The 57,671-nt window shown below is 46.8% G+C and carries 50 protein-coding genes (1 of these 50 running past the window's edge); 24 read left to right on the forward strand and 26 right to left on the reverse strand.

Going from position 1 to position 57,671, the window contains the following annotated elements; translation table 11 throughout:
- The first annotated feature begins 90 nt into the window (after positions 1–90).
- Both pulA and CAG58_RS02140 read left to right on the forward strand, forming a co-directional pair.
- A complete protein-coding gene (pulA, locus tag CAG58_RS02135; RefSeq protein WP_161426081.1) occupies positions 91–3,651 on the forward strand; it encodes a pullulanase-type alpha-1,6-glucosidase in 3,561 nt (1,186 codons plus the stop codon).
- Positions 3,652–3,837: 186 nt separating this feature from the next.
- Positions 3,838–4,467, forward strand: a complete 630-nt coding sequence (locus CAG58_RS02140; RefSeq protein WP_161426079.1) for a response regulator transcription factor — start codon at positions 3,838–3,840, stop codon at positions 4,465–4,467.
- Positions 4,468–4,529: 62 nt separating this feature from the next.
- On the opposite strand, the gene CAG58_RS02145 is transcribed toward CAG58_RS02140, so the two are convergent.
- Positions 4,530–6,269: a potassium/proton antiporter gene (locus CAG58_RS02145; RefSeq protein ID WP_161426078.1), complete on the reverse strand. Its 1,740-nt coding sequence runs from the start codon at positions 6,267–6,269 to the stop codon at positions 4,530–4,532.
- A 348-nt stretch (positions 6,270–6,617) separates the two neighbouring features.
- Between CAG58_RS02145 and CAG58_RS02150 the strand changes: the two genes are divergently transcribed.
- From CAG58_RS02150 to CAG58_RS02160, 3 genes are all read left to right on the forward strand, one after another.
- The gene (locus tag CAG58_RS02150) at positions 6,618–6,878 is read left to right on the forward strand and encodes a DUF4212 domain-containing protein (RefSeq protein WP_161426077.1); all 261 of its coding nucleotides are present in this window, start codon (positions 6,618–6,620) and stop codon (positions 6,876–6,878) included.
- Positions 6,879–6,883: 5 nt separating this feature from the next.
- Positions 6,884–8,665 (forward strand): sodium:solute symporter family protein, encoded by a 1,782-nt coding sequence (locus tag CAG58_RS02155; RefSeq protein WP_004394410.1) that lies wholly within the window; start codon positions 6,884–6,886, stop codon positions 8,663–8,665.
- Between the two features lie 111 nt (positions 8,666–8,776).
- On the forward strand, positions 8,777–9,298 hold the full coding sequence (locus CAG58_RS02160) for a hypothetical protein (RefSeq protein WP_161426076.1): 522 nt from the start codon (positions 8,777–8,779) through the stop codon (positions 9,296–9,298).
- Positions 9,299–9,425: 127 nt separating this feature from the next.
- On the opposite strand, the gene CAG58_RS02165 is transcribed toward CAG58_RS02160, so the two are convergent.
- The gene (locus CAG58_RS02165) at positions 9,426–10,097 is read right to left on the reverse strand and encodes a 7-cyano-7-deazaguanine/7-aminomethyl-7-deazaguanine transporter (RefSeq protein ID WP_161429815.1); all 672 of its coding nucleotides are present in this window, start codon (positions 10,095–10,097) and stop codon (positions 9,426–9,428) included.
- A 395-nt stretch (positions 10,098–10,492) separates the two neighbouring features.
- On the opposite strand from CAG58_RS02165, the gene gmk reads away from it, so the two are divergent.
- The 6 genes from gmk to CAG58_RS02195 all read left to right on the forward strand — a co-directional run bounded on the left by gmk (position 10,493) and on the right by CAG58_RS02195 (position 18,324).
- Positions 10,493–11,116, forward strand: a complete 624-nt coding sequence (gene gmk, locus CAG58_RS02170; protein WP_040903908.1) for a guanylate kinase — start codon at positions 10,493–10,495, stop codon at positions 11,114–11,116.
- A 156-nt stretch (positions 11,117–11,272) separates the two neighbouring features.
- Complete coding sequence (gene rpoZ / locus CAG58_RS02175) at positions 11,273–11,545, forward strand: DNA-directed RNA polymerase subunit omega (RefSeq protein ID WP_004394406.1); 273 nt, start codon at positions 11,273–11,275, stop codon at positions 11,543–11,545.
- A gap of 38 nt (positions 11,546–11,583) precedes the next feature.
- Positions 11,584–13,704: a bifunctional GTP diphosphokinase/guanosine-3',5'-bis pyrophosphate 3'-pyrophosphohydrolase gene (spoT, locus tag CAG58_RS02180; protein ID WP_115152787.1), complete on the forward strand. Its 2,121-nt coding sequence runs from the start codon at positions 11,584–11,586 to the stop codon at positions 13,702–13,704.
- A gap of 99 nt (positions 13,705–13,803) precedes the next feature.
- Positions 13,804–14,490: a tRNA (guanosine(18)-2'-O)-methyltransferase TrmH gene (gene trmH, locus CAG58_RS02185; protein WP_004394404.1), complete on the forward strand. Its 687-nt coding sequence runs from the start codon at positions 13,804–13,806 to the stop codon at positions 14,488–14,490.
- A 69-nt stretch (positions 14,491–14,559) separates the two neighbouring features.
- Entirely contained in the window at positions 14,560–16,641 is a 2,082-nt protein-coding gene (gene recG, locus CAG58_RS02190) for an ATP-dependent DNA helicase RecG (RefSeq protein ID WP_161425416.1), read from the forward strand.
- A 288-nt stretch (positions 16,642–16,929) separates the two neighbouring features.
- On the forward strand, positions 16,930–18,324 hold the full coding sequence (locus CAG58_RS02195; RefSeq protein WP_161425417.1) for a uracil-xanthine permease family protein: 1,395 nt from the start codon (positions 16,930–16,932) through the stop codon (positions 18,322–18,324).
- Between the two features lie 70 nt (positions 18,325–18,394).
- On the opposite strand, the gene envZ is transcribed toward CAG58_RS02195, so the two are convergent.
- From envZ to CAG58_RS02215, 4 genes are all read right to left on the reverse strand, one after another.
- Positions 18,395–19,696: a two-component system sensor histidine kinase EnvZ gene (gene envZ, locus CAG58_RS02200; protein WP_154169925.1), complete on the reverse strand. Its 1,302-nt coding sequence runs from the start codon at positions 19,694–19,696 to the stop codon at positions 18,395–18,397.
- An 84-nt stretch (positions 19,697–19,780) separates the two neighbouring features.
- The gene (gene ompR / locus CAG58_RS02205; RefSeq protein WP_072670575.1) at positions 19,781–20,503 is read right to left on the reverse strand and encodes an osmolarity response regulator transcription factor OmpR; all 723 of its coding nucleotides are present in this window, start codon (positions 20,501–20,503) and stop codon (positions 19,781–19,783) included.
- Positions 20,504–20,790: 287 nt separating this feature from the next.
- Positions 20,791–21,396 carry a bifunctional 4-hydroxy-2-oxoglutarate aldolase/2-dehydro-3-deoxy-phosphogluconate aldolase gene (locus CAG58_RS02210; protein ID WP_202598178.1) on the reverse strand — a complete coding sequence of 202 codons (606 nt, stop codon included), beginning with the start codon at positions 21,394–21,396 and terminating at the stop codon, positions 20,791–20,793.
- A 12-nt stretch (positions 21,397–21,408) separates the two neighbouring features.
- A complete protein-coding gene (locus CAG58_RS02215; protein ID WP_004394396.1) occupies positions 21,409–22,782 on the reverse strand; it encodes a GntP family permease in 1,374 nt (457 codons plus the stop codon).
- Positions 22,783–22,940: 158 nt separating this feature from the next.
- Here CAG58_RS02215 and CAG58_RS02220 point away from each other — a divergent pair, with 158 nt between their 5' ends.
- Entirely contained in the window at positions 22,941–23,456 is a 516-nt protein-coding gene (locus CAG58_RS02220) for a gluconokinase (protein ID WP_004394395.1), read from the forward strand.
- Positions 23,457–23,458: 2 nt separating this feature from the next.
- Entirely contained in the window at positions 23,459–25,261 is a 1,803-nt protein-coding gene (gene edd / locus CAG58_RS02225; protein ID WP_161425419.1) for a phosphogluconate dehydratase, read from the forward strand.
- Between the two features lie 20 nt (positions 25,262–25,281).
- On the opposite strand, the gene CAG58_RS02230 is transcribed toward edd, so the two are convergent.
- Positions 25,282–26,280 (reverse strand): LacI family DNA-binding transcriptional regulator, encoded by a 999-nt coding sequence (locus CAG58_RS02230; protein ID WP_161425420.1) that lies wholly within the window; start codon positions 26,278–26,280, stop codon positions 25,282–25,284.
- Positions 26,281–26,317: 37 nt separating this feature from the next.
- Positions 26,318–26,794: a transcription elongation factor GreB gene (gene greB, locus CAG58_RS02235; RefSeq protein WP_154169919.1), complete on the reverse strand. Its 477-nt coding sequence runs from the start codon at positions 26,792–26,794 to the stop codon at positions 26,318–26,320.
- 234 nt (positions 26,795–27,028) lie between these two features.
- Between greB and CAG58_RS02240 the strand changes: the two genes are divergently transcribed.
- Positions 27,029–29,350 carry a Tex family protein gene (locus CAG58_RS02240; protein ID WP_161425421.1) on the forward strand — a complete coding sequence of 774 codons (2,322 nt, stop codon included), beginning with the start codon at positions 27,029–27,031 and terminating at the stop codon, positions 29,348–29,350.
- A gap of 294 nt (positions 29,351–29,644) precedes the next feature.
- Here the strand turns inward: CAG58_RS02240 and CAG58_RS02245 are convergent, their stop codons facing one another.
- Complete coding sequence (locus CAG58_RS02245) at positions 29,645–30,115, reverse strand: ATP-dependent Lon protease (protein WP_154169913.1); 471 nt, start codon at positions 30,113–30,115, stop codon at positions 29,645–29,647.
- Positions 30,116–30,236: 121 nt separating this feature from the next.
- On the reverse strand, positions 30,237–31,013 hold the full coding sequence (gene bioH, locus CAG58_RS02250; protein ID WP_154169911.1) for a pimeloyl-ACP methyl ester esterase BioH: 777 nt from the start codon (positions 31,011–31,013) through the stop codon (positions 30,237–30,239).
- Positions 31,014–31,105: 92 nt separating this feature from the next.
- Here bioH and CAG58_RS02255 point away from each other — a divergent pair, with 92 nt between their 5' ends.
- The 4 genes from CAG58_RS02255 to cysQ all read left to right on the forward strand — a co-directional run bounded on the left by CAG58_RS02255 (position 31,106) and on the right by cysQ (position 34,087).
- Positions 31,106–31,825 carry a ComF family protein gene (locus tag CAG58_RS02255; RefSeq protein WP_161425422.1) on the forward strand — a complete coding sequence of 240 codons (720 nt, stop codon included), beginning with the start codon at positions 31,106–31,108 and terminating at the stop codon, positions 31,823–31,825.
- Positions 31,826–31,909: 84 nt separating this feature from the next.
- Positions 31,910–32,500, forward strand: a complete 591-nt coding sequence (nfuA, locus tag CAG58_RS02260; RefSeq protein ID WP_050782704.1) for a Fe-S biogenesis protein NfuA — start codon at positions 31,910–31,912, stop codon at positions 32,498–32,500.
- A 190-nt stretch (positions 32,501–32,690) separates the two neighbouring features.
- Complete coding sequence (nudE, locus tag CAG58_RS02265) at positions 32,691–33,251, forward strand: ADP compounds hydrolase NudE (RefSeq protein ID WP_154169909.1); 561 nt, start codon at positions 32,691–32,693, stop codon at positions 33,249–33,251.
- An 8-nt stretch (positions 33,252–33,259) separates the two neighbouring features.
- Positions 33,260–34,087 (forward strand): 3'(2'),5'-bisphosphate nucleotidase CysQ, encoded by an 828-nt coding sequence (gene cysQ, locus CAG58_RS02270; RefSeq protein WP_004394385.1) that lies wholly within the window; start codon positions 33,260–33,262, stop codon positions 34,085–34,087.
- Positions 34,088–34,150: 63 nt separating this feature from the next.
- Here the strand turns inward: cysQ and CAG58_RS02275 are convergent, their stop codons facing one another.
- From CAG58_RS02275 to gspC, 12 genes are read right to left on the reverse strand one after another with little or no spacing between them, the layout of a single operon-like run.
- The gene (locus CAG58_RS02275; protein WP_161425423.1) at positions 34,151–34,909 is read right to left on the reverse strand and encodes a type II secretion system protein N; all 759 of its coding nucleotides are present in this window, start codon (positions 34,907–34,909) and stop codon (positions 34,151–34,153) included.
- 1 nt (position 34,910) lies between these two features.
- Positions 34,911–35,405, reverse strand: coding sequence for a type II secretion system protein M (locus CAG58_RS02280; RefSeq protein ID WP_040903895.1), 495 nt, complete (start codon positions 35,403–35,405; stop codon positions 34,911–34,913).
- The gene (gene gspL, locus CAG58_RS02285; RefSeq protein ID WP_161425424.1) at positions 35,405–36,631 is read right to left on the reverse strand and encodes a type II secretion system protein GspL; all 1,227 of its coding nucleotides are present in this window, start codon (positions 36,629–36,631) and stop codon (positions 35,405–35,407) included. Before gspL ends, CAG58_RS02280 begins: the two co-directional genes overlap by 1 nt.
- Positions 36,600–37,613, reverse strand: coding sequence for a type II secretion system minor pseudopilin GspK (gene gspK / locus CAG58_RS02290; RefSeq protein WP_154169903.1), 1,014 nt, complete (start codon positions 37,611–37,613; stop codon positions 36,600–36,602). The genes gspL and gspK overlap by 32 nt, the downstream gene beginning before the upstream one ends.
- The gene (gene gspJ, locus CAG58_RS02295) at positions 37,600–38,232 is read right to left on the reverse strand and encodes a type II secretion system minor pseudopilin GspJ (RefSeq protein WP_154169901.1); all 633 of its coding nucleotides are present in this window, start codon (positions 38,230–38,232) and stop codon (positions 37,600–37,602) included. Before gspJ ends, gspK begins: the two co-directional genes overlap by 14 nt.
- The gene (gene gspI / locus CAG58_RS02300; protein ID WP_154169899.1) at positions 38,219–38,575 is read right to left on the reverse strand and encodes a type II secretion system minor pseudopilin GspI; all 357 of its coding nucleotides are present in this window, start codon (positions 38,573–38,575) and stop codon (positions 38,219–38,221) included. The genes gspJ and gspI overlap by 14 nt, the downstream gene beginning before the upstream one ends.
- Entirely contained in the window at positions 38,568–39,143 is a 576-nt protein-coding gene (gene gspH, locus CAG58_RS02305) for a type II secretion system minor pseudopilin GspH (RefSeq protein WP_161425426.1), read from the reverse strand. The genes gspI and gspH overlap by 8 nt, the downstream gene beginning before the upstream one ends.
- 52 nt (positions 39,144–39,195) lie before the next feature.
- Positions 39,196–39,639 carry a type II secretion system major pseudopilin GspG gene (gspG, locus tag CAG58_RS02310; RefSeq protein ID WP_040903885.1) on the reverse strand — a complete coding sequence of 148 codons (444 nt, stop codon included), beginning with the start codon at positions 39,637–39,639 and terminating at the stop codon, positions 39,196–39,198.
- 35 nt (positions 39,640–39,674) lie between these two features.
- Entirely contained in the window at positions 39,675–40,895 is a 1,221-nt protein-coding gene (gene gspF / locus CAG58_RS02315) for a type II secretion system inner membrane protein GspF (protein ID WP_004394379.1), read from the reverse strand.
- Positions 40,896–42,407, reverse strand: coding sequence for a type II secretion system ATPase GspE (gene gspE / locus CAG58_RS02320; protein ID WP_161425427.1), 1,512 nt, complete (start codon positions 42,405–42,407; stop codon positions 40,896–40,898).
- Positions 42,407–44,434, reverse strand: a complete 2,028-nt coding sequence (gene gspD / locus CAG58_RS02325) for a type II secretion system secretin GspD (protein ID WP_161425428.1) — start codon at positions 44,432–44,434, stop codon at positions 42,407–42,409. The genes gspE and gspD overlap by 1 nt, the downstream gene beginning before the upstream one ends.
- 35 nt (positions 44,435–44,469) lie before the next feature.
- Complete coding sequence (gspC, locus tag CAG58_RS02330) at positions 44,470–45,354, reverse strand: type II secretion system protein GspC (RefSeq protein WP_161425429.1); 885 nt, start codon at positions 45,352–45,354, stop codon at positions 44,470–44,472.
- A gap of 264 nt (positions 45,355–45,618) precedes the next feature.
- On the opposite strand from gspC, the gene hslR reads away from it, so the two are divergent.
- The 4 genes from hslR (at position 45,619) to CAG58_RS02350 (ending at position 50,899) form a co-directional block, all read left to right on the forward strand.
- A complete protein-coding gene (gene hslR, locus CAG58_RS02335) occupies positions 45,619–46,005 on the forward strand; it encodes a ribosome-associated heat shock protein Hsp15 (protein ID WP_154169891.1) in 387 nt (128 codons plus the stop codon).
- Positions 46,006–46,024: 19 nt separating this feature from the next.
- On the forward strand, positions 46,025–46,915 hold the full coding sequence (hslO, locus tag CAG58_RS02340) for an Hsp33 family molecular chaperone HslO (RefSeq protein ID WP_161425430.1): 891 nt from the start codon (positions 46,025–46,027) through the stop codon (positions 46,913–46,915).
- A gap of 339 nt (positions 46,916–47,254) precedes the next feature.
- A complete protein-coding gene (pckA, locus tag CAG58_RS02345; RefSeq protein WP_161425431.1) occupies positions 47,255–48,883 on the forward strand; it encodes a phosphoenolpyruvate carboxykinase (ATP) in 1,629 nt (542 codons plus the stop codon).
- Between the two features lie 108 nt (positions 48,884–48,991).
- Positions 48,992–50,899: an AsmA family protein gene (locus CAG58_RS02350; protein ID WP_161425432.1), complete on the forward strand. Its 1,908-nt coding sequence runs from the start codon at positions 48,992–48,994 to the stop codon at positions 50,897–50,899.
- Positions 50,900–50,946: 47 nt separating this feature from the next.
- Here the strand turns inward: CAG58_RS02350 and CAG58_RS02355 are convergent, their stop codons facing one another.
- From CAG58_RS02355 to typA, 4 genes are all read right to left on the reverse strand, one after another.
- Positions 50,947–51,873: a bifunctional GNAT family N-acetyltransferase/hotdog fold thioesterase gene (locus CAG58_RS02355; RefSeq protein WP_004394369.1), complete on the reverse strand. Its 927-nt coding sequence runs from the start codon at positions 51,871–51,873 to the stop codon at positions 50,947–50,949.
- Between the two features lie 33 nt (positions 51,874–51,906).
- Positions 51,907–52,341, reverse strand: coding sequence for a D-aminoacyl-tRNA deacylase (gene dtd, locus CAG58_RS02360; RefSeq protein ID WP_161425433.1), 435 nt, complete (start codon positions 52,339–52,341; stop codon positions 51,907–51,909).
- Positions 52,313–53,224, reverse strand: a complete 912-nt coding sequence (locus CAG58_RS02365) for a virulence factor BrkB family protein (protein ID WP_415860527.1) — start codon at positions 53,222–53,224, stop codon at positions 52,313–52,315. Before CAG58_RS02365 ends, dtd begins: the two co-directional genes overlap by 29 nt.
- Positions 53,225–53,460: 236 nt before the next feature.
- Positions 53,461–55,284: a translational GTPase TypA gene (gene typA / locus CAG58_RS02370; RefSeq protein ID WP_004394366.1), complete on the reverse strand. Its 1,824-nt coding sequence runs from the start codon at positions 55,282–55,284 to the stop codon at positions 53,461–53,463.
- Positions 55,285–55,787: 503 nt separating this feature from the next.
- Between typA and glnA the strand changes: the two genes are divergently transcribed.
- On the forward strand, positions 55,788–57,197 hold the full coding sequence (glnA, locus tag CAG58_RS02375) for a glutamate--ammonia ligase (RefSeq protein WP_154169882.1): 1,410 nt from the start codon (positions 55,788–55,790) through the stop codon (positions 57,195–57,197).
- 218 nt (positions 57,198–57,415) lie between these two features.
- Positions 57,416–57,671, forward strand: the 5' portion of a protein-coding gene (locus tag CAG58_RS02380; protein WP_158144593.1) for a DUF4124 domain-containing protein. It continues 290 nt past the right edge of the window; only the first 256 of its 546 coding nucleotides appear in the window; its start codon is at positions 57,416–57,418; the stop codon falls past the right edge of the window.

Consider the following 57,671-nt stretch of genomic DNA (forward strand, 5'->3'; position numbering starts at 1 on the left):
AGCATATCCAGTGAACTCATAACCTCACTAATTCTATGAAATTTTTAATTAATTTTTTATAGATTAGATAGAAAACTAGGGACTTAGAACGTGAACAAACCTAACTTTTCGACATTAAGTAAAGCTATACTGCCCATTTTGGCAGGCGGCTTACTGGTCGGTTGTAACTCGTCATCGGATGACAATATCGCCGCAGAAGCACAAACGGTCACCGTTTTTTATAAAGCTGACCCCACATTACGCAGTCAAACTAGCGATAACGATCTTTATCAGGGGCTCACTCTCCACGTATGGAACGATAACCATTGTCGAGCCTATGCAGGAAGCAATACCGAGTGGAACAATAGTCTCGTTCCTAATGGGATTGATGCCACCTTCGGAGCTTACTGGCACCTACCCTACAGGCAAGATGCTTCGCAATGCATCAATATGATCCCTCACTTTGGTAACGATAAACCACTGGGTGAACTTGATACGAAAATTGACTTAACCCAACTAGGGGAAAATGCCAGCGTCTATACTCAACAAGGAGTAGCTGCCGTTTACCCTGAGTTAATTGCTAGAAGTCACTTAAAACAAGATACATTACGTATTTACCTTAATAGCCAAGATGGTGACGAAAGCGATTTTACACTACATGTTTGGAACGCCGGCGAATGCAGCAGTTACGATGCCGGAGACACAAGCTGGCCGGGACTCCGCCCTTCTGGATTCAGTCCAACCTATGGCGCTTATTGGGACTTACCCATAAACAACAATGGTGATTGTATAAACCTTATCGCCAATACTAACGGCAATGGCGATTATCAAACCGATAACTTAAAGTTTGAGTTTGCTCAACAAGGGGTGATTGGAGCGATTGGGATGCTATTTAAAGGCACCAATAAAGTCTTTTATCAACCATTAGTACGCTTGCCACAAGGCCAAGTGGATGTCATCGGTGCCAGTGCTATATTTGCTGACGCTAAGACTTTGTTAGTCGGCAATAAAGAGGCAACCTCAGTAACACTCTATCACTCAGCGCAAGGTGAGCTTAGTTTTGATTCCGCCAATAAATCGGTAACTGGTTTTGATAGCAAGTTCACCTCTAAGCTTAGAGCCGCCGATGATTGGACATCAGATAAACCACATCTCAAAGATGACTTTGTTGGTTTTAGTTTTGACTATAGCGAAGAGCAATTGAAACAATTAGTCAAAGGTCAGCTCTGGTTAGTCGCCAGTGATAATCAAGGAGTAATTCAAGTCACAGAAGTGCAACCCGCCAGTGCCTTAGATGCTCTCTATGCCGATGAAGCTGTCAAGTTGCCATACGGCGCGCTAACAAATGGTAATACAACCACTTTCCGTCTCTGGGCGCCAACGGCTCAATCCGTCAAGCTGATCCCTTATGGTGCTGATAAAAAAGCCCAAGCTCCTATAGCAATGAAATTTGATGCTAAATCAGGCAGTTGGTCAGTAGAAGAGACTGAGCTAAAACATGGCGATTTTTATCGCTATCAAGTAACGGTTTATCATCCAGCCACGGATAAAATGGAAAGCTATGAAGTCACGGACCCGTATTCACTTAGCTTGGCGATGAACTCACAATATAGCCAAGTGGTGGATCTCTATCATCCTGACCTTAAACCTGCCGGTTGGGATGACTTAAAAGCGCCTCATCCGCAAGCTAACCCTGCTCAGTTTGTACTTTATGAAGCCCATGTGCGCGATTTCTCGGCTTTAGATGACAGCACACCGAAAGCCCACCGTGGTAAATATACGGCTTTTGCTCAGCCAGACACCGTACCGGTTAAGCATTTAAAGGCGTTAGTAGACTCAGGCGTTACTCACCTGCACCTATTACCTGTGTTTGATATTGCTACCATTAATGAAGACCCAACTAAAGTGGCCGATATTGATCAGCCATTTAGCAAACTGTGTCAATTACAGCCCGCGGTGAAAAACGATCCCGATTTTGGTACTTACTGTGCGACTGAGATAACCATTTCGGCAGTATTCCATCAGCTAAAAGCCAATGACAATAAACAAAACCCTGTGGTGCAACGCCTCAATGGCTTTGTGCGCGATGTCGATAGCTTTAACTGGGGGTATGATCCTTTCCACTTTACCGTTCCCGAAGGCTCTTACTCAACCAACCCTGATGGCACAACGCGCATTAAAGAGTTCCGTCAGATGGTGATGGCGGTGAAACGAGACATTGGTATGAACATGGTTATGGATGTTGCCTATAACCACACCAATGAAGCTGGCGTCTCAGATAAATCGGTACTCGATAAAATTGTCCCTTGGTATTACCAACGTTTGAACGAGTTTTCTGGTCAAGTAGAAACCTCGACCTGCTGCTCGAATACCGCGCCAGAAAATCGGATGTTTGCGAAATTAATTGATGATTCGATTTATACCTGGACCAAAGCATACAAAATTGATGCTTTCCGTTGGGATTTAATGGGCCATCATCCACTTACGCAAATTGTCCATACGTTAGAAGTGGCACGAGAGGTCAACCCTGAGGTTTACTTCTATGGTGAAGGTTGGAACTTTGGTGAAGTGGCCAATGATCGCCAATTCAAACAAGCGACACAGCTTAACTTAGCCGGTACGGGGATCGGTTCATTCTCGGATCGGCTACGGGATGCCGTGCGTGGCGGCGGTCCCTTTGATAGTCAAGATTTCCTACGTAGTAACCAAGGCTTTGGTAATGGCATCTATGTTCTGCCCAATGATCTAGCGGCAAGCGATAACCGTGCCACCGCACTACATTTGGCGGATACTGTACGGGTCGGTATGGCCGGTAACTTAAAAGATTTTAAATTTACCGATAGCAAAGACCAGTTAATTAAGGGATCTGAACTCGATTACAACGGCCAGCCCACAGGCTATGCGCAAGATGCTTGGGAAATCCAGAACTACGTTTCCAAACATGATAATCAAACTTTATGGGATAATAACCAGTTCAAAATCGCCTATGGTGTTACAAGCGATGAGCGCGTGCGCATGCAAGCGGTGAGCTTATCCACGGCGATATTAGGTCAAGGGGTGCCGTTTATTCATATGGGCAGCGAGATCTTACGCTCTAAATCGATGCAGCGTGACTCTTACGACTCTGGTGATTGGTATAACCGCGTCGATTTTACTATGGAAAGTCACAACTGGAATATCGGTTTACCTCGTGAAGATAAAGATGGCGAAAACTGGAAGATAATTGAAGACGTGATAACCGGAGCAGGCACTAACGCTCAGCCAGATAAAGCTGATATGGAAACCATGCAAGGTTATTTCCATGAGCTGGTTCAATTACGTGCTTCATCCGGCCTGTTCACTCTGGGTAAAGGGGAAACCATTATCGATAGAGTTCAATTCCACAACACGGGTAGTGAGCAGATTGCAGGTGTGATTGTCATGAGCATGGATAATAGTGGTGAGCGTTTTGATGATGCGATTGATGACAAGCGCCAAGGTTTGGTAGTGGTAATTAACGCCTCACCAGAACCTTTAGCAAACTTTGCCAACTTTGACGCTACTGGCTATCAGCAGCACAGCATTCAGCAAGATGCTGGCGCGAAATCGATTGGTGCGGGAGCCAATGTCAATAACGGTAAGTTATCGGTTCCGGCTTGGTCTGTGGCGGTGTTTGAGAAACCGGCCAGCTAATAGGCTAAAAAAGTAGCTCGTAAACGAAGCCTATTATTCAGCGTCAAGTGCTTACCCATTTGACGCTTTTTTCATTGAGCACAATAAAAAGGCGATACAGTTCAGACTTTTAGTTCATCGCCATTGTGACTATCAACAAACAAGACAATAATTTCTGTAACTAAATGTTCAAAAGTAATTAACGTCATGGATTCGACCTACACCATTATTATCGCTGATGATCACCCATTGTTTCGTAATGCGCTGTTTCAATCCGTGCATATGGCGATCAGCGGGGCTCATTTGCTTGAAGCAGATTCATTAGACGCTTTATTGAGCTTATTAAGCCAGCAAGCGGATGTTGACCTACTGCTGCTCGACCTGAAAATGCCCGGAGCCAATGGCATGTCGGGCTTGATTCAATTGCGCGCGCTTTACCCTGAGTTGCCCATCGTGGTTATTTCTGCCAGTGAAGAATCAGCGATAGTCTCTCAAGTCAAACATCATGGTGCGTTTGGTTTTATTCCTAAATCCAGCGATATGCGCAGCTTGATCAGCGCCCTTAATCAGGTACTCAATGGCGAACCTTATTTCCCCGCAGGATTGGTCGACATCCCCAATCAAGGTAATGACTTAGCCGAGAAAATCGCCACGCTCACGCCCCAACAATATAAAGTGTTGGGGATGCTCTCTGACGGCTTACTGAATAAACAAATCGCCTATGAATTAAATGTCTCAGAAGCGACCATTAAAGCACATATGACGGCAATTTTTCGCAAACTCAACGTCACCAACCGAACTCAAGCGGTGATTTTGCTCAAACAAATCGAATGGTAGTTGACTGGCAGTGTGCGTCATCACCCGCGCTCACTGCCAGTCCATTGAGTTAACTATAGGACTTATTCTGCCGACTCTTCCTCTTCGGCAGGTAAGCGTAAACCGACTTTGGTCACTTGCCAATCGATCACATCCGCTACCACCCACTGCAAGCCGTACCATTCAAAATAGTCCCCTAATACAGGGCTGTTACCTAACTGCTCAGCAACCAACTCTTTCAGCGTCATATTTGCCGATTGATCACCTAAATCTAAACCGTACAACAATGCGACATCGACCAACTTGGTATTAATGTCCAAGAAAAAATCACCAAAAAAGCGAGCCAACGAGGCTTTTTCTGGCGCTTCACTGAACAATTGGCTTAAAGCTGGAAGATCGTTCTCTTGACCTAAGACACAGAGAATATCCGCCTCTTGTAGCTGAGTGCTACCGGACGGATAAAGCAATTGTTGATCGCGAAACACTGCCACAATTCGAGTTCCTTCCGGCATAAACAAGTTGCGTAGCGGTTCACCGATACACCATTTATCTTCTTTGAGTCGATAGACAAACAGCTCCCACTGACTGGCAGGAAAAGCTTCGACACCAGTACGATAAATCGGCTCGGGTTTTGGGGGCAGTTCCACTTTAGCCAAACTCATCGCTTGAGTTAGTGAGCCTCCCTGCACGATTAGGGAGACCATAACCACGAAAAATGCGAGATTAAAATACAACTGCGCGTCTGGTAATCCGGCCATCATCGGAAACACGGCCAAAATAATCGGCACCGCGCCACGCAACCCCACCCAAGAGACAAACCACTTTTCACGAGCGGTAAAGCTTTTAAAGGGCAGTAAGCTTATCCACACCGACAACGGACGCGCAAAGACGATCATCCCAAACGCTAAAGCTAATCCTGGTAAAGCAATATCCAGTAAATTAGAAGGAGTGACTAATAACCCTAGCACCAAGAACATGCCAATTTGAGCCAACCACGTCATGCCATCCAGCACGTTTAAAATAGATTGACGACCACGAGTTGGACGGTTACCGAGCAGTAAACCGACTAAGTAAATCGACAAAATACCACTACCACCTAAAGCATTGGACAAAGCGAAAATGATTAAACCACCACTGACGGTTAAGATTGAGTAGAGCCCTTCAGGTAGCTGAGTGTGGTTAATCAACTTCCACAATAGCCAACCTCCGATCAAGCCCATCAACGCACCAACACCAAATTGCTGAACAAAACTCAGCGCTAAAAATCCAGCGCTTAAATCTAGGCCTTGATTACCCAATACAGCAATCAGAGTCACAGTAAGAAATATCGCCATTGGATCGTTGGTGCCCGATTCAATCTCCAGTGTCGCCCCTACCCGTTCATTTAGGCTGCGACCTTTAAGTAACGAGAAAACGGCCGCCGCATCCGTAGAACCAACAATGGCACCGACTAAGATCCCTTGTAATAAACTCAGGTCAAAGAGCCACATGGCCATCAAACCTGTCAGCGTGGTGGTAATCGCCACCCCAAAAGTAGCGAGGGAGATCGATGGCCATAAAGCGACACGGAAACTCGCCACCCGAGTGCGCATCCCACCATCCAGCAAAATGATTGCTAACGCCAAATTACCAATCAAATAAGCCAAGGGGTAATTATCAAAAACAATGCCCCCTAAACCATCTTCCCCCGCCAGCATACCGACGGCGAGAAACACCAATAAAATTGGAATGCCTAATTTGGATGATACGGGACTGAGCAAAACGCTTAATGCGATCAGTAATGCTCCAATCAGAAAAAAACTATTAATGGTAACTGCGTCCACGTATCCTCCTATCATCGATTAATGATATCGCCCTAACCCATTGTCTTTGATCTATATTGTGCACTACTTTATGACACAGTAACGAAAAGTTTATGTAAACAAATGACGATTTAGACAAAATAGATCCAGCAAAGACGCCTCACTGAGCGAATAGCGCTTATTATACCTTTGGCTAATCTCTTCGCTCTACTCACTAAAAAAACCGCTAAAAACAAAAATAAACCATTATAAATCAAGCAAATAAAACAGACCCCATCACGACTAAAGTTGCACAGATCGCCAGCATAAAGCCTGCTAACCTTCAAGAGTAACAATAATTTAACATTACAGGGAAGAAGGGACACAACTATGGCTGATCATGACAACAACGCCGCTGCTTACTGGAGCGCTAACCTGCGCTACATAACAATTAGCCTGATCGTTTGGGCCTTAGTATCTTATGGATTTGCAATCTTGCTGCGCCCGATGCTCGCTGACATTCATATTGGCGGGACGGATCTGGGCTTCTGGTTTGCACAACAAGGTTCAATTATTACCTTTATCGCGATCATTTTTATCTATGCATGGAAAATGAACAAGTTAGATAAAAAATTTGGTGTAGAGGAGTAATTTTCATGAGTCAATTTGCAATCAACTTACTGTTTGTTGGTGCCTCTTTTGCACTCTACATCGGTATCGCCATTTGGGCCCGCGCTGGGTCAACGAAAGAGTTTTACGTCGCCGGTGGTGGCGTTAATCCGATTACTAACGGTATGGCAACCGCCGCCGACTGGATGTCTGCTGCTTCATTTATCTCGATGGCGGGTTTGCTGGCTGCCGGTGGTTATGCCAACTCTTCTTTCTTAATGGGCTGGACGGGAGGGTATGTCCTTTTAGCCATGCTGTTAGCACCCTACCTACGTAAATTCGGTAAATTTACCGTGCCTGATTTTATCGGTGATCGCTTTTACAGCAAAGGCGCTCGTATCACGGCAGTTGTTTGTTTAATTATCATGTCCGTGACCTATGTTATCGGTCAAATGACCGGCGCAGGTGTCGCTTTCTCCCGCTTCCTAGAAGTCAGCTCTTCTACGGGGATCTGGATCGCTGCTGCTGTGGTATTTATTTACGCCGTATTCGGCGGTATGAAAGGCATTACTTACACCCAAGTTGCTCAATATGTAGTGTTAATTATTGCCTATACCATTCCTGCGGTTTTTATTTCATTACAGCTAACCAATAATCCGATTCCTATGTTCGGTATGTTTAGTACTCACACTGAATCAGGCCTACCGCTGCTGGTGAAATTAAACGAAATTGTCAGTGAACTTGGCTTCCAAGATTACACCGCTGACGTCAGTAATAAACTGAATATGGTACTGTTTACCTTATCATTAATGATAGGTACGGCAGGCTTACCACACGTTATTATCCGTTTCTTCACGGTACCGAAAGTGGCGGATGCACGTTGGTCGGCTGGCTGGACCTTAGTGTTTATCGCCTTACTGTATTTAACTGCTCCAGCGGTTGCCTCTATGGCACGTTTAAACCTATTAACCACCCTTTATCCTGATGGTCCTAGTGCGCCTGCGCTTAATTACGCAGAACGTCCTGACTGGATTCAAACTTGGGAGCAAACTGGCTTAATCCGCTGGGATGATAAAAACAATGATGGCCGAATCCAAATGTACAACGACACTCCTGCTTTTGCTGAAAAAGCGGCAGAGCGCGGCTGGGCTGGCAATGAGTTAACGGTAAATAATGATATCTTAGTATTAGCCAACCCTGAGATTGCCAATTTACCAAGTTGGGTTATCGGCTTAATCGCCGCCGGTGGTATTGCCGCTGCATTATCAACCGCCGCAGGCTTGTTACTAGCCATCTCATCAGCCATTAGTCATGACTTAATCAAAAATATTATTAATCCACGCATCAGTGAAAAAGGAGAAATGTTAGCCGCTCGGATCTCCATGGCCGGTGCTATCTTGCTGGCTACCTATCTAGGGCTCAATCCGCCCGGGTTTGCTGCGCAGGTGGTAGCCCTTGCCTTTGGTATCGCAGCAGCAACCTTATTCCCAGCATTGATGATGGGGATATTCTCTAAGCGTATTAACAGCGCTGGTGCCATTGCCGGTATGCTAACAGGTTTAATTGTGACTCTACTCTATATCTTTACTTATTTAGGTTGGTTCTTTATCCCGGGCACGAATATGCTGCCCAATACACCGGATAACTGGCTATTTGGCTCATTCGGTTATGGTATTTCACCGCTATCATTCGGTGCTGTGGGTGCCATGATTAACTTTGCTGTTGCCTTTGCGGTATCCGCGGTTACCGCGCCACCACCAAAAGAAATCCAGGACTTGGTAGAAAGTGTTCGTTATCCAAAAGGCGCTGGTGTTGCGATTGACCATTAATCAATCGCAACCAAGGTGACAAGATTAACATCAACTCACCACTGTACACTCGGGCTTTCAACTGAAAGCCCGAATTTTTAGCAAGACACTATGTTTGAGTAGGATGACCGTATGTTTTGGGAATTAATTGCCACCTTTTCCGCAGGTTTAAGCGCCGCAGGCATCGCCTTGTTATTGAGAGCGATCACCCTGAAAAAACTACCTAATTGGATTATTCCGGTATTTGCCGGAGCTGGCATGTTGGGTTTTCAGATTTACTCAGAATACACCTGGTTTAGCCATCAACGCAGTCTATTACCTGCTGGCGTTGAAGTGATACGCACAGCGCAAGAAAGTTCAGGCTGGCGACCTTGGAGTTATCTTTACCCACAAACACTGCGCTTTGTTGCCGCTGATATTAATAATGCCAGCGTTAATCAACGCTACTCTGCATTAGTTCTGGTTGACTTATATTTTTTTGAACGACGAATGCATGCCAGACGCGTACCTCAAGTGGTGGATTGTGAGGCCGGTGCCCGCGCAGATTTTAGCGAAGATTTACAGATCCCTGCGACAGAAGAAAACTTAACAGCCGGTTGGTACAAGCTAGCAGCCGATGATCGATTATTACTTTTATTGTGTCAGCGAAACTAACCCAACGTTAAAAATAAGCTTAGTGATTATCAGCGTTTTGCTGTCTCGAGTAAGGCATGACTGGCTAACATTAAACGGTCCGTCGCTTTAAGTGCAATTCAGCCCAGCATTATGCTGGGCTGATCATTCATATCTTGATCGGCTTACCTGACGTTTCGGGTTTAACCAAGGTCAATTTATTAATTAAATAATTCAGTAGCACCCCATACATCGGAACAAATAGACCTAAGCTGATCAAGAGCTTCAAACCATAATCGACCAAAGCAATCTCAGTCCAATGCTCAGCCATGAACGGTTCTGGGCTTTGGTAAAAAGCAATTGCAAAAAAGGCTACTGTATCCAGTGCATTACCGAATAGGGTTGACGCGGTTGGCGCTACCCACCATTGTTTCATCTGTCTTAGGCGATTAAAGACATGCACATCTAAGATCTGCCCCAGAAAATAAGCCATAAAACTCGCTACCGCAATACGCGCAACAAACAAGTTAAATTCACTGAGTGGGGTGAAACCTTGGAACTGGCCTTCAAAGAAAATTACCGATAACAAATAGGAAACCGCAAGCGCAGGAAGCATCACCCAAAAGATGATTCTACGCGCTAAACCAGCACCAAAAATACGTACCGTTAAATCGGTGGCAAGGAAGATAAAAGGAAACGTAAACGCGCCCCACGTGGTGTGAAAACCAAACAGTGTGAACGGTAGTTGAACAAGGTAATTACTTGACGCAATAATCACCAAATGAAATAACACTAAATACACCAGCGCTTTGCGCAACTGAGCAGGAGTAAACGGACTCATATTGGACCTTTTTAGTTTGGTTTGGGGGCGAGGGAACCCAAAGGGAAGCCGCAGCTTCAGTTAATAATGTTACTTAATCGAACAACAATTGCTGAATTAAGGGCGGCGATTATACGCAAACAGGATAAGCTCGCAAGGGTTACTTATTAAGCAATCGTTATCTTCAATAAGAAATTTTTCTGTACACAGATTAGCCTATCGAGATAGCCACAGCTTTTACTTGAGCCGATCCGCTGGATCATGCTACTCTTCGCGTCCATTTTTCTGACCGAAATTGCCACTTTCTAAACGGCATTACACTGGGTCAGTGCTAGTCTTAAGATAAAACTAGCGTTAATTTACAATGATAAAATAGCGTTTCTCTCATCTTCCAACTCAAACGTGGAACCGAATAAATGGGCAAAGGTACTCTGTATATTGTCTCTGCACCTAGTGGCGCAGGAAAATCTAGCCTAATTGCAGGACTATTGGAACGAAACCCAACCTATGCGATGAAGGTTTCCGTCTCACATACCACTCGTGGAATGCGGCCTGGAGAGCAAGATGGCGTGCATTATCACTTTGTGCAAAAAGAACAATTTGAAGCACTGATTGAGCAAGGTGAATTCCTCGAATACGCCGAAGTGTTCGGGAATTACTACGGAACCTCGCGAGTCTGGATCGAAGATACGCTAGAGAAAGGCATTGATGTTTTCCTAGATATTGATTGGCAAGGCGCGCAACAAATTCGCCAGCAAATGCCTCATGCAAAAAGCGTATTTATTCTACCGCCATCCAAAGAAGAGCTGGAGCGCCGGTTGAATACACGTGGACAAGACAGCGTAGCCGTGATTGCTAAACGTATGAGCGAAGCTCGCTCTGAGATCTCTCACTATTGTGAATACGACTATGTGATCGTCAATGACGACTTCGATGTCGCTTTGATGGACTTTAAAGCCATCTTACGCGCAGAAAGATTAAAGCAAGATAAACAAGCCGCTAAATATCAATCGATGATCGCGGCTTTATTGGCGGAATAACCCCGCCTTGTCCACCAACGAAAGTCGCCATCACTAACACGGCTGACTTGCGTTGGATGACGATGTAATTTGGGCATCGCCTGTCGCTAGTATCTGTTAGCGTTAGGCTGTATACTTTACAATCAACCCTATTTTAGTTAACTATTTGGAGTTCTCATGGCACGCGTAACTGTTCAAGACGCTGTTGAAAAAGTTGGCAACCGTTTCGACTTAGTTCTGATTGCGGCTCGCCGCGCTCGTCAAATTCAAACGGGCGGTAAAGACGCTCTAGTGCCGGAAGAGAACGATAAGACCACGGTTATCGCTCTACGCGAAATCGAAGAAGGTCTGATCACGAAAGATGTACTTGATAATCGTGAGCGTCAAGAGCAACAAGAGCAAGAAGCAGCAGAATTAGCCGCGGTAAGCAGCATCGTTCATAACCGCTAATTCTGTATCAGCAAGGATTCAACTGACGGGCCTGAAATTTGTATCTATTCGATAGCCTCAAAAGTGTTGTCCAAGAATATCTCACAGAGCCTCAAATAGAGGCTCTGCGCCAATCTTACCTAGTGGCAAGAGATGCTCATGAAGGGCAAACCCGCTCAAGCGGGGAACCGTATATTATCCACCCTGTTGCAGTGGCTCGAATCCTAGCAGAAATGCGTTTGGATTTAGAAACACTGCAAGCGGCCTTGCTGCACGATGTTATCGAAGATACCTCTGCCACTAAAGCACAACTAGAAGCCCAATTTGGGAGCGCTGTCGCCGAACTGGTCGATGGTGTGTCTAAACTGGATAAACTCAAGTTTCGCGATCGTAAAGAAGCCCAAGCGGAAAATTTTCGCAAAATGGTGCTAGCGATGGTGCAAGACATTCGAGTCATCTTGATCAAACTCTCTGACCGTACGCACAACATGCGTACGCTCGGTGCGTTGCGTCCCGATAAAAAACGGCGAATTGCCCGTGAAACATTAGAGATCTATGCCCCTCTCGCTCACCGCTTAGGTATCCATAATATTAAAACCGAGCTCGAAGAGCTCGGTTTTGAAGCCTTATATCCGAATCGCTTTCGGGTCCTCAAAGAAGTGGTCAAAGCGGCTCGTGGTAATCGCAAAGAGATGATTCAACGCATCCATAGTGAAATTGAAGATCGCTTACGAGAAGTCAATCTCTCAGCACGAGTAGTTGGCCGAGAGAAAAATCTTTATTCCATCTATAACAAGATGAAGACTAAAGAACAGCGCTTTCACACCATTATGGATATCTACGCCTTTCGAGTGATTGTCGATTCGGCCGATACCTGTTATCGCGTATTGGGCCAAGTCCATAGCCTGTATAAACCACGTCCAGGGCGAGTGAAAGATTACATCGCGGTCCCTAAAGCCAACGGCTATCAATCGTTACATACCTCCATGGTCGGCCCACATGGCGTCCCTGTCGAAGTGCAAATTCGCACCGAAGATATGGATCAAATGGCCGACAAAGGGGTTGCCGCTCATTGGTCTTATAAAGCTAATGGCGAACGAGGAGGCACCACGGCGCAAGTCAAAGCCCAACGTTGGATGCAAAGTTTACTTGAGCTACAACAAAGCGCGGGTAACTCGTTTGAATTTATTGAAAACGTAAAATCGGATCTCTTCCCCGATGAAATCTACGTCTTTACTCCAAAAGGGCGCATCGTGGAACTGCCGATGGGCGCTACCGCGGTCGATTTTGCTTACGCGGTCCATACTGATGTGGGTAATACTTGCGTGGGTTCACGAGTCGATCGCAACCCTTACCCGCTGAGCAAACCACTTAAAAATGGTCAAACCGTTGAGATTATCAGTGCGCCCGGCGCAAGACCAAACGCCGCTTGGCTCAACTATGTGGTGACCTCTCGGGCGCGAACTAAAATTCGCCAAGTGCTGAAAACCATGCGCCGCGAAGAGTCCATCACCTTAGGTCGCCGACTGCTCAACCACGCCCTCGGTGAACGCTCACTGGCCGACATCAGCCCAGAAAATTTTGCCCATGTATTAAGTGAACTTAAAATCGCTAACGAGCAAGATTTACTCGCCGCGATTGGTTTGGGTGAACTAATGAGTATCGTCATCGCACGTCGCTTACTGGGCAATGCCGATGAGCTCAACGAAACAGAAAACCCTGACGGTTCGGCGAAGAAAAAATTGCCTATCCGCGGCGCAGAAGGCATTTTATTAACCTTCGCTAATTGCTGCCATCCAATCCCTGATGATTCGATTATTGCTCATGTTTCTCCGGGACGCGGCTTGGTTGTACACCGTGAAACCTGTCCAAATGTACGCGGCTACCAACGAGAGCCCGATAAATACATGGCGGTGGAATGGACCAAAGATTACGACCAAGACTTTATCGCTGAACTGACGGTGGATATGCACAATCGTCAAGGTGCGCTGGCCGATTTAACCAATGTTATTTCCAATACCGGTTCAAACATTCACGGCCTCTCTACCGAAGAGCGCGATGGCCGTTTGTATACCGTGACGGTACTGTTAAGCACCAAAGACCGAGTCCACTTAGCGGGGATCATGCGAAAAATCCGCGTGATGCCAAACGCCTTAAAAGTGCGGCGTAGAAAGTACTAACCCTTTAACGCACAGAAAGCCCTGAATCAGGGCTTTTTTATTAGCAATAGACTGACTAAGAAAAGGTGTGCAGCACAACGCGAGCACATAAATAGATTTATGAATTTAGAACGTTATCAACGCATTCAAGATGTGCTTAAAGCCCGTCAAACCGATTTAACCGTCTGTTTGGAAGAAGTCCACAAACCGAATAATGTCTCTGCAGTGATCCGCACCGCCGATGCGGTTGGGTTACACCAAATTCATGCTGTATGGCCAAACGAACAAATGCGTACCTTAAGCCACACATCGGCAGGGGCGCGCAATTGGGTTGAAGTCCAGACTCACAACAGCACGCTAGAGGCCGTCAGTCACTTAAAAGAGACCGGCATGCAAATATTGGTGACCAATTTATCCGAGCACGCTATCGATTTTCGAGCGATTGATTACACCCAACCCACCGCCATCATTTTCGGCAGTGAAAAGTCAGGCATCTCGCCACAGGCCTTGCAATTAGCCGATCATGATATTGTTATTCCCATGGTGGGCATGGTTCAATCCTTGAATGTTTCGGTGGCTAGTGCGCTGATCTTATATGAAGCGCAGCGCCAGCGTCAGCAAGCTGGGATGTATGACCGCGAACAAAGCGCCCTATCCCAAGCAACAATTCAGCGTATTTTGTTTGAACGCGGTCATCCGGTTTTGGCTAAAGTCGCCAAACGTAAAGGACTGGCATACCCATTATTGGACGATCAAGGGCAGATCATCGCTGATAAAAAATGGTGGGACGCGATGCAGCGCGCATAATTTAACTGTACAAATACACAGCTCAATGATTGAATAACACGTACCATTTCTGATTAACTGGTTGATATTATGTCGCAGCTTCTGTCCGCAATACCATTAACATCGCTCTCGGGTGTCGGCGCTAAAGTCGCGGAAAAGCTTGTTAAAGTTGGCTTAAGCAATGTACAGGATCTGCTGTTTCATCTTCCACTGCGTTATGAAGACCGCTCACGCATCTATCCGATGGTCAAGCTACATCCAGGATTATGGGCAGCAGTTCAAGGTAAAATAACCGCCACTGATACCCATTTTGGGCGGCGGAAAATGCTCACCGTAAAGATCAGTGATGGTAATGGATCTCTCACGCTACGTTTTTTCAATTTTACTGCAGCGATGAAAAATAGCTTTGCGATTGGTAAGGTGATTTATGCGTTTGGCGAGATCAAACCCGGAAATCACGGACTGGAGATCATCCATCCCGATTATCAGCTTTATACTCAGCCACAAGACACACAACCAGAAGAGGCAACCCTGACCCCTGTTTATCCAACCACGGAAGGCCTAAGGCAAAGCACACTGCGCAGCTTAACCGAACAAGCTCTTGCGCTACTCGATAAAGCCGCGGTACAAGAACTGATGCCTGATGGATTGTACGATAAACAGATCAGCCTCGCTCAAGCGCTGCATATTTTGCATCGCCCGCCTACTGATATCGACCTGAGCCAATTTGATGAAGGACGTCATCCCGCTCAAGTTCGCCTGATCATCGAGGAGTTATTAGCGCAAAACCTCTCCATGCTCGCGGTGCGTAGCAAAGGTCAACAAGACGCGGCGCTGCCTCTCATCACTCAAGGCCAACTCAAAAAACAATTTCTTGCCCTGCTGCCGTTTCAACCAACTCAAGCACAAACACGAGTCGTAGAAGAGATTGAAACCGATCTTAGCAAAGCCCATCCAATGATGCGCCTAGTGCAAGGAGATGTCGGTTCCGGTAAAACGTTAGTCGCCGCTTTAGCCGCACTCAGAGCCATTGAACACGGTTATCAAGTGGCGCTGATGGCCCCAACCGAATTACTGGCCGAACAACATGCGGCAAACTTCGCCAACTGGTTTGATCCGTTAGGAATTCAAGTCGCTTGGCTTGCCGGTAAACTAAAAGGCAAAGCTCGGCAAACTGAATTAACGCAGATTGCCAGTGGCACCGCGAAAATGGTCGTTGGCACCCATGCGCTTTTTCAAGAGCAGGTTGAGTTTGATCATCTTGCGTTAGTCATTATTGATGAACAGCATCGCTTTGGCGTACATCAACGTTTAGAGCTACGTGAAAAAGGCGCAAAACAAGGTGCTTATCCACACCAGTTAATTATGACTGCGACCCCGATCCCACGTACTCTTGCCATGACCGCCTATGCGGATTTAGAAACTTCAATTATTGATGAACTGCCTCCCGGACGAACGCCCATCCAAACCGTGGCGATCCCGGATACCAAGCGCAGTGATATCATCGAACGGGTTCGTCATGCTTGCCTGCATGAGCATAAACAAGCTTATTGGGTCTGTACTTTAATTGATGAATCTGAAGTGCTGGAGGCGCAAGCTGCGGCCGATACCGCTGAAGAACTGCAGCGCCAGTTGACTGAACTTAAGATTGGCTTGGTCCATGGGCGCATGAAACCCGCGGAAAAACAGCAGGTGATGCAAGCCTTTAAAGACAATCAATTGCATCTTCTCGTAGCAACCACCGTCATTGAAGTCGGCGTCGATGTACCGAACGCTAGCTTGATGATCATTGAAAATCCAGAGCGATTAGGTTTAGCACAATTGCATCAATTGCGTGGCCGAGTCGGTCGAGGCTCTGTCGCCAGTCACTGTGTGCTGCTATACCGTTCACCCTTATCGAAAACCGCGCAAAAACGTTTGGCTGTATTAAGGGAAAGCAACGATGGTTTTGTGATTGCTCAGCGCGATCTTGAAATTCGTGGTCCGGGTGAATTATTGGGCACGAAACAAACCGGATTAGCTGATTTCAAAATTGCCGATCTGGTTCGTGATCAACGCTTAATTCCAGAAGTACAAAGAATAGCGCGGCACATTCATGATCACTACCCCACTCATGCTGATGCGATTATTGAACGCTGGCTCGGTGAGCGCGAAGTCTACGCCAAAGCATAATATTCACCACATTCGCGTTTTCGTGTTACTTGAACGTACAATGATGTCTGTTACCTCTTATTGATACATTAAAAAGCAAACGTTTGCTTTTTCTGATTAAGGCTCTATAATCCTCGCCCAAAATCACCAAGATGACGATTTCTCTACTAGCACTGGACTATAGCAAGCAGAGAATCCGGCTTGGTCAACTCAGAGTTGAGCCTGATTAACAGCAATCACAGGCGATAAAAACTCAACGGTGACGGCCCATTCAGCGCACGTCATCGACTGTCATTTTAGGATACCATCATGAGTCACCAACACGATACGCGTCCCTCTGAATTGATCTATCAATTGAATGAGCGCCCGCCTTTACCCCAAACTTTATTCGCCGCGATCCAGCATTTACTGGCGATGTTCGTTGCCGTCATCACACCGTCATTGATCATTTGCCAAGCGTTAGGGGTTCCGGCCGATCAAACCAATACCATTATTAGTATGTCGCTGTTTGCCTCTGGTCTTTCATCTTTTATTCAGATCCGAACCTTCGGGCCGATTGGCTCGGGACTGCTCTCGATTCAAGGCACCAGCTTTAACTTTCTGGGGCCAATCATTGGCGCGGGCCTCGCGCTGAAAGCCGGTGGAGCGGATATCGCCACTATGATGGCGGCGATTTTTGGTACCATTTTAGTCGCTTCTTTTGCTGAAATTTTACTATCACGTGTGCTGCAGTTTGCCCAGCGGATCATTACCCCTTTAGTTTCTGGTATCGTGGTAACGTTAATCGGTTTGACCTTAGTCCAAGTTGGCTTAGTCTCTATCGGAGGCGGCTACAGCGCACTGAGTGATGGTAGCTTTGGTAGCCTTGATAAACTCGCTTTAGCAGGCACCGTATTAGCGCTTATCGTGATCCTTAACCGAGCTCGCAATCCGTATATTCGCGTTGCTTCTATCGTCATCGCTATGCTGGTCGGTTATATTATGGCTTACTTACTCGGTATGGTTGATACCACACAGCGTCCTCAAAGTAGCCTCATCGCCCTGCCTATCCCAATGCAATATGGACTAAGCTTTGATTGGTCTTTATTCATTCCATTAGTATTGATTTTTTTGATCACGGCGTTAGAAGCGATTGGCGATATCACTGCGACCTCGGAAGTCTCAGGAGAACCGGTCAAAGGCCCAGTCTACATGAAACGTATCAAAGGGGGCGTACTGGCTGATGGGATTAACTCCGCTCTCGCCGCGCTACTGAATAGTTTCCCTAACTCGACCTTTAGCCAAAATAATGGGGTGATATTATTAACTGGCGTTGCCAGCCGTTATGTCGGTTATTTCATCGCGGCGATGCTGATGTTACTTGGACTCTTTCCCGGAGTAGCAAGCTTTGTGCAGTTAATTCCAGAGCCTGTACTGGGTGGCGCAACGATTGTCATGTTTGGTACGATTGCCGCCGCTGGGGTACGAATCATTTCGCGAGTTGAACTCGATCGCCGAGCCATTTTAATCATGGCACTGTCTTTTTCGATGGGATTAGGCATTGCGCAAAAACCTGAAATTCTGCAATTTATGCCAGAGATCATCAAAAGTATTTTCTCTTCTGGCGTAGCCGCTGGCGGCATTACCGCGATTCTACTCAATCTCTTATTGCCAGAGCACTCGACTCGCCCAGAGTCAGAAACCACCGTCACTGAGCAACCATAAGCGAGTTCAAATAATTAAGCCGGTTGGCGATACGCTAACCGGCTTGATCCCTGACTGAAGACTGCCAGGCTTACTTGGTTGGAAAACTGAGCTGAATTTTAAGGCCACCTTCGCTACGATTATTTAAAACAACCGCGCCATGATGCTGACCAACGATACGTTTTACAATCGCCAACCCAAGGCCAGTACCTTCACTACCTCGCGCAGTATCGCCTCGAATAAAGGGCTCAAAGACCTTTTGCACTTGGCTCGGATCAATCCCTGGGCCGTTATCTTCGACACAGACCCAAGCCATACGTTTATCCGCCGTTACCCCAGTACTGATTTTCACCCAGCCATTGCCATAACGTAACGCGTTCACCACTAAGTTACTCACCGCCCGTTTAATGGCAATCGGATTACCAAATACCGGTTCAATCGAAGCTTGAAAATCCGTTTCAATGTGCAGCTCATAACCGCCTTCAGAACTGGCAATATCTCCGCCAATCTCATTGAGATCGACGGCTTGGAAGGTTTGTTTATCGACCGGTTTTAAGTAGTCCATAAACTGGCTGATGATCTCGTTACACTCCTCGGTGTCACTAATGATCCCTTCAGCGAGATAACTGTCTTGAGGAGACATCATTTCGGTTGCTAAGCGGATTCTCGTCAATGGCGTTCGCAAATCATGGCTGATTCCCGCCATCAGTAAAGCGCGATCTTCTTCCAGTGCTTGAATGCCTTGCGACATTTGATTAAATGCGCGAGTTACCGCGCGAATTTCACTGGCCCCACTCTCTACAATTGGCGGCGGGATCTCCCCTCGTCCTACTGCCAAAGCGGCTCTTTCTAACGCAATCAAAGGACGATTTTGCAAGCGAATGAACAACCATCCTCCAACCAAGATCAGTACGGCGACAAAAATACTGTTACGAAACAGGGGAGCAAAATCATCTTCTCGTAATTCAGTCAGCGGAATACGTAAGATCTGCTCAGGTAACTGTTCGATTTTCATCCATAAAATATAACTTTCTGCTCCAACGCCCATGCGTACTTCCGTCGGAGAGCCCAGTTCTTCGCTCATTTTATCGCTCATCAAATCGATACTGATCGCACGTTGAAACTCATCCGCCGCCGGACCATCATCACTAAAGATCTCAACCCCAAGCTTTTCCAACACCCGCAAACGTAGCGATCGATCTAAATTAGGCTCAGCATCGGTAAAGCTATCATCCAACATCAAACTGATTTCATGGCTGAGAATTTTATTGAACTGCTGCAAGCTTGGGATCAGCGCATAATTAATCAGCGCAAAATAGGAATACGCTTGACTGGCAACCAAGAGGGTAAAAAACAGCAGAATCGTTTGGGTAAATGAACTACGGATTCGCATAGTGCACCTAAGGTGTGAGAATAATGGAGGGATAAAACGATAACAGCCAGTGGACATCTTGAACACTGGCTGCAGACAATAATCTTAACTGGCGGCTTTACCATCTGGCACAAAGACGTAACCTAAGCCCCACACCGTTTGAATATAACGCGGCTTGCTTGGGTCAACCTCTAACATACGGCGCAAACGAGAAATTTGCACATCGATAGAACGCTCCATCGCTGAGTATTCTCGACCACGAGCCATATTCATTAATTTGTCACGTGACAAAGGCTCACGAGCATTGGTCACTAAAGCTTTTAATACCGCAAACTCACCAGAAGTCAGTGGCATCGCTTCATCACCACGAAACATTTCTCGCGTGCCCAGATTTAAACGAAACTCACCAAATTCGACAATCGTATCTTCAGCACTCGGCGCACCGGGCGCTTCAATTACTTGGCGACGTAATACGGCTTTAATCCGCGCCAGCAGTTCACGAGGGTTAAAGGGTTTCGGCAAATAATCATCCGCCCCCACTTCTAAACCTACGATGCGATCAATCTCGTCGCCTTTTGCCGTCAGCATTAAAATCGGAATAAGATTATTGGCATTTCTTAAACGGCGACAAATCGATAAGCCATCTTCGCCCGGCAGCATCAGATCGAGCACCATCAAATGGAAAGTTTCACGGGTTAACAGCCGATCCATTTGCTCACTATTGGCAACGCTACGAACTTGGAAACCTTGTTCAGATAAGTAACGCTCGAGCAATGCACGCAAACGCGCATCATCATCAACCACTAAAATTTTATAGTTTTCTTGCATGTCCACTGATCCCACTAAAAAGAGATGACACCCGCACAGATGAGGGCAAACAAAATGTAACACTGTTGCACGGTGAGCAATTTAAAGAATTGTTAGCATTTATTACCTGTTTTCGACCGACTACTCATCATAACGGATAATCGAAGCCAAAAAAGCCCCTTATTTCAAGCTTTAACGCTTACGTATCGCTAGAAAAGATAAAATAAGGCATCGATTGATCAAGAAAGCCAACCATCACGGTTGGCTTAGACAGTTATCTCTGCATGGTGCCAAGGACCGATAAAACGTTACAGCTCGCGTACCAACTTGGCAATCGCTGACCAATCACCTTTATCCATCAGGTCTGTCGGCACCATCCAAGTGCCACCACAAGCCACGACCGATGGTAAATCCAAATAGTGCTGTACATTAGCCGTACTGATGCCCCCCGTTGGCATAAATTTGACCGGATAAACGGCGCTGAGCGCTTTGAGCATGGCAATGCCGCCAGAAGGCTCGGCAGGGAAAAACTTCAACGTGCGCAAACCAAGTTCCATTGCTTGCTCGACTAAGCTGGGGTTATTCACCCCTGGCACAATGGCGATGCCACGTTGCTGACAATATTTCACTGTGGTGGGATTGAGTCCTGGGCTGACAATGAAATCCGTTCCCGCTTGCTGAGCTTGATCGACTTGCGCCGTGGTTAGCACCGTCCCAGCGCCAATCAACATCTCAGGATACGCGTCGCGCATCAGACGAATAGCCTCTTGCGCCGCCTCTGTACGAAAAGTGATTTCCGCGCACGGCAGGCCATTTTCCATCAATACTTTGGCCAGCGGCAGCGCTTGCTGAGCATGGTTAATCGCAATCACAGGAACAATTTTTATCTGCGCCAAGCGCTGTTCAAGAGTCATCATACCTAAACCTTATAGAAGATAGCTGAGAGTGGCGACAATAATAAACGCAATACTACCCAGTAGCGTTTCCATTACCGTCCACGTTTTGAGCGTAGTTTTTTCATCCATTTCCAGCAAGCGAGAGACCAACCAGAAACCAGAATCATTAAAGTGAGACAGCACCGTCGCGCCACCAGCAATAGCAATCACGATAAAGCATAAGTCTAACTCTGACAAACCTGTGGTTTGTGCAACAATCGGTGCCATCAGCGCCGCCGTGGTGGTTAAGGCAACCGTGGCAGAACCTTGCGCAACCCGTAAGCACGTCGAAATCACAAAAGCAGCGACAATCACTGGCATGCCAGTATGGGCTAATACATCGGCTAGGGCTTGGCCAATACCACTAGAACGTAATACGCCACCAAACATACCGCCTGCACCAGTGACTAAAATAACGGCACAGATCGGGGCTAACGCATCGGTACACAATTTTTCTAGCTTACTCATGCCATATTTACCAGCAAAGGTGAATAAACACACCAATAGCGTGATAAGTAACGCAATCGGCGTTTTTCCTAGCATGCGTAAAAATTCAATCCAAGGCTGCTGACCGTCCAGCACACCAGCCACCGCTAACGTATTTAACCCGGTATCCAAGAAGATCAACAATACAGGTAGAACCAAAATAAACAGTACGGTAGAAAATTTCGGTAAATCCGCTTTGTCTTTAAACATTACTTCGGCATTTAAAAAGGCTTTAGAGAGCGGTAAGTTAAATTTTTCACCGCAATAAAGACCAAACAGATACGAGCCAAGATACCAAGTCGGGATCGCGACCAGCAAACCCACCACTAACAGCAGACCAATATCAGCACCCAATAACTCAGCAGCGGCAACTGGGCCGGGATGCGGAGGAACAAACGCATGCATCACCGCAAACGCACCCGCCGCTGGCAAAGCGTATTTGAGTGTTGAACCGCCAAAGCGTTTCGCGACGCTAAACAAAATCGGCATCATGACGATTAAGCCTGCATCAAAAAAGATCGGAAAACCAAACAATAATGAAGCAACACCGAGGGCCAGAGGCGCACGCTGTTCTCCGAACCGACCGATTAGGGTATCAGCTAAGACTTTTGCCCCGCCCGTCACTTCTAAAATCTTACCAATCATGGCTCCTAAACCAACCAGTAAAGCAACAGAAGCGAGCGTGCCGCCGAATCCAGACATCATGCTCGGCACCACTTGATTGGCTGGAATGCCAGCGGCCAGTGCGGTGCCGAAACTGACTAACGTTAATGAAGCAAAAGCATGGACTTTTAACTTCATGATCAAAAACAGTAGAGCAACGATCGCCGCAAGGGCGAGCAACAACAGATAGGTAGGGCTATGTGCTATTTGGTCCATTTCGTTCACCTTTATCAAGAATGGGATGTTTGTGTTTCGGTTCACAAATCTATAAGTTACGGGTAACATGTTACCGATAACAAGATTAAGATAAAGCCAATTCGTTAGGCAAAGTTAAAAATTGGGATCTCGCTCAGATCTCGGACTAAGGAGTCGATATGACTGGTAAAAGCATTATTGTGATGGGTGTCAGTGGCTGTGGAAAAAGTACCATTGGGGCACGCATTGCTGAACGTCTGCAAGCAAAATTTATCGATGGTGATGATTTGCATCCTCGCGCCAACATTGAAAAAATGCGCCAAGGTCAACCACTCAATGACCACGACCGCGCCCCTTGGTTAGAACGGATTCGTGACGCGGCTTTTAGCTTAGAAAATAAGAGTGAGCAAGGCATCATCGTCTGTTCGGCTCTGAAAAAAAGCTATCGAGATCAAATTCGCGATGGCAATCAACAGGTGACGTTTCTGTTTCTGGACGGTGATAAAGCACTGATTATAGAACGGATGCAAGCGCGGCAGGGTCACTTTATGAAAACCAGCATGCTCGATAGCCAATTTGCTACCTTAGAACGCCCCAGCGAAACAGAACACGATGTTCTCACCATCAGTATTGACGGTGACATTGAGGAAGTGGTCAATCAAGCGATCCTCGCCCTACAAGCTCGGGAGGAATAACCATGACTCAGCCGCTCCTCTTGCAAGTCACCGAACGAATTGCACAGCGCAGTCGTGAACTTCGTCACGCATTTTTAACCAGAACCGCTCAACAACTCGCCGCAGGAAAAGGCAAAGCCAGTTTATCATGCGGTAACTTAGCTCATGCGATTGCGGCCTCTTGTCAAAGCGAAAAATCACACATTCTTGATTTAACCAAATCAAACCTTGCGATCATCACCGCTTACAATGACATGCTCAGTGCCCATCAAGTGTATCTTGATTACCCTGCGCGCATCAAAGCCGCGTTACAGACCAGTGGACACACGGCGCAAGTCGCCGGTGGCGTACCGGCGATGTGCGATGGCGTGACTCAAGGTCAGCCAGGGATGGATATGTCGCTGTTCTCCCGAGATATGATAGCCCAAGCCACCGCGATGTCGCTCAGTCACAACATGTTTGATGGCACTTTACTGCTTGGTATCTGCGATAAAATTGCCCCGGGACAATTAATGGGCGCGCTCAGTTATGCTCACCTACCGACCGCTTTTATTCCCGCTGGCCCAATGGGCACTGGGATCAGTAATGAACAAAAAGTCGAGATTCGCCAGCAATACAGCGCGGGGCAAGTCGGCCGCGAAGCACTGCTCGATATGGAGTGTCATTCTTATCACTCCCCCGGTACGTGTACCTTTTACGGCACCGCCAACACTAATCAATTGGTGTTTGAAGCCATGGGTTTGATGCTACCTGGGTCTGCTTTTGTTGCACCGAATAATCCATTACGTCATGCCTTAACCGCCTATGCGGCCAACGCGATTGCAGCGATGGCTCCGGGCACACCGAATTACCGACCACTGAGTACAGTGATCAACGAGAAAAGTTTGGTCAATGGCGTTGTCGCCTTACTGGCTTCGGGTGGCAGTACCAATCACACCATTCACATGCTCGCGGTTGCACGAGCCGCTGGGCTGTTCTTAACTTGGCAGGACATCAGCGATTTGTCGCAAATCGTGCCGTTATTAACCAATATTTATCCGAATGGTAGCGCTGATATTAATGCTTTTGAGGCGGCGGGAGGAGTACCGATGCTGCTCACCCGTCTCAATGAGCGAAATCTGCTGCATACTGATGTCACGCCCGCTTTCGGTCAGTTTGCCGATCAATTAACTCGCCCAGTGTTAACCGAGGGGCAACTCAGTTGGCAAGCTTGCGATGAGACGCTGGATGCCAGCGTGATCGCCGCGCGGCATCAGCAATTTCAATCAACCGGAGGGATTAAGGTACTGAGCGGTAACCTTGGCCAAGCGGTGATCAAAGTCTCGGCAGTCAAACCCTCTCATCATATCGTTGAGGCTCCCGCTAAAGTGTTTAATTCACAACATGACGTGGAAACGGCTTATCAACGCGGCGAGCTGAATAAAGATTGCATTGTGGTGGTTCGTTACAGCGGTCCAGCAGCCAATGGTATGCCTGAACTGCATAAATTGATGCCAATCCTCGGCAATGTACAAAAGGCCGGCTTTAAAATCGCATTGGTGACCGATGGTCGCTTATCTGGCGCTTCAGGAAAAATCCCCGCCGCGATCCACGTCTCTCCTGAAGCACTGCGCGGTGGCGCGATAGGCTTACTGCGCGATGGTGATTTACTGAGATTGGATGCCACCAAGGGTGAGCTCACCTGTTTAGACGATTTAAGTCAACGCGTGGCGCAGCCAGCGCTGACTGAACAGGATCAACAGAGTTGGGGACGAGAGCTGTTCACCCTCGCTCGCCAACACGTGACTTCGGCGGATCAAGGCGCGAGCTTTTTATTCACCCGTTAATCGCTAGACAGCGCAAGCAATTACCAGCTTTCGCCATGGGTTAATCGATAGCCTAAATCATAAACCTTCGGCTCGACAGCTTGACCAGAGAGTGCCGCCAGCAATAGCTCGGCACTTTTTTTACCAATCGCCAAACGGGGCGTTTCCACACTGGTTAAACGCGGCACAATTGCCTGCCCGATATCCAACGCATTGTAACCCACTACGGCAATCTGCTGTGGGACCGCAATACGATGGTGATGACAATACATCATCGCCCCGACCGCTAAATCATCATTGGTGCAAAAAATACCATCCAGCGCTGGGTACTGTTGCAACGCCTGTTGTAGCAAAATACCGCCCAAGGTAAAACTGGAATGCTCACCAGTGGACACCTGCATCGGCTGAAGACCCGCTTCACGCATGGCTCGCTCATAACCTTGCCGACGCAGTTGAGTTCGCGAGTCTAACCGAGCGCCAAGATAGATAACCTGCTGTCGGCCACGGGCAATCATCTGCTGCACCACTTGATACGAGATCTGTTCGTGATCCAGCCCCACAGCCATGTCAATCGGTTGGGTCGGGATTTCCATCGTTTCAACCACCGGAATCCCCGCGGATTTGAGCATTTGCCGACTGCGTTCAGTATGATTGGTTTCGGTTAAAATTAATCCATCCACCCGATAAGAAAGAAACGCGGCAATTTTGTTTTCTTCAACTTGGGGGTTATAACCGGTGTGGGCAATTAAGGTATCGTAACCTGCGGCCTGAGTAACCTCTTCGATGCCTTGCACCAAATGAGCAAACACTTGGTTAGAGAGCGAAGGCAATATGATGCCAATGGCCCGACTGGACGATTTAGACATAATCGCAGGAACACGGTTATGGATATAACCAAGCTGCTCAACCACCGCGGCAATTTTTTGTTGGGTGACTTTTGCCACGGAATTAGGATCGCGCATGTAACGCGAGACGGTCATTTTGGTAATGCCGACTTGATCAGCAATATCTTGCAGAGTCGGTCTGTTTTTTTTGTGCATATTTTTCCTAGCCCCAACTTGCGAACCAATGGGGTAACTATTTTTCGTAACGAATGGTATTAATAAACCAGAGTTTATCACCGGTTGGGGTTTTTACGGTGACTTCTTCATCGACTTGTTTTTTCAACAAGGCGCGCGCCATCGGTGAATCGATAGAAATGTAGTTTTTAGCGTCACCATAAATTTCTTCTGGTCCGACAATGCGTAACGTTTTGCGCTCGCCCGCTTCATTTTCAATCTCAACCCAAGCACCAAAAAACACTTTACCCTCTTGCTGTGGCGAGTAATCAACAATCTTCAGCTCTGGTAATAATTTACGCAAATAGCGCACCCGACGGTCGATCTGACGCAACAAACGCTTATTGAAGGTGTAATCGGCATTTTCAGAGCGGTCGCCTAGGCTGGCCGCCCAAGTGACAATCTTGGTAATTTCCGGGCGTTTTTCATGCCATAGATGATCATGCTCTTGCTTAAGCTTTTCATAACCAGCACGTGTAATCAGTTTCGTTTTCACCTACTACCTCAATCATCGTTACAGACCTTATTATTGGCCAGTATGTTACCTAATTCACTAAACAGGGCATAGCATTCATCGTTTCATCCCCGATTCCAGCTCGATTTCAGGGTCAGTTTTCGGTATGAGCCATGTTAAAAATCGACCTGAACCGCCAACCATCAGCAAAAGACATTGCAGCTAAAAATTGACTACGTACAATCCCTGCATGATTGTTCAAAAGAGAGACCACGGATGAGCCACGCTATCTGCCAACAGATTGCCAACGAGCTGAATGTCAGCCCTACACAAGTTATCGCCGCCGTTAGCTTAATTGATGACGGCAACACAGTGCCATTTATTGCTCGCTACCGCAAAGAGGTAACGGGAGGATTAGATGATACACAACTGCGTCACTTAGATACCCGTTTAAGTTATTTGCGAGAAATGGATGAGCGCCGTCAGACGATTCTTAAATCGATTCAAGAGCAAGGTAAGCTCACTCCAGAGCTCGAACAAGCAATTCTTGCTGCTGACAACAAAACTCGCTTAGAAGATCTCTACCTACCTTATAAGCCGAAACGACGCACCAAAGGTCAAATCGCCATTGAAGCCGGTCTTGAACCGTTAGCGGATCGCTTGTGGTTACAAGGGGATATCGAACCAGAGCAAGCCGCCTTAGCTTATATCGACGTCAATAAAGGCGTTGCCGATAGTAAAGCGGCATTGGATGGCGCACGAGCGATCATCATGGAGCGCATCGCTGAAGATGCCGACCTATTAGCCAAAATACGCCACTATTTAACCCGTCACGCGGAGATTGTTGCTCAAGTCGTGGCAGGTAAAGAGCAAGCGGGTGAAAAGTTTAAAGACTATTTTGATCACCGAGAGCTGATCAGTAAAACACCATCACATCGTGCTTTAGCCATGCTGCGTGGCCGTAACGAAGGCTTCTTAACTCTGAGCTTAAATGCCGACCCTCAGCAAGATGAGAGCCTACGCCACTCGTATTGCGAAACCTTAATCGCCGAGCATTATCAGTTGCATCTCAGTCAAGCTCCCGCAGATCAATGGCGTCAGCAAGTGATCAGTTGGGCGTGGCGAATTAAAGTCTCGATGCACATGGAGACTGAGCTGATGGCCGCGATGAAAGAACGTGCGGAGATTGAGGCTATCGATGTGTTTGCTAATAACCTCAAAGATCTCCTCATGGCAGCGCCAGCTGGCCCTCGTGCAACATTGGGGCTCGATCCGGGGCTGCGGACGGGCTGTAAAGTCGCCGTCGTCGATGCGACCGGAAAAGTACTCGCCACCGACACCATTTATCCACATGTACCACAAAATCAATACGAGCGAGCGATGCAAACCGTCGCAGCATTGGTCAGTAAACATAATGTCGATCTGATTGCCATCGGTAACGGTACCGCCTCACGTGAAACCGATACTTTTGTTGCCGACTTAATTAAACGCGGCAATCTTAAGGTACAAAAAATCATCGTCAGCGAAGCGGGGGCCTCGGTGTATTCTGCCTCTGAACTGGCCGCCAAAGAGTTTCCCAATATGGACGTCTCACTGCGCGGTGCCGTATCCATTGCTCGTCGTTTGCAAGATCCATTGGCAGAATTGGTCAAAATTGATCCTAAATCGATTGGTGTAGGTCAATACCAACACGATGTCAGCCAAACGTTGCTCGCCAAGCGTCTTGATGCGGTGGTCGAAGACTGTGTGAACGCCGTTGGGGTCGATGTCAATACCGCCTCGGCTGCACTCCTGACTCGCGTTGCTGGCTTATCTGCAGCATTAGCACAAAATATTGTTCAATATCGTGATGAGCATGGCCGCTTTGAAGGACGAACCAGCTTGAAAAAAGTACCGCGTCTTGGCCCCAAAGCCTTTGAGCAATGTGCGGGGTTCTTGCGGATTATGGCGGGGAAAAATCCACTCGACGCCTCTGCGGTCCACCCTGAAGCTTATCCGGTGGTCAAAGCGATTGCTGAGAAAAACCAGCAAGATATTAAATCATTGATTGGTAACAGTACCTTTTTGCGCTCGCTACGCGCGGTCGATTATACCGATGAGCATTTTGGCCTACCAACCATTACCGACATCATTAAAGAGCTGGATAAACCGGGACGCGATCCTCGCCCTGAATTCAAAACGGCGACCTTTGCTGATGGAGTCAATGAGATGAAAGATCTCGAAGTGGGGATGATTTTGGAGGGCGTGGTGTCTAACGTAGCAAATTTTGGCGCTTTCGTTGATATTGGTGTGCATCAAGATGGTTTAGTGCACATCTCCGCTCTAACCGACCGTTTCATCGCTGACCCACGCGACGTGGTGAAAGCGGGTGACATCGTCAAGGTCAAAGTCATGGAAGTCGACGTACAACGTAAGCGGATTGCACTATCTATGCGTTTAAACGACGAGCCGGGACAAGAGAGCCGCGGACAACGCCCGTCATCCACCACTCAAGCGCGTCAGCAAACTTCGCCGCCTCCTCGTCGCCGAGATGAACCAGCGCAAAATGGCGCGATGGGCGGTGCCTTTGCGGCCGCCTTTGCTAAAGCGAAAAAATAACGCCAACGCATACCCCAACAACTTGGAGTTACAGGTAGAAGGCAAGTGAGTGACCTATTTGAACAGCCGTAGGCTAGCTTTGAGGGAGAGTCAAGGACAGCGCTCATCATCCCGATGAGCATAAACAGGCGATGTGATTGGGGTGAACGAACGTAGCTAACACCCCTGCAACTTCAAGTAGGAAGGGGATATCAACACATCGTCAATACTCTACTTGGTAAAAACAAATCCCCGCAGCATTGGCTGTGGGGATTTTTTATTCACCTTATCATTCCAGCTTATGCTCAATGATAACTACAGGATCGCTATCACTTCTGATGGCGTATTAGGCGCTACAGAATGACCGTAATGAAATTTAATCACTGTCCGTCGTTTCGCCATTTTGCCTTCAGTTATTGCCGCATCAATGATCCGCTTTGGCAACCGAAAACGCATTGTATAGCCTTTACCTTGCTCCTCACTGTAAGAAGACAGTGCTAATAAATCAAACAACCGATCCAATTCACTGCGTAGTGCTTCACGCTGTCGTCGTTTAGACTCTTGATCACTCTCTTGCTCATAGTTAGGATGCTCTGCAGGATCCCAAGCGGATTGTTTACGCCGCTTGTCCTCTGCTTTGGTTTTACGCTCAGCTTGGCTTTTGGTGAGCTCTACCGGTGCCGTAACAGGCGCACGTATCCGATTATCTCGTGACGCTTGCTCTGTTTGCACGTTCACTGACGGGGCGATAAGTGGCACGCTAACATTAGTCGGTGACACGATCATAACCGAGTCCTCCTCAGTGTCGCACCCCCTTCGATTAAGCTACCGTTAGGGATAACTTATGTATCGACCAATCGTGGCGGTTTTTTAGCGCTTATTCACTAATCGGCAACAAAATTTACTGTTATTTTGCAAAGCTGAGCAATTGCTGACAAAAGGCGTCTTGCTCGGTCATAAAAGGCGCATGCGAAGAGGCTTGGAAAATAGAGGTCTGACTATTGGTTTGCAGTTGATGCACAGCCTCTGCAACACGCAGTGGGACTAATCCATCCAATCGACCATACATACGCAGCACTGGCATGGTTAACTGAGTCAGTTGCTGACGCATATCGGTCTCAGAAAGCAGTTGTAATCCGGTTAATAACGCTTGGTGAGTCGGCATTGGCCGCGCTAATACCGCTTGCTTAAGCGCTTTAATTTCTTGACGCGCACTCGGGCTACCCATGGCTTGTAAAGCAATAAACCGCTCAATCATCAAGGGTAAATCGGTTAACAACTGGTCGGTAAAGGTATCCAATACCTGTGGTTTGATTCCCCGCCATACTGGCGTCTCTTGCTCGCTGGCGGTAAATTTAGGTGACGAAGCAACCGTGACTAACTGGGTAACTCGTTGCGGGTAATGCAGCGCGATATGGGTAGCAATTAATCCCCCTAAAGACCATCCCACCCAGATCGCCTGCGACGGTGCTTGGTCCAATACCACTTGAGCGATCTCGGCTAAACTCGCTGCTGACGATTGAGCGCTATAACCATAACCGGGCAAATCCAGGATATGGACACGAAACTGGGTTTGTAACCGTTGACTGGTTTGCTGCCACACAGCACCATTCATTCCCCATCCGTGAATCAGCACCAGATCAGGCCCTTCGCCTATCACTTGCCAGTACAGCTTTTCGGTCATGTTCACATTTTCTCCTACTAAAACCCGCCTCTTAAGGCGACTATCTTCGCCATACTTTACCTCAATCTCTATCGCATCATCCGAGGTTTATTATGTCAATGTGGCGAGATCGGATATCGACTATCACCCACGCTTGGCTCACGCCAACCTGCAGCTTATGCCATCTGCCTTTAGAGCCTCAAGCGCAGCATGGTACTTGCCACGCCTGCCAAGCTTGGTATGCTCCCAGCCTTCGTTGCCAGCGCTGTGGTTTACCTTGCCTAACCATCACTCCCCAATGTGGTCAATGCTTACGTTCCCCTCCCCCTTGGCAACGGCTGTTTTGCATCGGTGACTACCGATTCCCATTGAGTCACGCCATTCATCAACTTAAATATCAGCGTCAGTTTTGGCAAGCACGTCATTTAGCCGCTCGACTCGCTGAATGCATCACTGAGCCAGCTCCGCTGATCACTTGCGTCCCATTACACTGGCGCAGACAATGGCAAAGAGGGTTTAATCAAAGCGAGCGTCTTGCTCGCCCCCTTGCCAAGCACGTAGGTAGCCAGTTTGACCCGTATCTGTTTACCCGCACTCGCTCCACTCCCGCTCAACAACAATTAACCAAATCACAGCGTGAGAAAAATTTATCTGGTGCATTTCAACGTCTATCGATTCCACACGTTAACCATGTCGCTATCGTCGACGATGTGGTCACTACCGGTAGCACTATCCGACAATTATGTGATTTACTGCTTGAAGTTGGCATCGAAAGGATTGATATTTATTGCTTATGCCGCACTCCTGAGCCGAGCGATGCATTCCAGCCATAATCGAAGTAAAAAAGGGCTGGATCCTCGGCGCGACTGGAGTAGAATGGCTAGCAAATAACCTACAAAATTACTCAGGTATTCGTCGTGTCAACAACTACTATCGTTATTACTGAATCCGCTCAGTCTCATTTTGCCAAACTCTTGGCACAGCAACCCGAAGGAACGAACATTCGTGTGTTTGTGGTTAATCCCGGAACACAAAATGCCGAGTGTGGCGTCTCTTATTGTCCACCAGAAGCGGTAGAAAAAACCGATACGGTGATCCCTTTCACTGATTTTTCTGCGTATGTCGATGAACTCAGCTTACCGTTCCTCGAAAACGCTGAAATTGATTTTGTGACCGATAAAATGGGCTCACAACTTACCCTTAAAGCGCCAAACGCTAAAATGCGCAAAGTAGACGATGATGCCCCATTAATGGCGCGCGTTGAGTATGCGATTCAAACTCAAGTTAACCCTCAACTTGCTGGGCATGGCGGTCACGTGAGCTTAGTGAACATTACCGATGAGGGTGTCGCTTTACTACAATTTGGTGGTGGTTGTAATGGCTGCTCGATGGTCGATGTCACTCTAAAAGAAGGCATTGAGAAAGAACTATTGGCCCAATTTGCTGGCGAGCTAACTGCGGTACGTGATGCAACGGAACATGATCGCGGCGACCACTCTTACTACTAAATCAAAGACAAACAGCGCAGGCGTGACTTACGCTGTTTGTGTATTCCCCCTTCTCGCGGGTTGAACGTTCAGCACGATTGATGGCGTCAATATGATCCGTACGGCCAATACAGCAAGTAAAAGGGAGATATTTCCACCTATCTCATTTTCTTATATAGTAAGAATAGTTTGCCTGCCAAGGAGTTAGTGGATGTCCTCGAAAACAGCACCAGAAATTTTAGCGCAACGCGCCGTCGCCCAATCTAAACTGTTTACGATTGAAGCTCTCGACCTCCGCTTCTCGAATGGCGAACAGCGTACCTATGAGCGTATGAAGCCCAGTGGACGTCATGCCGTCATGATGGTACCGATCACCGCTCAAGGCGATTTGTTGCTGGTTCGGGAATACGCAGCAGGCACAGAGCGCTATGAACTCGGCTTTCCCAAAGGTTTGATCGATGCTGGAGAATCCGCAGAACAAGCTGCTGTTCGCGAATTAAAAGAAGAGATTGGTATGGGAGCCGATCGTTTAATACCGCTTAAAGAAGTGGTGCTTGCCCCCTCCTACTTCTCCAGTCGAATGACACTTTTTATTGCACAAGACCTATACTCAGATCAGTTAATTGGTGATGAACCGGAGCCACTCGAAGTCATACGCTGGCCTTTAGCACAAGCCGAAGAGTTATTAACCCATCTTGATTTTAGTGAAGCTCGCAGTATTACCGCTTTATTGCTGGCTCTTCGTCACTTGTCTATTGCCGCAAACGAATAGGAAGTATCATGCCCACAGCCAAAGATCTCTCTCATCTTTTACCTGATGTTATCAGTATTGCCCGCTCTGCAGGCCAACTGATTCTTGATATATACGAGAATAAATCTTACGAATCGTTTGTAAAAAGTGATGAAACGCCAGTCACCAGCGCCGATCTCGCCGCCCACAAATTAGTCACTGAACGGTTAATGGAACTCACTCCAGACATTCCGGTTCTTTCTGAAGAAGCCGCGAATATTGGTTTAGAAACCCGTGAAACGTGGCAGCGCTACTGGCTGGTTGACCCTCTCGATGGTACCCAAGAGTTTATTGCGCGTAGCGGAGACTTCGCGACTGTGATTGCCTTAGTGGAACATAACCGACCAGTGATGGGGGTGGTGTATGGACCCGTTTCTGGCGTCACTTATTATGCTTATCAGGGCAAAGGGGCATGGAAAATTCCCGATATGTCAGAAAGTCTGCGTATTTATAGTCATAAGCATGAGTTAGCCGGTCAATCAATCGCTATCGCCATCAGTCGCCGACAAGACATTAATCGCATCACTCAGCGTTTAAGCCATCAATGGAATTACGATTTAATCCCGCTTGGTTCAGCGGCGCTCAAAGCGTGTTTAGTCGCTGAAGGTGCGGTTGATTGTTATCTACGCCTAGGACCAACCGGAGAATGGGATACCGCCGCAACACAATGCATTGTCGAAGAGGCCGGTGGGCGGATCTTAAATACTCAACTCGATCCCCTGTCGTACAATGAACGAGATACCCTAGAGAATCCGAATTTCATCGTGTTAGGCGATGCCGATTTGCCTTGGGATGAAATATTAAAGATAAAAGATTAGCAACGTGCAGGGCATCCCCTGCACGTCCGTCTGAAGCCTGACTACATCATATGCAAATCGGCGTTAAAGACGCCCTTGTTGACTAAACGAGTAACGACCTTGGCTATCTGGACTGGGTAAATAATCTAACTGCTGAGCCAGCGATGCTGGAAATTGTGCGCCCGGCTTAAACCAAGCTTGAGCTGCAAAGCTTCGATCTGCTTGAAGCCGTAACGAAAACTCACTGCTTACTTGCTCCGTCTGTTGACCGCCCGTTATTTCAAACACACTCTGCTGACAAGTAAAATCAGCAACCACCGCTCCTAACGCTAGCTCACCAAGTGGTGAACCAACTTGACCTTGATCCCAAGTCATCACGCCTTGCGCTGTGTCACACCAAGGAGCACGGTAGTGATAATCACGTAAAGTCAGCTCCACTTGTCCTTCAAGGGTCAGAGGAATAGGTAAGGTTAAATAAGGTTGTAGCTGCTTGGCCGGTAAGGAGATCACCAGATGTTCAGCAAAAGGACCCGACCAACCATAACCAACCACACCACGTCCTTGCCACTGTACATCACTACCCCGTCCAAAACGCACCGCTAGCCGTGCTTGGGCTTTTAACAGCGCCGACCATTGCCACTGCCATTGAACCGCCCCCGCATTCTGTTGTTGCCAACGAACTTGACTCGCGCTGCCATTCCAAATAGTCCCTTTAACACCTTGCAAAGCTAAACCTGAAGGTAATGGAAGGTGCTTAATCACGACATGAGCGGGAAGGTGAAGCAGCGCACTAACGAAAGCGACCGAGATAAATAGACTCAAATAGCCAATAATACGCTTCATGTTATCCGACCCGCTTAAACTGTAGACGTCTGACTTCTACCATGCCCGAAACTTTACCGCGTTCGAGATCCATAAACTCAACCTCAATCCCTTGTCGCTCTTTTAAATGAGCCAACCAAGCAACCAACTGGGTAAATGGTACTGGTTGAATCCATACTTGCATACGGTCGCCACGCGGCTGCACTCTGACTAACTCAATATTGAATTGCCCGGTCGATGCGGCGATCACTTGGTTTAACGGTTGAGCAGAGCGCACCACACCACCTTGCTGACGTAGAGCGCTAATTTGATCGGCCGTATTTTCAACCCATTGTAATAATTGGCGTTCACTTTGAATGCGAGTTTTTGCTTCCTGACTACGTTGATTGAGCGGTGCAATTGCCCCCCAATAGACGAACCCGAGCACCAAACAGAGCACCGCGACCGATAATAAGCGTTGCTCTCGCTGACTAATACTTTGCCACCATAGATAAAGTGGAGTTAATTTGTCTTTCATTACTCACTCCCTTCCTTAGGTTTCAACACAAACGAGCCCGATACCCGTTGCTCATTACGGCTGAGCTGTCCTTGCTCGACCGAAAAGTACTCCGCTAACTTGACTCTCGCTTGTTCAAACGATTGAAAATCACTACTAGTGACATCAAGACGCACTTCACTGCGATTGCCGTCAAAACGTAAACTTTGCACTTGCATATCAGTCACACTGCCAATCGTCTCTGGTAATCGACTGAACCAACTTAGGACATCTTCACCTAGCGCTGAACCAGAGAGCGCCGTTAACTCATCCGTCATCTGTCGTCTCAAATAACTGACGGTTGGAATGCGCTGCTTATCAGGAAAAATCTCTCTAAAAATACGTTCACTTTCATCACGATAGCTTTGCGCGAGCTGCGTATCTTTATGAACTTGTAAACCATAACTGGTCATCAATACCACCAGCAAAAACAGACCAGCGATAACGGCCTTACGCCAAATCAACCAATATTTATTCCAAGAGGATTTGGGCTTAAAAGGCCCAGTCAGTAGATTTATTTTATGAGTAAGTACTTGCTCAGTAAGCAGTACTAATAACGATGGACAAGCCATCGACTGCCACGATTGTTGCTCACTCAAGGAAAGTTCAGGTAAAGGAGTATAAGCCGTAAGAGGTAAATGCTCGGTCTGATTCTTAACCCAGTCCGACGCACAAAACCACGTTAACCAGTCCTTATCAACCGATAATCCGCTATATTCGCCTTTACGTACCAGCCATTGCTCACCCATTTGACCAGCGCTTAATCCCTCCTCATGCAGCGGCAAAGCCAACACATCGGGGACCACTCGCTTAACGTCTAGTCCTAACGTTTGTAACTGCTCCAGCATGGTCTGTAACCATGCACGATCAACGCCAGCAACAAAGGCTTGATCGCCTTGTTTACCTAATACGCTAAAATGCAGTTCATCAACATCTTGCGCGATCTCTTCTTCTAAAAGATAGGGAAGCATGGCGGCAAACTGCCGACTGCCTCCTGCAGGGATCGTGACTTGAGTTAACAGTAAGTCGCTGGTTGATAGCAAAACTATCGTTGAACGCTGAACCGCGTGTGGGGTCAGTTGTTCGAGTTGTTGTCCATTGCTTAGTTCACCACTGGCGATCACTTGTTGCTGAGTCGATGACCAAACTAACCAAGGGATAACTGCATTTTGTTGACTACTCAGCCGAACGATCAAGCTTTCGCTCACTGACTCCTCCATAGCGACGGCTAACTACCGTAGCATCCTTTTTATTACTACTGTAAAACAGACTACGAACACGTACTCGGGACGTATCCACCATCACCTGTGCATCCAATTCAAAATAGTGACTATCGACACTTAAATACGCCCGAGCCTCTTCACGACGCGCATTATCGACGGCCGCGATCGCTGGCTCGGCGAGAAAACTCGCCACGCTATCCCAACCATCAAAGGGGCGAGATTCTAACACAGACTTAGCGTTGGCCTCATTTAAATACGGGCTAAACATGGCCACCAATAATGGCGCTTTTTCTGGTGGTAAGGTATTGATATTTAAACGCCAATCTTGAGTCGGTAGTGCACAGACATACGATGACAACTGATGCATTGCTTCGCCACTCACTTGATACACTGCCCGCAATTCACTGGCATCGGCCAATAAACCATTTGGCGGTAAATACGCTGGTGTCATCGATTCATACAAGCTATCTTCTGCACCATTGGAACGATTAACCCGATCATCGGCATCAATAAAATCCCATGTCGCATCAGCAATCGTTTCGGCTTGAAAATTATCAATCTCTACTTCATCCAACAACGCGCGCCATACTCGATAGAGATAAGGTGGCGTTGGTTCGTTGCTGGGCAGCAAACCAGCAAATGCATTAAGATTAAAACAAGCTTGGGCATCAACTAAACTACCCGTTACCACGCCATAATCTAGCGGATAAGTTTGATGTTGTTGAGACCAAGGCTGATTCAAACTGATCACATCACTGTCTTGATAACTCTGTTCAATCGCCGCTTTGGCTAACGCCTCCACCCCCAATGTATACCAATACGCTTGCTGATAGCCCAGTTGGTGATTAGCACGTTGAAACTGACTAAACATACGCTGCGACATCGTCGCAGCAATCGAAACCATCACCGCCAGCAGCAGCAGCACAACGATTAACGCGACACCGCGCTGGGCATTAGGACGCACCATCGGCTTCTCCTAATGAAGCGCCAGTTAATAAATAGACTCGCTCAATCTCACCATAATCTTTCAGTATTAAGCGCACGCTCACCGCTTCGGGCAACCGACGCTCCGATTCCCATTGCTCTGACCACTCTCCCCGTTGATAAAAGCGCATCGACCAGCTCTCAACCTCGCTCAACACAGGCGCAATGACTGGCTCTTGTGCAACGGGGGTATCAGGATAACGCCACCAGACTCTTTCTAGGACATGATCTTTTAACCGATAACCGACTTTAAGTACTTCACCACGCGGAAACTGTTGCTGGGGGTTATGCCAACCTAAGCGGGTAAATAACACGCCTTTTTCATCTGAATCGAGCAAATAATCTCGCCACTGGACAAGGAGTCCGGTCGGAGCTTCACCATTAGTACGAAAAGCGCGTGCCGCCATTTGTCGAAAGTCGGCGTCCATCATCACCATCGCGCGCTGTAGCTCACTCAATCGGGCTTCTCGTTGCGCAGAAACTTGATTACTCAGTTGTACCTGATAAAGCACCTGATAAGCTGCAATACTTAAACTGGCAAAAATCGCTATCGCTACCAAGACTTCGATTAAGGTAAATCCGCGTGCTTTATTTGCTGACATAACTTCTGACCGTGACCAAAGGTTGGCCTTTTTCTGTGCTGGCAACACTGACATCAAAGGCGGATAACACTGGCGCCGTGGTCGCAATCGGCGCAACGCGCCAGTACCAAGTGCGACCAGCAAGTTCCTCTTTGCCTTCTTTTGCCGCGAGTGAAGCAGGAGTTAACATGACCTTGGCCATCTGATTATCGGCTACCATTGCCGCGAACATTTTATCTTCCAGATAACCAATCGTATTGACGTGCTGAGTCACCGCTCGAATCACACTGATCGCCGCGGTAGCAAAAATCGCTAACGCGACCAAGACTTCCAACAGCGTAAAACCGCGCTTCCTTTTACTCATCACTCTCTCCTGGTGCGAATAGGCGAATATGCCCATTATCTTCGACCACGACTTGCCAAGCTTGTTCGACGCTCTCCTGATGAGGGTAAAGCAATAAACGAAACGGGGTGATTTCACCACTAGAGAGAATAAATACTTGTGGCGCAGGTTCGCTTTGCTGTTCTTTGTATTCAGCAAACCTCTCCTCATCAAACAAAGATCCTGGGGTGAAGAGTCGGTTTTTATCCTGCCAAACGCCGCTACCGAGAACAAAATCGAGATTGAGTGAATCGGCTAAGCTGAGTTGAGCAGCAAAACCAATTTTATCGATCTTTTGCCAGCCTTTCTCGGTCAGCTGTACAAAGGTAAAACGTTTATTGGGCTCATCAATCCGTAAGCCAAAATCAAAACCACTGAGCAGTGCCTCTTCATTGAGTAACTGTAAACGCTGAAACAAGCTCTGCGCAGCCACATCAGCTTGATCATTTTGTCGAGCTGGCAACGTGGCGATCACCGCTACCGCACTGATCGAAATCAGTACCAATACGAGCATGATTTCAAGTAGCGTAAAGCCTCGGGTAAATTTCATTACTGATGACTGCTCAATGGGTTATCGGTAAGCAACAGGAATGTCACGGGATTTATTGAAAATCCTGCAAATTCCAGTTACCAATCACGGCGTTCGAACCTTCGCCACCTTCTTGACCATCCGCCCCTAAAGTAAAGACATCAATCCGACCATGATCGCCAGGGCTTAAATATTGATAATCATTGCCCCAAGGATCTTTCGGTAGACGACGAATGTATCCACCGTCACGATAATTACGCGGTTCAGGGTTTGATGGCTTGGTCACCAACGCCTCTAAGCCTTGATCCGTCGTTGGGTAAACATTGTTATCCAAGCGATACATATCCAAGGCATTTTCTAAGGCAACAATATCGGTAATGGCTTTTTGTTGATCAGCTTTCTCTTTGTTACCTAATAAGTTAGGCACAACGAAACTGGCTAAAATTCCTAAAATTACCACCACCACCATCACTTCCAGTAAGGTAAAACCTGACTGTTTACTTGCTCTTCTATTCATAGTTACTCCATTTCGATCCAAGCATCGTACACCGATTAACGGCTCATTAAATTATTCATTTCTAAAATCGGCATCAAGGTTGCCATGACAATAAACAGTACCAATCCAGCCATTAACGCAATTAACGCAGGGGTAAAAATCCCCAGTGCGATATTCACCGTCGATTCAAAGTTGGCATCCTGATTATCGGCAGCACGGGTCAACATACTCTCTAATTCACCACTTTGTTCACCACTGGCAATCATGTGCAACATCATGGGCGGGAACAACTTGGTTTGAGATAAGGCTTTACGCAAGCTAGAGCCTTCACGTACGTTATCGGCCGCCAGTAAGACTTGCTGCTTAACGTATTGATTGGTCATCACATCAACCGCTACTCGCATACCATCGAGGATCGGAATCGCACTGGAAGTACAAATCGATAGCGTGCGCGCAAAACGCGACGTGTTCAATCCTTTGGCAATTTTGCCGATCATCGGCATAAACAGCAGCTTTTTATGCCAGTACAAACGAACGTTAGGTTTACGCAGTAACCATTTGATAAAGTAAATACTCACTAACACACTTGCTAGCAAGGTTAATCCCCACTGCTGAACAAAATCACTTGAAGAGAGCAAAAATTGGGTCGATGCAGGCAGCGCCTGTCCCATCTGTACAAATTGACCGACAATTTTCGGCACCACCGCAGCAAGTAGAAAAGCCACGATTCCAACAGCAAACACTACTAAGACAATCGGATACAACAAGGCTTGCATCAATTTAGATCGCATCTTTTGCCGATTTTCAGCGTAATCCGCTAACCGCTCTAAAATCGCATCCAAATGCCCCGATTTTTCACCCGCAGCGACCATTGAGCGAAACAGATCATCAAAGATATGTGGGTAGTCGGCCAAGCTATCGGCTAACGTATAGCCTTCGGTGACTTTAGCCCGCACTGCAGCCAGCATATTACGGATCCGTGGTTTTTCCGATTGTTCAGACACGGCGCGTAAGCACTCTTCTAACGGCATCCCTGACTGAACCAACGTCGACAGCTGACGAGTCAATAAAGCCAGATCGGGTGTACTAATGCCGCGAGGTTTGACCCAACTGCTTTGTTGAGCTTTAGCTGCTTTGGCTTGCGTCTCCACCACTTCAATCGGCAGCAAACCTTGCTCTTTTAAACGTTGACGGACTTGACGAGCATTATCACCTTCGAGAATGCCTTTTTTTTGCCGGCCTTTGGCATCTAATGCTCGATATTCAAACGCTGCCATTTACGACTCCTTGGTCACGCGCAACACCTCTTCAAGTGAAGTGATCCCTTGGCGGACTTTATCCAAACCATCATCGCGAATGCTTGGCGTTTGTTCACGAATCGCTTGTTCTATCGCTTGCTCCCCCGCTTCGCGATGGATCAGCGCTTGAACCTTATCATCCACTAACATCAGTTCATGAATCCCCGTTCGCCCACGGTACCCCTTAAAATTACATTTCTCACAACCTGCGGCGCGATAAAGGGTTAATGGCTCTTTTTTACTGACCGAAAACAGCTTACGCTGCTCTTTATCCGCCTCGTATGGCTGCTTACAATCTGGGCATAAAGTACGTACCAAACGCTGTGCCAGCACGCCCAACAACGAAGAGGAAATTAAAAAAGGTTCGATACCCATGTCACGTAAACGAGTAATCGCACCAATTGCGGTATTGGTATGCAACGTCGACATCACTAAGTGACCGGTCAAAGAAGCTTGCACCGCTATTTGCGCCGTTTCTAAATCACGAATTTCTCCGACCATCACCACATCCGGATCTTGACGTAAAATCGCCCGCAGACCACGAGCAAAGGTCATATCGACTTTGGGGTTAACTTGCGTCTGGCCAATACCGTCAATATCAAACTCTATCGGGTCTTCTACCGTGAGGATATTCCGTTCACTGCTATTCAGTTCTTGCAGTCCGGCATATAACGTAGTCGATTTTCCCGACCCCGTCGGTCCAGTGACCAATAAAATACCGTGTGGCCGAGCAATTAACTGGCGGAAATTATCGTGGTTGGCTTTGGTCATGCCTAAGCTGTATAAATCTAACCGTGTAGCATTTTTATCCAACAAACGCATCACGACTCGCTCACCATGTGAAGAAGGCATAGTAGAAACACGCACGTCGACTGCCCGCCCGCCGATACGCAGAGAAATCCGCCCATCTTGAGGAACGCGTTTCTCGGCAATATCCAGTTTAGCCATCACCTTTACCCGTGAAATAAGCAGGGGCGATAATTTACGGCTCGGTGATAGCACTTCACGCAGCACCCCGTCGACTCTGAAGCGAATCGACAGTACTTTCTCAAAGGTTTCAATATGAATATCCGATGCGCCTTCTTTGATCGCCTCACCCAACATGGCATTGATCAATTTAATGATCGGCGCATCGTCTTCGGACTCGAGTAAATCTTCACTTTGCGGCAGCTCTTCGGCGAGAGAAAAGAAATCATCGCTATCGGCACCAATGTCTTCCATTAACTGACGCGCTTCGGATGAGTCTCGTTGGTAAACCTGGGTGATTTTGGCTTCAAATGCCTCAGCGCTGATCTCACTCAACGCAAACGGCTGTTTGATTACGCGTTTAATTTCAACCAGAGCAGGGATCGACAATGGCGCAACGCAATACACCGTGGCATGGTGTTGCGCTTCATCCCACTCTAAAACCAACTTATGGCGCTGAGCAAAACTGAACGGTAAGCGACGAATCCGCTGCCCCCCCTGCGTATCAATCACATCCACACTCATTAGTTATTATCCATTTGATCAAGAAAAGCTTGCAATTCAGCTGGATGACGACGTGATTCACCATATTTCGGTAATACAGGAATATTGCTATTATCCATTAACTTGAGTCCCTGATCGGCTTTAAATAGCTGCTCAGCTCGAATATAGTTGTACTTGCGCTGAGTGATACCGTCTGCAGTCATACCATCACGAATGATGGTTGGCTTAATAAACACCATCAGGTTTTTCTTTTCTACCGTGGTATTGGTTGAGCGGAATAGATAACCTAACAATGGAATGTCACCAAGAATCGGTACCTTAGATTCACTCTCTGCGGTGCGCTCATCGATCAACCCGCCAAGCACCAGCATTTGTCCATCTTGCACCATCACCGTGGTATTCAACTGACGCTTAGCAAAACGCACATCGACCGCGCCCTGAGCACCAAGCACGTTGGAAACTTCTTGTTCAATCGAGAGCTGAACGGAATCACCTTCGTTAATTTGTGGCACGACTTTCAGTTTGATGCCGACTTCTTTGCGCTCTACGGTTTGGAATGGATTATCGTTATTCGAACCAGCGGTTGAACCGGTTAATACTGGCACTTCTTCACCAACAATAAACGAGGCTTCACCGTTATCCATTACCGTAATGCTCGGTGATGATAAGATATTGGTGCTGGAGGTGCTCGATACCGCGCTGATCAGCGCCGTCCAGTCACCCATCATTACTCCAAGAGCGGCACCATTGACTCCTGATAAAGCCGAAGCAAGTGTTGAGTAGTCACCTTTTTTTGTGGTTGTCTCATTTCTTAAAAAATTACCATCTCGATCATAAACCGCTCTCGATTCAGTAGTATCTTTCGCTTGCTCTAATCCAACCATAACCTGGCCCACTTGCGCACCACTATTGCCGTATTGAATTACCGCGCCATCTTTTAATGAGCCCCATTGTACGCCGAGATTAATCCCATCACCTTCGGCCATTTCAACAATCAAAGCTTCGATCAGCACTTGAGCGCGGCGAATATCCAGTTGAGAAATCACGTCCAGCAAAGAGTTCATGATATCTTGCGGCGCAGTGATCACCAGCGAGTTGGTATCGGTATGCGCGGAAATCATCACGCTGCTACGTGATGAACTTGCACTACGCTGGCCACCTTGTTTTTCGGCCTGGAGATTTTCAGACACATCTTTCAAAACGGTAACTAAATCAGCGGCTTTAGCGTATTTCAGATAGACCACGCGGTTATTACCTCGCGTAGCCATTTCAACATCTAACTGATTAATCAAACGTTTAATCCGCTCACGCACTTTCGGATCACCCGAAATCAAAATCGAATTGGTACGATCATCGGCAACAAATTTAGGTTGTAAAAACTCAGGTGCATTTTGAGTATTGTTAGCACGGCTCAGCGCTTCGACGATCCGCACCATTTCAGAAGCAGAAGCATTGCGCAGCTCGACCACTTCAATGTCAGTATCGCCAGCCTGATCAACGCGATGAATAATATTGGCTAAGCGATTGACCACCGCAGCATGGCCCGTAATCAAAATGATATTCGCCGGATCATAGTGCACTACGTTGCCCGCGCCCGCGTTATCAATCAACTGACGCAATAGCGGAGATAGCTCACGAACAGAAACATTCTTCACGGTCACTACTTGAGTGACGACACTGTCACCAAAAGCGCGATCATCATTGCCCAGTACCGGAATAGCCGAGGTTTTAGCATCTTTAGAGCGAATCACCTTCAGTACACCATTATCCATCTCCACCACGGCAAATCCATACACTTCAAGGACATTCAAAAAGAAGCTGTAGTACTGCTCTTCATTGAGGGTGTCGTAGCTGCGTACATCAATTTTTCCGCGTACCGAAGGATCGACGATGATGGTTTTTTCAAGATTTCGTCCAACGATAGTAATAAACTCTTGAATATCAGTGCCTTTGAAACTGACACTGAAGGTTTGATTCGCCTGTGCTAATGGCGCTGCAATTAGGCTTGCCACTAAAAGCCAGCTACTTTTCTTAAGCCAATGCTTCACACAATACTCCCTTAATGATTACCGCCAATTGGCTGTTAAAACTGAATATAAATATCATGCTGTTGTCCATCCCGCTCTACTGTCAGATTCAGCTCAGTCAGATCAGAAATGGACTCAAACACTTGCGTCATTGCACTCGGGTCGGTTAAATCGAGCCCATTCAGCAGCACCGCGATGTCCCCATTTTGTAAACCAACGGCTTCAAAAAGCGCAGGATCTCGCCCCGCACTAACGCGATAACCTACAATGCGATCATCTTGTTTGACTTGCGACAAGCTCACGTACTGAAATACCTCACGGGGATTTTGACTGATCGCCGAACGAATAGCAGCCAGCTTGTCTTCTACCACCGCTTGTGCGGCAGGCGCTGCGCGCTGAGCGACATTGTTGGTGCTCGGCTTACCATAATCGAGCCCTTCTAGCATTAGCGTTTCATCCCGACCAGCATTATCAATAATAACTCGGTCAGCCATTACCGCCTTTAGCGTCACGCGGGTGCCTTCTATTTGTTCATTCAATCCGTAAGTGGCTTGCTGGCCTCGGTTAGCAATAACCGCCAAACTGCGCTCAAGCTCATTACTGGCAACGACACCAACTAAGGTTAAATTAAGACGCGTGGGCGGCGCATCGACTTGAACGGGAGCCACGACAACAGGAGCCGCTTGAGGATTATAAACGCCAAACAGATGACTATTTTGCAACGGACGAATATCCGTTCTCGCCGTCGCCACTTGGCTACTGATTGGTTTCGCCACCCAAGGTACAATCGAGCTATCTTGCTTTGGTAACAACCACACCAGTTGGCCAAGGATCCAAGCGGAAAAGACAAGGCAAGTTAAAGTGAGAATGAGACTCAACGGATTCTGCCAACGAAGAACCTGCGCCATGCGCTCGCTAAAAGTCTGTTGATTAAATTCCATTGATTATTTCAATCCTTGCTGATTCATCATCCAAAGCGTTCACTAGTTATTGAGTCAGTTAATATACATCAGCTCGATAATCGGTGCGACTGACGACGTTATTTTATGATGATTATTTACCGCTTCGCTTGAAAATCTGGGAGCTTGTCTCCATAGTTTGTTGATAAATCCACTCCGAAAGCTGTGCTATCTTTACAAGATAAACACCAAAGGCGTAGCGCGAAACCGCAGACAGCGTGACTACCTTAGAGGCCACCAATAATCATGAGTTCCCCTGAACAAGCAGTTCGCTTGGATAAATGGCTTTGGGCCGCTCGATTTTATAAAACACGTGCATTAGCCCGAGAGATGGTTGAAGGGGGCAAAGTTCACTATAATGGTCAGCGGAGTAAACCCAGTAAAGCGGTGGAAATCGGTGCGATGATTACCTTACGTCAAGGTAATGAAGAAAAAACCGTTGTCATTGAACAGATTGCTCAGCAACGACGTGGCGCGGCCGAAGCACAGGCTTTGTATAGCGAAACTGCAGAGAGTATCGTCAAACGAGAACGCCAAGCGTTGCTTCGTAAGCTCAATGCTCACAACCCAAGTCCAGAACGGCGTCCAGATAAGAAACAGCGCCGTGATCTTCTCAAATTCAAACATCAATAAATTAGTCGGATCATTCACTATGACAACACAAGTAACCCCCAACAATCTATTACATCGCTATCTGTTTGAAGACTTATCGGTGCGTGGTGAATTGGTACAACTCAATGATGTTTACCAACGAATAATCACCAGTAAAGATTACCCCGTACCAATTCAACACTTACTCGGTGAGCTATTGGTCGCCACCAGCTTACTAACGGCGACGTTAAAGTTTGAAGGGTCGATCACCATGCAACTGCAAGGTGATGGTCCCGTTTCATTAGTCGTGATCAATGGCGATAATCAACAAAAGATGCGCGGTGTCGCTCGCTGGGATGGGCACATTGCCCCGGATGCCACTCTGCATCAATTAGTCGGTAACGGCTATTTAGTCATCACTATTGAACCTAAAAAAGGTGAGCGTTACCAAGGTGTCGTCGGGCTTGAAGGAGATAACCTAGCACAAGTGCTCGAAGGTTATTTCTTGCGCTCAGAGCAATTAAAAACACGCTTATGGATCCGCACTGGTGAACATGATAGCAAACCTCATGCCGCAGGCATGTTGTTACAAGTGATGCCTGATGGTACCGGTTCTGAAGAGGACTTTGAGCATCTAGAACAGTTGACGAATACTGTTAAAGATAGTGAGTTATTTGGTCTAGAAGCGACGGAGCTTCTCTATCGCCTTTATAACCAAGAAAAGGTGCAACTCTTTACACCACAAGTCGTTGAGTTTGTTTGTGGCTGCTCTCGAGAACGCAGTGCCGCCGCGATCATCACTATCGCCCAAGACGAAGTAAACAGTATTCTCGCCGAAGAGGGTCAAGTCTCCTTGCACTGTGATTATTGTGGAACGACTTACTCTTTTGATAGCGCCCAAGTAAGTGAACTCTTTGCTCAGAGCGCCCCCAACAATCCAACGGTGCATTAATTTTCATCGCTCAACAAGCACGATAAAATCACCTTACAGCCAGCATTTTGCTGGCTTTTTTTGTGCGCAAACCGCCTATAAATCAAGTAAAAACCATACCGTACAGCATACTTATTTTCTTTTGAATATTAATCATTTACGCTAGCGCAAAGGTTTGCGTACACGATAGAATAGGTAATGCCAGTATCTGTGACGGGTTGCTTATAATCTTCGAAAAGGCATGGATAATATTTGAGCTAGCTCCCTGTTTTTTCGGTACCCCGTTGTTAGCATGGTAAACAGATAACAATTACAAAAAGTTACATAAAATCCCTACAAAATCCTTATAAGGAGCACCTAATGACCGTTATGGAACATACCAAGGCTGCACAATTAGATCTTACCCAATATGGAATTACCAACGCGACAGAAGTGATCCGTAACCCCAGTTACGAGCTGTTGTTCGCGGAAGAAACTCGCTCAGATTTGGCTGGCTATGAAAAAGGCATCGTGACAGAGCTGGGAGCCGTCGCTGTTGATACGGGTATTTTCACTGGCCGATCACCAAAAGATAAATTTATTGTCAATGACGATACTACCCGCGATACCTTATGGTGGACTTCAGAGCACGCCAAAAATGATAACAAGCCGATCAATCAAGCGGTTTGGAATGACCTAAAATCTCTTGTTACTAAACAGCTATCAGGCAAACGTCTATTCGTTATTGACGGCTATTGTGGTGCTAACCCAGATACTCGCCTTAATATTCGCGTGATTACTGAAGTTGCTTGGCAAGCTCACTTCGTGAAAAATATGTTTATTCGCCCAAGTGAAGAAGAGTTAGCGACCTTTAAAGCTGACTTTGTGGTGATGAACGGCGCGAAATGCACCAATGATAAATGGCAACAACAGGGATTAAATTCAGAAAACTTTACCGTATTTAATCTCACCGAGAAAATGCAGCTGATCGGCGGCACTTGGTACGGCGGTGAGATGAAGAAAGGTATGTTCGCGATGATGAACTACTTCCTTCCATTACAAGGTATAGCCTCAATGCACTGCTCAGCCAATATGGGTAAAGACGGCGATGTGGCGATTTTCTTCGGTCTATCCGGCACTGGCAAAACCACGCTCTCTACCGATCCGAAACGTGCTTTGATCGGTGATGATGAACATGGCTGGGATGATGACGGCGTGTTTAACTTTGAAGGTGGCTGCTACGCTAAAACCATTAAGTTATCCAAAGAAGCTGAGCCCGACATCTATAATGCGATTCGTCGTGATGCATTACTAGAAAACGTCACTGTGCGCGGTGATGGCTCGATCGATTTTGATGATGGGTCTAAGACTGAAAATACTCGTGTCTCTTACCCCATTTACCATATCGAAAATATTGTTAAGCCAGTCTCTAAAGGTGGTCATGCCAATAAAGTGATCTTCCTTTCCGCCGATGCTTTTGGCGTACTGCCTCCAGTATCGAAACTGACCCCTGAGCAAACGAAGTATCACTTCCTATCTGGGTTTACCGCTAAACTAGCGGGTACCGAACGTGGGATAACCGAACCAACCCCTACTTTCTCGGCGTGTTTTGGTGCAGCTTTCCTAACCTTACACCCAACTCAGTACGCCGAAGTACTCGTTAAACGTATGGAACAAGCTGGCGCAGAAGCCTATCTGGTCAATACTGGTTGGAACGGTTCTGGTAAACGTATCTCAATTAAAGATACTCGTGCAATCATTGATGCGATTCTGGATGGTTCGATTGAGCAAGCACAAACCAAATCGATTCCCATCTTTAATCTAGAAATCCCGACCGCTTTACCTGGGGTTGATCCTGCGATTTTGGACCCTCGTGACACTTACGTCGATCCATTACAGTGGGAAAGCAAAGCCAAAGATCTTGCGGCTCGCTTTATCAACAACTTTGCTAAGTATACAGACAACGCGGAAGGCAAAGCATTAGTGAGTGCAGGCCCACAGCTTGATTAAGCGATTATAACTAGACTAGCCCCTCGCAATGAGGGGCTATTTTTGGCTTGAACCGCTACGCAAGATACGCCAAGCTATGCATTCGCATAATGACAGTATGAGAGAATGATGAAAAAACTGCTGACCCTGGGTATCGCGAGTCTTCTTGTCATGACCAGTGGTGTATTATTGCTCTTCGCTCTACTGCATACTCGCTACCTGACCCCTTGCGCACAATGGTTCGTTAATCAGCTATGGCCACAAACCGTCACTTTCCATCAACTCGAGTATACTTATCCACTGCACTTTCGTTTCATCAATCCAACGCTTTATCTCTCATCCAACCCTTTTCACGCCCAACAAGTAGATATTTGGCTCAACCCCCGTTTACGAAAACAGGGGCAGTGGCAAATTGATAGCCTATTAATCGATGGAGCAAATCTCTCTTCTGGACTACCGAGTTATCAATGGCCTAAGCAGTGGGCACTGCATCAGTTAGCGATACGCAATATTGATTATGTACATCATGATTGGATCATCCGCGGCCTAAGCGGTCAAATAGAGCAACCGCAATGGCCAGCAACGACCCACTCATTACCTTACGGTAAACTGCAGTTATCTGCGGAACAGGTTTATTGGCAAGGTGAAGCGTTAAGTCAATTATTGATTGACGCCGATCATCGAGCGCAACAGAGCACCATTTACGGCTTTTCCTTTGCTTGGCGACAGGCGCTTTTTTCTGGCCAAGCGGAACAGTATCCACAAGGTTGGTCATTAGTGAATGCCACCATCAATCGCTTAAATATCACCCCAAACTCACCATTACCTCCGCTGGCTTGGCGACAACTTATTGAAAAGCATCTATTTCATATTAATAGCTTAGATGTTCTTAATAGCGATATTCAGCAAGGTGACCTTACCTTGCATAACGTGAGTTTTTCTCTCGAGAATCTATTACTTACCCCATCTTGGTGGCAGCAAGAAAATGGCTATCTCTCCCTTAATGCCGATAGTCTGCTCTGGCAAAATCAGCAATGGAACGAACCCACGTTTAAACTGGAATTGACTCCCCAAAAAATCACGATCACTGAATTTACCGCCGACTGGCTTGATGGGCATGTTCAATTTAATGGCTTTGTTACCCCAGATGAGCTCTATCTACATCGACTGGCCATCAGCCGAAGTCGCTGGATTCAAGAGCAAATTGGTCAGTTTTCATTACCCAGTCATGCCCTCTCTGCCTTAAAAAACTTACACATTGAACAGTTGAACTTAAATAACTTACAACTGATTCAGTTAGCTGACTCCCCCCATTGGCAACTCTCTGGATTCAACGCTGCTGGGCAAGGGCTGGAATTGAAGCGTCATGGACGATGGGGATTATGGAACGGGCAACTGACTTTAAGTGCTAATAATGCCAGTATTGAACAAACACTAACCTCACAAGCGATTGTCGAGGTCAGTAGCCACAATGGCTTTGGGCATATCACTCGAGCTTTTTTCCCTCTCGAACAAGGGTATCTTGATGCGACAGCACGTTGGGATACCACAACAGCCAGTGCGCCTTGGCAACTCGAATTGCATGCCGATGGCCTACCACTGCAGCTTTTTAAGCATTGGATTCCACTGCCATTAAACGTCGATGCTTTAGCTGAGTTTACTCTTACCGCACAAGGGCTGGCGGGTGATTACCCGATGTTCAGCCACTCATTAACCGGGCAACTTAATGGCTACTTGCGTCAAGGAATCTTTACTTATCAACATCATGATACACTGGTGGTTCAACCTTTTGAATCAGATGCCATTCAGCTAACGGCTGACCGAGGACGATTACAACTCCCACCAATCTCACTATCCGGTCCTAAATTGAACGCCAAGCTTGATGGGCAGTTGGATCTATTAACCCCCGACCAAGCCAAGCTTGAACTTCATTTATGGCAAGATTGCACTGAGCATCACTTCGACCTATTACGAGAACAACAGACGACACAAGTTAACGCACCATGCCGATCAACGGCGAATCCATCGACAAGATAAGTAATCTCACTGATATGGATAGATCACCATGCTTAAACAAGGAACCATTAAGCCCGAGCGTTATCAATGATCGTCAAATAATCGGGGATGAGCATATAGGTGCCAATAAATTCTACCGCATCTTTAGTACCACTACTGATATCCACTTTGACCACAATACGTGCTTTTCTCCCTGAAGCCAGGCGATCAAGATCACCGCTGATCCCATCTAATGAGGTCGATGCAACGGGATTATGTACCACGGGATGCCGATAACGAATACGGCTATCAACCAGCACAATGTCCCCTTGCAGATTACGCTCACGCATTAATAACCAAGCCATTCCCCACCCCGTCAGAGTGGCCAAAGTGAACGCCGAACCAGCGAATAACGTATTATGAGGATTTAAATTAGGGTTAAGCTGCGCACTGCATTGAAACTGATACCCGGTATACTGTTGGACTTTAATGCCCATCTTGTCACTGATCGGAATATGGGTAGCCCAGCGTTCTTGTAACTCTGTACACCACTCTGGTTTACGCAATACATCGGCCATTGGATCTAGCGGTTTAACCATTTGCTGATGACGCACCGGGCCTCGCTCATCCGTTAAAGGTCCTCGTCGCTCAAAGCCATTTTGTGCATAAAAAGCAATCGCATCTTCGCGAGCATTACACACTAAACGCTTCGCTCCTTCCTGACGAGCTAAAGACTCAAGTGCCACTAACAACAAGGATCCCATCCCTTTGTTACGCGCACTAGACTTCACCGCCATGTAGCGAATTTGCCCTTCACTGTCAGGAGTGATATAGACCCGACCAATCGCAATCGGTCGTCCTCGTCCATCGACAATCATTCGATGATGACTCATGGGATCGTATTCATCACGCTCCGAACCTAAGGGCATTCGCCACGGCTCACGCAGCATCTGCCAACGAAAATGGTAATATTTATTGAGCTGGTTTTCCGTCTTGGGAGTGATAAGCTTAAACATTGATTCCCTTCCTAAAGCGCTATTTCGCTCAGATTAAGCCTGTAACCAAAAAGTCACTGGACCATCGTTAATAAGTGAGACTTGCATATCCTTCGCAAAACGTCCTCGCTGCGTCGGTAAAATGGTCGCACATAGATCTGAAAAATAATCGTACAGACGTTCCGCGTCTTGTGGTGCAGCCCCACGAGAGAAACCGGCTCGAGTGCCTTTTTTAGTATCAGCGGGCAGCGTAAACTGTGAAACGACCAAAACACTACCACCAACATCTTGCACGCTAAGGTTCATTTTACCGGCTTCATCTTCAAAAACGCGATACTGTGTGACCCGCTCAACCAAACGCTTCGCCTTAGCCTCATCATCATCACGCTCGACTCCCAGTAACACCAATAAACCGCGCTCAATTTGTCCGACGACGTCACCATCGACGCGAACCGCAGCTTCACTCACCCGTTGAATTAAAGCGATCACTTGGATCTCCTTGTGGTTTCTCTGCTAATTTATCTAATCGAGTGGTTGAGTCTACCACGTTAGGCTCGCGCTTCCATTGCTCACTTTCACCTAAAGCGGCAGTAAACTCGGCACCAATCAGTACAATCAACCAACATAAATATACCCAGACGAATAAAATCGGTATCGCTGCGAGTGCCCCATAAATCAATTGATAAGACGGAAATTGGGTAATATAAGCGGCAAAGGCTTTTTTGCTTAACTCAAACAACAGAGCGGCAACAAATGCTCCGGATAGAGCGTGAACGAGGCGAACTTTTTTATTGGGAACCAAAACATACAAACCCACAAAGGCAAAGAAGGACAATAAAAAAGGCAAACGGCTTAAAAACAGTCGAAAAGCACCGCTAAACGCTTCACTTTCCACTAATTTCAAAGACGTTACATAGGAGGTCACCGCAATGCTCGTGCCGACAAGAATCGGCCCCAAGGTCAAAATCATCCAATACATAGAAAATGAAAAGACGACTCGCCGCTTATTGCGTACTCGCCATATAAAATTCATATTTTTATCGATATTTGAGATCAGCATTAACGCGGCGATAAATAAGAAAGCCCCACCAACGGCGGTCATTTTTCCCGTATTAGCAACAAACTGCAGTAAAGCGTTACTCACCGCATCGCCGGCCGCAGGAACAAAGTGAGTGATGACAAATTCTTGGATAATTTCCCCTACATTATCAAAAATGGCAAACGAGGAAAGAATGGATAACAGCACCGTTAACATCGGCACAAGCGACAATAAAGTAATATAAGCTAAATAGCCGGCATTAATGTTGATTCGGTCATGATTCATTCGGTTGAATAAATAACGTACAAACCGCACGCTTTGCTTAAATAACATCTCTAGGGCCAAAATCTCACTCCTACGTTGTGCTGTCCACTATGCTAGTGTACTGAAAAATTGACGCTATTGCTTCTCCACCAGCACAACATCTTATGTCAGGATATCCTTAAACGCATCATCCAACGCTTCATCCCCCTTGATTAGACATCACTCTCACACCAAGCCAACTCGCGATATAAAAAAACCCTTAGCCTTTACAGGATAAGGGTTTTCACTGCCATCATGACCATTAATTAGCCACGAGAAGCACGTTTACGCTCGTTTTCGGTTAGGTGTTTCTTACGAATACGAATGCTCTTTGGCGTCACTTCAACCAATTCATCATCATCAATGAACTCAAGTGCTTGCTCAAGAGTAAATTTAATCGCAGGGGTTAGCACCTGAGCTTCATCCGTACCAGAAGCACGTACGTTAGTCAGCTGCTTGCCTTTTAGACAGTTTACGGTGAGATCGTTAGAACGATTATGAATACCAATCACTTGACCTTCGTAGACTTCGTCAGCATGCTCAGTAAATAAGCGACCACGCTCTTGCAAGTTAAACAATGCGTAAGTTAATGCCTTACCCGTTGCATTAGAAATCAGCACGCCATTGACTCGCTGACCAATATCACCACCTTTGTGAGGGCCATAATGATCAAACGTATGATAAAGCAAACCTGAACCTGACGTTAATGTCATAAACTCAGTTTGGAAACCAATCAGTCCACGAGAAGGCATCACAAAGTCTAAACGAACTCGGCCTTTACCGTCTGGCGACATATCTTTCATCTCGCCTTTACGTAGACCAATTTTCTCCATGATCCCGCCTTGATGCTCTTCCATCACGTCGATAGTCACGGTCTCAAACGGTTCCATTAACTGGCCATTTTCTTCTTTAAGAATAACTTCTGGGCGTGAAACCGCTAATTCAAAGCCTTCGCGACGCATGTTTTCGATCAAGATAGAAAGGTGTAATTCACCACGACCAGAAACACGGAATTTATCGGGATCTTCGGTTTGCTCTACACGAAGTGCCACGTTATGCACTAACTCTTTCTCAAGACGCTCAAGAATATTACGTGAAGTAACGAACTTACCTTCTTTACCGGCAAAAGGAGAAGTATTGACTTGGAAAGTCATGGTCACTGTAGGCTCATCAACGCTCAATGGTGGTAATGCTTCAACGGCATTAACATCACAAATCGTATCCGATATCTTCAGCTCACCCAATCCAGTAACCGCGACGATATCACCAGCAGTGGCCAGTTCGGTTTCCGTACGTTGTAAACCAAGATATCCGAGTACAGTACCGACTTTACCGTTGCGTTTTTTACCATCAGCAGAAATAACCGTTACTTGTTGGTTAGCTTTCACGCTACCACGAGTCACACGGCCCACACCGATAACGCCAACGTACGAGCTATAATCAAGTTGTGAAATTTGCATCTGTAATGGACCAGAAAGATCCACTTGTGGAGGCTCCACATTATCGACGATGGCTTGGAACAATGGCTCCATGTTTTCACCAATAACACCTTCTTCTAAGGTCGCCCAACCGTTCAGTGCTGAAGCATAAACCACTTGGAAATCCAACTGTTCATCACTTGCACCTAGATTATCAAACAAGTCAAACACTTGATCCATTACCCAGTCAGGGCGAGCACCTGGACGGTCAATTTTATTGATAACGACAATCGGCTTTAAGCCATGAGCAAAAGCTTTTTGAGTCACAAAGCGTGTTTGTGGCATAGGACCATCAACAGCATCGACAATCAAGCAAACACAATCAACCATAGACATAATACGCTCAACTTCACCACCGAAGTCAGCGTGTCCAGGGGTGTCTACGATGTTAATACGGTAATCGTGCCAATTGATCGCGGTATTTTTGGCAAGAATCGTAATACCACGTTCTTTTTCAATATCGTTCGAGTCCATGACTCGCTCTTCAGCGTCACCGCGAGACTCTAAGGTACCCGACTGCTGGAGTAGTTTATCCACCAAGGTCGTTTTGCCGTGGTCAACGTGCGCGATGATCGCGATGTTTCTTAGTTTTTCAATTTGTGGAGTAGCCATGGAGTTTTGCTTCACTTATTTTACACAGATAGCTCGTTTCTACGGGAGTGCACAAACGTAGCCAAAATTTTCGTTAAAAAAATGGTCAATAATGTACCAGATTTTGGCGAAAAACCTAGAAAAATGTGATCTATCACGCTCAATATTGTCCCATTACATCCTAGTCGTCGTTCCAGCTTAATTCAAACCCGATCCCCACACAGAAATGAAGATTGACAAAGCCATGAATAATCGGCTGAATGAACAAGTTTTGTTAGCCGTAGTGAGCAACGCTACCGTATTGCACCACAAAAGTGCAATACGTGATCTTTTTGGTGCAACAATACGCACCAAACTCACCCATCAAAACACAAGCAATTGATTTTATGGACAATAAAAACTGGCACGATTATCGCTTAGATAAATACAGTACGGATTAAGCTTGATGAAAAAACATTAATCTGTGCTGATTTCATTTTGATTCGAGCCCAAACCGCTTTATTTAACACTGGAGGTTATCCAAGATGTCAGTAGAAAACGTACTATCGCTGATCCAAGAAAACGAAGTTAAGTTTGTTGACTTACGCTTTACCGATACAAAAGGTAAAGAGCAACATATCTCTATTCCTGCTCACCAAATCGACGCAGACTTCTTCGAAGAAGGTAAGATGTTCGATGGTTCATCAGTTGCTGGCTGGAAAGGAATCAATGAATCTGACATGGTGATGATGCCTGACGCATCCAGTGCCGTGCTTGACCCATTTACCGATGATGTCACTCTCAATATTCGTTGTGACATTCTTGAACCAGCCACGATGCAAGGCTACGACCGTGACCCACGCTCTATTGCTAAGCGTGCCGAAGATTATATGCGTTCAACCGGTATCGCAGATACCGTTCTTGTCGGCCCAGAGCCAGAATTTTTCCTCTTTGATGACGTAAAATATACCAACAACATGTCTGGTGCGTCATTCAAGATTGACGATATCGAAGCCGCTTGGAATACAGGTGCAGAAATTGAAGGTGGTAACAAAGGTCACCGTCCAGGCGTAAAAGGCGGTTACTTCCCTGTTGCTCCAGTCGATTCATCACAAAACATCCGCTCTGCGATGTGCTTGATCATGGAAGAAATGGGCTTAGTCGTTGAAGCACATCACCATGAAGTGGCCACCGCAGGTCAAAACGAAATCGCGACTCGATTTAACACGTTGACCACAAAAGCAGACGAGATCCAAATTTACAAATACGTTGTACATAACGTTGCTCATGCGTTTGGCAAAACCGCGACCTTTATGCCTAAACCTCTCGTTGGTGATAATGGGTCAGGTATGCACGTACACCAATCACTAGCAAAAGATGGCGTCAATTTATTTGCGGGTGACAAATACGGCGGTCTCTCTGATCTTGCCCTGTATTATATTGGCGGTATTATCAAACACGCCCGTGCTATTAACGCTTTCGCTAACCCATCAACTAACTCGTACAAACGTCTTGTTCCAGGGTTTGAAGCACCAGTTATGCTTGCTTATTCAGCGCGTAACCGCTCTGCATCGATCCGTATCCCTGTCGTGCCAAGCCCGAAAGCGCGTCGTATCGAAGCTCGCTTCCCAGACCCAGCAGCAAACCCATACCTTGCGTTCGCTGCACTACTAATGGCAGGCCTTGATGGTATCAAAAATAAAATCCATCCTGGTGAAGCAATGGATAAAGATTTGTACGACTTACCAGCAGAAGAAGCCGCTGAGATTCCAAAAGTCGCCGAATCTTTAGAAGTCGCGCTAAAAGCACTTGACGAAGATCGTGAGTTCCTGACCGTAGGTGGCGTGTTCTCTGATGATTTCATTAACTCTTATATTGCTCTGAAATCAAAAGATGTTGAGCGTGTCAATATGGCCGTTCATCCACTTGAGTTTGAACTTTATTATTCGGTGTAATCAGCACCTAATGTAAATCTCAGCTTATTTTGCAACGTAATTCTAGGCTCGCCTCGCAGGTGGGCCTTTTGTTTATTTGGCTTTCTTTCCATTCACTTTAACATCGTCATCGTCTAACCAAACAGGAGCATAACCGTCAAACCTAATACCTAATTCGGTGCTCACTAGCTCCATTGCACCATTTCTGAGCAAATAAGCCGTAAAATATGAGGTAAAAAATGAATCCGATATTTATCGTGTGTTTACTGATCTACAGCGTGCTGTTGCCAATCACCTGTCATGCACAAACGGTGTACGTTTGGGAAGATGAACACGGGATAGTTCATTTTAGTGATTTTGCTCAGAGCCCACATGCTCAATTAATTACCTTATCAGTCGACGATCATCTTGCTCCCGAGCCTCAATTTAGTGAAGCAATACCAATCGATGAACCCCTACCAAGTAAAACCTCTCAACCTAGCCGCTCCGAGTTGC

Source organism: Vibrio sp. V31_P5A7T61, from assembly GCF_009904895.1.
Lineage (GTDB): Bacteria > Pseudomonadota > Gammaproteobacteria > Enterobacterales > Vibrionaceae > Vibrio > Vibrio metschnikovii.

Bases quoted from the DNA above. Each gene is read 5' to 3' on its own strand.
- CAG58_RS02220 (WP_004394395.1), top strand. From the start codon at position 22,941: ATGACTGGTAAAAGCATTATTGTGATGGGTGTCAGTGGCTGTGGAAAA.
- recG (WP_161425416.1), top strand. From the start codon at position 14,560: ATGTCGCAGCTTCTGTCCGCAATACCATTAACATCGCTCTCGGGTGTC.
- CAG58_RS02275 (WP_161425423.1), bottom strand. From the start codon at position 34,909: ATGAAGCGTATTATTGGCTATTTGAGTCTATTTATCTCGGTCGCTTTC.
- trmH (WP_004394404.1), top strand. From the start codon at position 13,804: ATGAATTTAGAACGTTATCAACGCATTCAAGATGTGCTTAAAGCCCGT.
- gspH (WP_161425426.1), bottom strand. From the start codon at position 39,143: ATGAAATTTACCCGAGGCTTTACGCTACTTGAAATCATGCTCGTATTG.
- gspK (WP_154169903.1), bottom strand. From the start codon at position 37,613: ATGGTGCGTCCTAATGCCCAGCGCGGTGTCGCGTTAATCGTTGTGCTG.
- CAG58_RS02350 (WP_161425432.1), top strand. From the start codon at position 48,992: ATGAAAAAACTGCTGACCCTGGGTATCGCGAGTCTTCTTGTCATGACC.
- CAG58_RS02355 (WP_004394369.1), bottom strand. From the start codon at position 51,873: ATGTTTAAGCTTATCACTCCCAAGACGGAAAACCAGCTCAATAAATAT.
- gspC (WP_161425429.1), bottom strand. From the start codon at position 45,354: ATGGAATTTAATCAACAGACTTTTAGCGAGCGCATGGCGCAGGTTCTT.
- typA (WP_004394366.1), bottom strand. From the start codon at position 55,284: ATGGCTACTCCACAAATTGAAAAACTAAGAAACATCGCGATCATCGCG.
- pckA (WP_161425431.1), top strand. From the start codon at position 47,255: ATGACCGTTATGGAACATACCAAGGCTGCACAATTAGATCTTACCCAA.
- ompR (WP_072670575.1), bottom strand. From the start codon at position 20,503: ATGCAAGAAAACTATAAAATTTTAGTGGTTGATGATGATGCGCGTTTG.
- CAG58_RS02160 (WP_161426076.1), top strand. From the start codon at position 8,777: ATGTTTTGGGAATTAATTGCCACCTTTTCCGCAGGTTTAAGCGCCGCA.
- CAG58_RS02215 (WP_004394396.1), bottom strand. From the start codon at position 22,782: ATGGACCAAATAGCACATAGCCCTACCTATCTGTTGTTGCTCGCCCTT.
- CAG58_RS02210 (WP_202598178.1), bottom strand. From the start codon at position 21,396: ATGACTCTTGAACAGCGCTTGGCGCAGATAAAAATTGTTCCTGTGATT.
- gspG (WP_040903885.1), bottom strand. From the start codon at position 39,639: ATGAATAGAAGAGCAAGTAAACAGTCAGGTTTTACCTTACTGGAAGTG.
- cysQ (WP_004394385.1), top strand. From the start codon at position 33,260: ATGCCCACAGCCAAAGATCTCTCTCATCTTTTACCTGATGTTATCAGT.
- CAG58_RS02150 (WP_161426077.1), top strand. From the start codon at position 6,618: ATGGCTGATCATGACAACAACGCCGCTGCTTACTGGAGCGCTAACCTG.
- gmk (WP_040903908.1), top strand. From the start codon at position 10,493: ATGGGCAAAGGTACTCTGTATATTGTCTCTGCACCTAGTGGCGCAGGA.
- CAG58_RS02165 (WP_161429815.1), bottom strand. From the start codon at position 10,097: ATGAGTCCGTTTACTCCTGCTCAGTTGCGCAAAGCGCTGGTGTATTTA.
- hslO (WP_161425430.1), top strand. From the start codon at position 46,025: ATGACAACACAAGTAACCCCCAACAATCTATTACATCGCTATCTGTTT.
- envZ (WP_154169925.1), bottom strand. From the start codon at position 19,696: ATGCGAATCCGTAGTTCATTTACCCAAACGATTCTGCTGTTTTTTACC.
- gspF (WP_004394379.1), bottom strand. From the start codon at position 40,895: ATGGCAGCGTTTGAATATCGAGCATTAGATGCCAAAGGCCGGCAAAAA.
- gspI (WP_154169899.1), bottom strand. From the start codon at position 38,575: ATGAGTAAAAGGAAGCGCGGTTTTACGCTGTTGGAAGTCTTGGTCGCG.
- edd (WP_161425419.1), top strand. From the start codon at position 23,459: ATGACTCAGCCGCTCCTCTTGCAAGTCACCGAACGAATTGCACAGCGC.
- CAG58_RS02240 (WP_161425421.1), top strand. From the start codon at position 27,029: ATGAGCCACGCTATCTGCCAACAGATTGCCAACGAGCTGAATGTCAGC.
- gspE (WP_161425427.1), bottom strand. From the start codon at position 42,407: ATGAGTGTGGATGTGATTGATACGCAGGGGGGGCAGCGGATTCGTCGC.
- CAG58_RS02140 (WP_161426079.1), top strand. From the start codon at position 3,838: ATGGATTCGACCTACACCATTATTATCGCTGATGATCACCCATTGTTT.
- CAG58_RS02195 (WP_161425417.1), top strand. From the start codon at position 16,930: ATGAGTCACCAACACGATACGCGTCCCTCTGAATTGATCTATCAATTG.
- CAG58_RS02365 (WP_415860527.1), bottom strand. From the start codon at position 53,224: ATGTTATTTAAGCAAAGCGTGCGGTTTGTACGTTATTTATTCAACCGA.
- bioH (WP_154169911.1), bottom strand. From the start codon at position 31,013: ATGACCGAAAAGCTGTACTGGCAAGTGATAGGCGAAGGGCCTGATCTG.
- CAG58_RS02230 (WP_161425420.1), bottom strand. From the start codon at position 26,280: ATGCACAAAAAAAACAGACCGACTCTGCAAGATATTGCTGATCAAGTC.
- CAG58_RS02280 (WP_040903895.1), bottom strand. From the start codon at position 35,405: ATGAAAGACAAATTAACTCCACTTTATCTATGGTGGCAAAGTATTAGT.
- glnA (WP_154169882.1), top strand. From the start codon at position 55,788: ATGTCAGTAGAAAACGTACTATCGCTGATCCAAGAAAACGAAGTTAAG.
- nudE (WP_154169909.1), top strand. From the start codon at position 32,691: ATGTCCTCGAAAACAGCACCAGAAATTTTAGCGCAACGCGCCGTCGCC.
- rpoZ (WP_004394406.1), top strand. From the start codon at position 11,273: ATGGCACGCGTAACTGTTCAAGACGCTGTTGAAAAAGTTGGCAACCGT.
- CAG58_RS02155 (WP_004394410.1), top strand. From the start codon at position 6,884: ATGAGTCAATTTGCAATCAACTTACTGTTTGTTGGTGCCTCTTTTGCA.
- gspJ (WP_154169901.1), bottom strand. From the start codon at position 38,232: ATGTCAGCAAATAAAGCACGCGGATTTACCTTAATCGAAGTCTTGGTA.
- hslR (WP_154169891.1), top strand. From the start codon at position 45,619: ATGAGTTCCCCTGAACAAGCAGTTCGCTTGGATAAATGGCTTTGGGCC.
- CAG58_RS02245 (WP_154169913.1), bottom strand. From the start codon at position 30,115: ATGATCGTGTCACCGACTAATGTTAGCGTGCCACTTATCGCCCCGTCA.
- CAG58_RS02255 (WP_161425422.1), top strand. From the start codon at position 31,106: ATGTCAATGTGGCGAGATCGGATATCGACTATCACCCACGCTTGGCTC.